General features: G+C 71.7%; 46 protein-coding genes and 1 pseudogene (2 of these 47 running past the window's edge). 16 read left to right on the forward strand and 31 right to left on the reverse strand.

Features of this window, described 5'->3' with window-relative positions; all coding sequences use genetic code 11:
- Nucleotides 1-849 carry the 3' portion of a DUF5925 domain-containing protein gene (locus KK483_RS05955; RefSeq protein ID WP_262004160.1) on the forward strand. Its footprint begins 255 nt before the window's first position, so 849 of the gene's 1104 nt are visible here — the last part of the coding sequence; its start codon lies off the left edge, out of view; it ends in the stop codon at nt 847-849.
- Nucleotides 850-866: 17 nt separating this feature from the next.
- On the opposite strand, the gene KK483_RS05960 is transcribed toward KK483_RS05955, so the two are convergent.
- The gene (locus tag KK483_RS05960) at nt 867-1874 is read right to left on the reverse strand and encodes a hypothetical protein (protein WP_262004161.1); all 1008 of its coding nucleotides are present in this window, start codon (nt 1872-1874) and stop codon (nt 867-869) included.
- Nucleotides 1875-2169: 295 nt separating this feature from the next.
- Here KK483_RS05960 and KK483_RS05965 point away from each other — a divergent pair, with 295 nt between their 5' ends.
- Nucleotides 2170-3762: an alkaline phosphatase gene (locus KK483_RS05965; RefSeq protein ID WP_262004162.1), complete on the forward strand. Its 1593-nt coding sequence runs from the start codon at nt 2170-2172 to the stop codon at nt 3760-3762.
- 137 nt (nt 3763-3899) lie between these two features.
- Here the strand turns inward: KK483_RS05965 and KK483_RS05970 are convergent, their stop codons facing one another.
- Both KK483_RS05970 and KK483_RS05975 read right to left on the reverse strand, forming a co-directional pair.
- Nucleotides 3900-4805, reverse strand: coding sequence for an oxidoreductase (locus KK483_RS05970; protein WP_262004163.1), 906 nt, complete (start codon nt 4803-4805; stop codon nt 3900-3902).
- Nucleotides 4806-4885: 80 nt separating this feature from the next.
- Complete coding sequence (locus tag KK483_RS05975; RefSeq protein WP_262004164.1) at nt 4886-5572, reverse strand: response regulator; 687 nt, start codon at nt 5570-5572, stop codon at nt 4886-4888.
- Nucleotides 5573-5734: 162 nt separating this feature from the next.
- Here KK483_RS05975 and KK483_RS05980 point away from each other — a divergent pair, with 162 nt between their 5' ends.
- From KK483_RS05980 to KK483_RS05990, 3 genes are read left to right on the forward strand one after another with little or no spacing between them, the layout of a single operon-like run.
- Nucleotides 5735-6718, forward strand: coding sequence for a tripartite tricarboxylate transporter substrate binding protein (locus KK483_RS05980; RefSeq protein ID WP_262004165.1), 984 nt, complete (start codon nt 5735-5737; stop codon nt 6716-6718).
- The gene (locus tag KK483_RS05985) at nt 6715-7260 is read left to right on the forward strand and encodes a tripartite tricarboxylate transporter TctB family protein (RefSeq protein WP_262004166.1); all 546 of its coding nucleotides are present in this window, start codon (nt 6715-6717) and stop codon (nt 7258-7260) included. The genes KK483_RS05980 and KK483_RS05985 overlap by 4 nt, the downstream gene beginning before the upstream one ends.
- A 3-nt stretch (nt 7261-7263) precedes the next feature.
- A complete protein-coding gene (locus tag KK483_RS05990) occupies nt 7264-8751 on the forward strand; it encodes a tripartite tricarboxylate transporter permease (protein WP_262004167.1) in 1488 nt (495 codons plus the stop codon).
- Here the strand turns inward: KK483_RS05990 and KK483_RS05995 are convergent.
- Both KK483_RS05995 and KK483_RS06000 read right to left on the reverse strand, forming a co-directional pair.
- Nucleotides 8732-9265, reverse strand: a complete 534-nt coding sequence (locus KK483_RS05995; RefSeq protein WP_262004168.1) for a DUF402 domain-containing protein — start codon at nt 9263-9265, stop codon at nt 8732-8734. The genes KK483_RS05990 and KK483_RS05995 overlap by 20 nt on opposite strands.
- Nucleotides 9246-10174 (reverse strand): annotated as a pseudogene (locus tag KK483_RS06000) (GNAT family N-acetyltransferase). Before KK483_RS06000 ends, KK483_RS05995 begins: the two are co-directional and overlap by 20 nt.
- Before the next feature lie 83 nt (nt 10175-10257).
- On the opposite strand from KK483_RS06000, the gene KK483_RS06005 reads away from it, so the two are divergent.
- Nucleotides 10258-10632, forward strand: a complete 375-nt coding sequence (locus tag KK483_RS06005) for a GntR family transcriptional regulator (protein ID WP_262004169.1) — start codon at nt 10258-10260, stop codon at nt 10630-10632.
- Between the two features lie 22 nt (nt 10633-10654).
- Here the strand turns inward: KK483_RS06005 and KK483_RS06010 are convergent, their stop codons facing one another.
- The 3 genes from KK483_RS06010 to KK483_RS06020 form a co-directional block, all read right to left on the reverse strand.
- The gene (locus tag KK483_RS06010) at nt 10655-11491 is read right to left on the reverse strand and encodes a glutaminyl-peptide cyclotransferase (RefSeq protein WP_262004170.1); all 837 of its coding nucleotides are present in this window, start codon (nt 11489-11491) and stop codon (nt 10655-10657) included.
- Nucleotides 11492-11493: 2 nt separating this feature from the next.
- Complete coding sequence (locus KK483_RS06015; protein WP_262004171.1) at nt 11494-12975, reverse strand: polysaccharide biosynthesis tyrosine autokinase; 1482 nt, start codon at nt 12973-12975, stop codon at nt 11494-11496.
- A gap of 120 nt (nt 12976-13095) precedes the next feature.
- Nucleotides 13096-14364, reverse strand: coding sequence for a nucleotide sugar dehydrogenase (locus KK483_RS06020; RefSeq protein ID WP_262004172.1), 1269 nt, complete (start codon nt 14362-14364; stop codon nt 13096-13098).
- 256 nt (nt 14365-14620) lie between these two features.
- Between KK483_RS06020 and KK483_RS06025 the strand changes: the two genes are divergently transcribed.
- The gene (locus KK483_RS06025) at nt 14621-15628 is read left to right on the forward strand and encodes an NAD(P)-dependent oxidoreductase (protein WP_262004173.1); all 1008 of its coding nucleotides are present in this window, start codon (nt 14621-14623) and stop codon (nt 15626-15628) included.
- On the forward strand, nt 15616-16692 hold the full coding sequence (locus KK483_RS06030; RefSeq protein WP_262004174.1) for an MraY family glycosyltransferase: 1077 nt from the start codon (nt 15616-15618) through the stop codon (nt 16690-16692). Before KK483_RS06025 ends, KK483_RS06030 begins: the two co-directional genes overlap by 13 nt.
- Here KK483_RS06030 and KK483_RS06035 read toward each other — a convergent pair.
- Complete coding sequence (locus KK483_RS06035; protein ID WP_262004175.1) at nt 16656-17624, reverse strand: NAD-dependent epimerase/dehydratase family protein; 969 nt, start codon at nt 17622-17624, stop codon at nt 16656-16658. The two genes, KK483_RS06030 and KK483_RS06035, sit on opposite strands and share 37 nt — an antisense overlap.
- A 6-nt stretch (nt 17625-17630) precedes the next feature.
- On the reverse strand, nt 17631-18830 hold the full coding sequence (locus KK483_RS06040; protein ID WP_262004176.1) for a glycosyltransferase: 1200 nt from the start codon (nt 18828-18830) through the stop codon (nt 17631-17633).
- Nucleotides 18831-18939: 109 nt separating this feature from the next.
- Here KK483_RS06040 and KK483_RS06045 point away from each other — a divergent pair, with 109 nt between their 5' ends.
- On the forward strand, nt 18940-19791 hold the full coding sequence (locus KK483_RS06045) for a class I SAM-dependent methyltransferase (protein ID WP_262004177.1): 852 nt from the start codon (nt 18940-18942) through the stop codon (nt 19789-19791).
- Between the two features lie 33 nt (nt 19792-19824).
- Here KK483_RS06045 and KK483_RS35280 read toward each other — a convergent pair whose 3' ends face one another.
- The gene (locus KK483_RS35280) at nt 19825-20346 is read right to left on the reverse strand and encodes an acyltransferase (protein WP_313878311.1); all 522 of its coding nucleotides are present in this window, start codon (nt 20344-20346) and stop codon (nt 19825-19827) included.
- Nucleotides 20347-20375: 29 nt separating this feature from the next.
- The gene (locus KK483_RS06055) at nt 20376-20897 is read right to left on the reverse strand and encodes a DapH/DapD/GlmU-related protein (RefSeq protein ID WP_262004178.1); all 522 of its coding nucleotides are present in this window, start codon (nt 20895-20897) and stop codon (nt 20376-20378) included.
- 305 nt (nt 20898-21202) lie between these two features.
- On the opposite strand from KK483_RS06055, the gene KK483_RS06060 reads away from it, so the two are divergent.
- Both KK483_RS06060 and KK483_RS06065 read left to right on the forward strand, forming a co-directional pair.
- The gene (locus KK483_RS06060; RefSeq protein ID WP_262004179.1) at nt 21203-22303 is read left to right on the forward strand and encodes a glycosyltransferase; all 1101 of its coding nucleotides are present in this window, start codon (nt 21203-21205) and stop codon (nt 22301-22303) included.
- A gap of 48 nt (nt 22304-22351) precedes the next feature.
- On the forward strand, nt 22352-23656 hold the full coding sequence (locus KK483_RS06065; protein WP_262004180.1) for a lipopolysaccharide biosynthesis protein: 1305 nt from the start codon (nt 22352-22354) through the stop codon (nt 23654-23656).
- 16 nt (nt 23657-23672) lie between these two features.
- Here the strand turns inward: KK483_RS06065 and KK483_RS06070 are convergent, their stop codons facing one another.
- The 3 genes from KK483_RS06070 to asnB are packed head-to-tail and all read right to left on the reverse strand — an operon-like array spanning nt 23673 to nt 27709.
- Nucleotides 23673-24515, reverse strand: a complete 843-nt coding sequence (locus KK483_RS06070; RefSeq protein ID WP_262004181.1) for a bifunctional 2-polyprenyl-6-hydroxyphenol methylase/3-demethylubiquinol 3-O-methyltransferase UbiG — start codon at nt 24513-24515, stop codon at nt 23673-23675.
- Complete coding sequence (locus KK483_RS06075; protein ID WP_262004182.1) at nt 24516-25802, reverse strand: O-antigen ligase; 1287 nt, start codon at nt 25800-25802, stop codon at nt 24516-24518.
- Nucleotides 25799-27709 (reverse strand): asparagine synthase (glutamine-hydrolyzing), encoded by a 1911-nt coding sequence (asnB, locus tag KK483_RS06080; RefSeq protein ID WP_262004183.1) that lies wholly within the window; start codon nt 27707-27709, stop codon nt 25799-25801. Before asnB ends, KK483_RS06075 begins: the two co-directional genes overlap by 4 nt.
- Nucleotides 27710-27862: 153 nt before the next feature.
- Between asnB and KK483_RS06085 the strand changes: the two genes are divergently transcribed.
- A complete protein-coding gene (locus KK483_RS06085; protein ID WP_262004184.1) occupies nt 27863-28465 on the forward strand; it encodes a low molecular weight phosphatase family protein in 603 nt (200 codons plus the stop codon).
- A 93-nt stretch (nt 28466-28558) separates the two neighbouring features.
- Here the strand turns inward: KK483_RS06085 and KK483_RS06090 are convergent, their stop codons facing one another.
- Together KK483_RS06090 and KK483_RS06095 are read right to left on the reverse strand one after the other, a co-directional pair.
- Nucleotides 28559-30493: a DUF4012 domain-containing protein gene (locus tag KK483_RS06090; protein WP_262004185.1), complete on the reverse strand. Its 1935-nt coding sequence runs from the start codon at nt 30491-30493 to the stop codon at nt 28559-28561.
- A gap of 163 nt (nt 30494-30656) precedes the next feature.
- Entirely contained in the window at nt 30657-31562 is a 906-nt protein-coding gene (locus KK483_RS06095) for an LPXTG cell wall anchor domain-containing protein (protein WP_262004186.1), read from the reverse strand.
- A gap of 1159 nt (nt 31563-32721) precedes the next feature.
- Here KK483_RS06095 and KK483_RS06100 point away from each other — a divergent pair.
- Nucleotides 32722-33765 (forward strand): lytic polysaccharide monooxygenase, encoded by a 1044-nt coding sequence (locus KK483_RS06100; RefSeq protein ID WP_313878320.1) that lies wholly within the window; start codon nt 32722-32724, stop codon nt 33763-33765.
- 79 nt (nt 33766-33844) lie between these two features.
- Here the strand turns inward: KK483_RS06100 and KK483_RS06105 are convergent, their stop codons facing one another.
- The 3 genes from KK483_RS06105 to KK483_RS06115 form a co-directional block, all read right to left on the reverse strand.
- Nucleotides 33845-34732 (reverse strand): triacylglycerol lipase, encoded by an 888-nt coding sequence (locus KK483_RS06105; protein ID WP_262004187.1) that lies wholly within the window; start codon nt 34730-34732, stop codon nt 33845-33847.
- A gap of 222 nt (nt 34733-34954) precedes the next feature.
- Entirely contained in the window at nt 34955-35911 is a 957-nt protein-coding gene (locus KK483_RS06110) for a hypothetical protein (RefSeq protein ID WP_262009361.1), read from the reverse strand.
- 215 nt (nt 35912-36126) lie between these two features.
- Nucleotides 36127-39594 carry a DNA polymerase III subunit alpha gene (locus KK483_RS06115; RefSeq protein ID WP_262004188.1) on the reverse strand — a complete coding sequence of 1156 codons (3468 nt, stop codon included), beginning with the start codon at nt 39592-39594 and terminating at the stop codon, nt 36127-36129.
- Between the two features lie 207 nt (nt 39595-39801).
- Here KK483_RS06115 and KK483_RS06120 point away from each other — a divergent pair, with 207 nt between their 5' ends.
- Nucleotides 39802-41004: an AI-2E family transporter gene (locus tag KK483_RS06120; RefSeq protein ID WP_262004189.1), complete on the forward strand. Its 1203-nt coding sequence runs from the start codon at nt 39802-39804 to the stop codon at nt 41002-41004.
- A 386-nt stretch (nt 41005-41390) separates the two neighbouring features.
- Here KK483_RS06120 and KK483_RS06125 read toward each other — a convergent pair whose 3' ends face one another.
- Nucleotides 41391-42476 (reverse strand): S1 family peptidase, encoded by a 1086-nt coding sequence (locus KK483_RS06125; RefSeq protein ID WP_262009362.1) that lies wholly within the window; start codon nt 42474-42476, stop codon nt 41391-41393.
- 366 nt (nt 42477-42842) lie between these two features.
- On the opposite strand from KK483_RS06125, the gene KK483_RS06130 reads away from it, so the two are divergent.
- A complete protein-coding gene (locus KK483_RS06130) occupies nt 42843-43730 on the forward strand; it encodes an alpha/beta fold hydrolase (protein ID WP_262004190.1) in 888 nt (295 codons plus the stop codon).
- Nucleotides 43731-43879: 149 nt separating this feature from the next.
- Here the strand turns inward: KK483_RS06130 and fxsT are convergent, their stop codons facing one another.
- The 5 genes from fxsT to KK483_RS06155 form a co-directional block, all read right to left on the reverse strand.
- Complete coding sequence (gene fxsT / locus KK483_RS06135; protein ID WP_262004191.1) at nt 43880-47809, reverse strand: FxSxx-COOH system tetratricopeptide repeat protein; 3930 nt, start codon at nt 47807-47809, stop codon at nt 43880-43882.
- Nucleotides 47793-49181: an FxsC protein gene (gene fsxC, locus KK483_RS06140; RefSeq protein ID WP_399013461.1), complete on the reverse strand. Its 1389-nt coding sequence runs from the start codon at nt 49179-49181 to the stop codon at nt 47793-47795. The genes fxsT and fsxC overlap by 17 nt, the downstream gene beginning before the upstream one ends.
- A 74-nt stretch (nt 49182-49255) precedes the next feature.
- Nucleotides 49256-50029 carry an aminoglycoside N(3)-acetyltransferase gene (locus KK483_RS06145; RefSeq protein ID WP_262004193.1) on the reverse strand — a complete coding sequence of 258 codons (774 nt, stop codon included), beginning with the start codon at nt 50027-50029 and terminating at the stop codon, nt 49256-49258.
- Nucleotides 50019-52244 carry a radical SAM/SPASM protein FxsBH, inactivated beta-hydroxylase extension form gene (gene fxsBH, locus KK483_RS06150; protein ID WP_262004194.1) on the reverse strand — a complete coding sequence of 742 codons (2226 nt, stop codon included), beginning with the start codon at nt 52242-52244 and terminating at the stop codon, nt 50019-50021. The genes KK483_RS06145 and fxsBH overlap by 11 nt, the downstream gene beginning before the upstream one ends.
- 144 nt (nt 52245-52388) lie before the next feature.
- Nucleotides 52389-52553, reverse strand: coding sequence for an FXSXX-COOH protein (locus KK483_RS06155; protein ID WP_262004195.1), 165 nt, complete (start codon nt 52551-52553; stop codon nt 52389-52391).
- 231 nt (nt 52554-52784) lie between these two features.
- On the opposite strand from KK483_RS06155, the gene KK483_RS06160 reads away from it, so the two are divergent.
- Nucleotides 52785-53687, forward strand: a complete 903-nt coding sequence (locus tag KK483_RS06160; RefSeq protein ID WP_262004196.1) for a DUF4231 domain-containing protein — start codon at nt 52785-52787, stop codon at nt 53685-53687.
- A gap of 75 nt (nt 53688-53762) precedes the next feature.
- Here KK483_RS06160 and KK483_RS06165 read toward each other — a convergent pair whose 3' ends face one another.
- The 5 genes from KK483_RS06165 to KK483_RS06185 form a co-directional block, all read right to left on the reverse strand.
- A complete protein-coding gene (locus KK483_RS06165) occupies nt 53763-54242 on the reverse strand; it encodes a hypothetical protein (protein WP_262004197.1) in 480 nt (159 codons plus the stop codon).
- A gap of 133 nt (nt 54243-54375) precedes the next feature.
- The gene (locus KK483_RS06170) at nt 54376-55275 is read right to left on the reverse strand and encodes a S1 family peptidase (protein WP_262004198.1); all 900 of its coding nucleotides are present in this window, start codon (nt 55273-55275) and stop codon (nt 54376-54378) included.
- Nucleotides 55276-55559: 284 nt separating this feature from the next.
- Nucleotides 55560-56072, reverse strand: coding sequence for a DUF1684 domain-containing protein (locus tag KK483_RS06175; protein WP_262004199.1), 513 nt, complete (start codon nt 56070-56072; stop codon nt 55560-55562).
- 231 nt (nt 56073-56303) lie between these two features.
- Nucleotides 56304-57617, reverse strand: coding sequence for an NtaA/DmoA family FMN-dependent monooxygenase (locus KK483_RS06180; protein WP_262004200.1), 1314 nt, complete (start codon nt 57615-57617; stop codon nt 56304-56306).
- Nucleotides 57614-57671, reverse strand: the 3' end of a protein-coding gene (locus KK483_RS06185; protein ID WP_262004201.1) for an LLM class flavin-dependent oxidoreductase. It continues 1037 nt past the right edge of the window; 58 of the gene's 1095 nt are visible here — the last part of the coding sequence; its start codon lies off the right edge, out of view — the gene reads right to left on this strand; its stop codon occupies nt 57614-57616. Before KK483_RS06185 ends, KK483_RS06180 begins: the two co-directional genes overlap by 4 nt.

Raw genomic sequence — 57671 nt, forward strand, 5'->3', positions numbered from 1 at the left:
CTGCTGATCTCCCGGTGGAACCGGGGCGCCGACGTCACGGTCACGGCCGTGACCTCCGAACTCGCCGAGAGGATCCACAAGCAGGCGACGGAGGGCGTCCAGGACGAGCCGGAGCCCCAGCCCGAGAACGTGACGATGGGCTTCTGGTACGTGTCCCCCCGCCGCGGACCGCACCGCACCACCCGCCAGATCAGTGCGGGCACCTGGGAGGAGGTGCGGCCCAACTACACGGCCCGGGTTGCCGACGCGATGGACCGGCTGATGAAGGTGACCCCGGACGACATCGCCGGGCGGCTGCTCCTGCTGCACGGCCCGCCGGGCACGGGCAAGACGTCCGCGCTGCGGACCCTGGCCCGCTCCTGGCGCGACTGGTGCCAGGTGGACTGCGTCCTCGACCCCGAGCGGCTCTTCAACGACGTCGGCTATCTCATGGACATCGCGATCGGCGAGGACGAGGGCACGGCCAAGGGCCGCTGGCGGCTGCTGCTCCTGGAGGACTGCGACGAGCTGATCCGCGGCGAGGCCCGGCACACCGCCGGCCAGGCCCTGTCCCGGCTGCTGAACCTGACGGACGGTCTGCTGGGCCAGGGTCGCAACGTCCTCGTGGGGGTCACGACCAACGAGGACCTGGAGCGCCTCCACCCGGCGGTGGTCCGCCCCGGGCGCTGCCTCGCCCGGATCGAGGTCGGCCCGCTCACCCGCGCGGAGGCGGTCGGCTGGCTGGGCACGGACGAGGGGGTCGGCCGCGAGGGCGCGACGCTCGCGGAGCTCTACGCCCTGCGGCGCGGGACGACCCCCGCGTCGGTCCCGGCGCAGCACGACGGGGCCGACGCGGGGCTGTACCTGTAGTCCCCCGAGTACGTCCGCTACTCCTGGACGAACTCGCCCGGGCCGAGGACCTTGCCGACCTCGGTTCGCGGGTCGGTGATATTCCCGAAGGGGACGGAGAAGCGGAACACCTTCTCATTGTCCCGGCTGATGCCCCACAGCGCGGAGTGCGGTCCGGCGTCCTCCCAGGCGATGCCCTGTCCCTCGATGCCCGGCAGGGCGACGGTCGCCACGTGCTCCAGCACGGAGCCCGCGCGCGGCAGCTTCATCACATAAGTCTCGGGCAGGTCGTGACCGGTGAGGTACAGACGGCCGTCGGGGCCCCAGGAGCCGCCGGAGTTGCTCATGGGCTTGAACTTGTCGAGGATCGGCTTGGGGATGGTCCAGGACTCGACGACCTGGAAGTCGTCGTCCATCTTGACGACCTTGGTGTTGTACGTCTCGCCGTACGGAGTGCCCGGCTTGTCCTTGCGCTCCTTGTCGTAGTTGGCGAACGCCGCCCACCAGGCGCCGTCGTGACGGTCCAGCCAGGTCAGGGAGCCGCGGTCGATGCCGAAGCTGTGGCTGCCGATGTGGCGCATGGTGCGGGTGTCGAAGATCTCGATCGAGCTCTCCATGGGCCAGCCCGAGTAGTTCGAGTGGGCGGCGTAGAGCCTGTCGCCGATCACGGCTCCGCTGTCGAAGTGCACGAACGGGCCGTCCTCGCGCCCGGCGAACTGGAGCAGCGGCTTGCCGGTGGCGCGGTCGTGCTTGGTGATGGTGCTGTCGCTGACGGCGTAGAAGTACTTCCGGTCGACGGCGACGCCCTGGCGCGCGTCGAAGGCGTCGTACGACGCGGTGGCCGCGGCGTCGAAGCCGGGGACCTCCGCGACGGCGGGCTGGAGGGCCGCCTGCTGCGCGGGGGCCGCCGGGTCGGAGGCCGGGACCGATGCCTGGGCGGAGCCGAGGGCGGCGACGCTCAGCGCGAGCGCGGCGGCGGCCGCGGCCAGCACGGCGGGGGTCTTGGCGCGCCGGATGCGCGCCGCGGGCGTGAGGCGGTTGGTCATGGTCAGCCTTCTCGGGAGGTTCGGTTGCCGGCGCATCAGCCTGCGCCCCCTCCCGTCCGTCACGGCGAACGTTGCTCGTCGCATCTGTGAAACACCCGTGAACAGGACCCCGGAGCGGCCTCCCCGACTGAAACGATGCACCACTTGCCCCTCTGAGGTGCCGTCACGGCGCTTGTCCTGACTCGACGGAGGGGTCCCGCGACCGACCTGAATCGTTCAACCTGCGGTCACATCCGGTTGCCTCGGCATGGAGAGCGTGGCGGAGCCCCATCCGTCGATTGGTCTGGAGCTCTCCGTGACTGAATCCCTTTCCCGGCGCCGTCTGCTCGGCGCCGCCGCCGTTGCTGCCGCAAGCGTCGGTCTCGGCGCCCCCGCGGCCGCGGCCGCCACCACCGGCACCTCGCCCTCGTACACGTCCGCCCGGCCGTCCCTCCCCTCGGGCCTGTTCACGCTCGGCGTCGCCTCCGGCGACCCGCTGCCGACGTCCACCGTGCTGTGGACCCGGCTCGCGCCGGACCCGATCGCCGGGGGCGGCATGCCCGAGCAGGCCGTCGAGGTGCAGTGGGAGGTCGCGACCGACGAGCGGTTCCGCCGTGTGGTGCGCCGGGGCAGCGAGTACGCGCGCCCCGAGTCCGGCCATAGCATCCATGTCGACCCGCAGGGACTGCGTCCGGACACCGAGTACTTCTACCGCTTCCGGGCCGGCGGCACCGGTGGCGAGATATCGCCGGTCGGCCGCACCCGCACCGCGCCCGCCGCCGGCTCCCGCGCCGGCTCGCTGCGCTTCGCGTTCGCCTCCTGCCAGAACTTCTCGGCGGGCTACTTCCACCTCTACCGCGACCTCGTCCAGCAGGACGTCGCGTTCGTCGCCTTCCTCGGCGACTACATCTACGAGTCGGCACCCGTCGCCACCTCCCTCCGCGTCCACGAGGGCACCGGCGAGCCGTACTCGCTGGTCAACTACCGCAACCGGTACGCCCAGTACCGCACCGACCCCGACCTCCAGGCCGGGCACGCCGCCGCGCCGTGGATCGTCACGCTCGACGACCACGAGATCGACAACAACTGGGCCGACGACATTCCGCAGGACCCGGCCAACCAGACGCCGGAAGCCTTCCGCGCCCGCCGTATCGCCGCGTTCCAGGCCTGGTACGAGCACATGCCCGTGCGCCGCACCTCCCGGCCCAACGGCCCGGACATGCAGGTCTTCCGCCGCTTCGACTTCGGCGACCTCGCCCGCGTGCACGTCCTGGACACCCGCCAGTACCGCAGCGACCAGGTCGCCACGATCGCCGAGGCCGAGGACCCCTCGCGCACCCTGCTCGGCGAGCGGCAGGAGAAGTGGCTGGACGCCGGGCTGGTGAGCGGCGGGCAGAAGTGGAACCTGCTCGCCAACCAGACGCAGGTCGCCACCAACGACCGCACCGCGGGCGAGGTCGACTCCTTCGACCTCGACAACTGGGACGGCTACCGTGCCAGCCGCCGCAAGCTGATGGACACCTTCGCCTCGCCCCGCGTGGCCAACCCGGTCGTCCTGACCGGCGACCGCCACTCCACGTTCATCATGAACCTGGAGCGCAACCCCGAGCAGCAGGGCACCGCGGTCGTCGGCGCCGAGCTGTGCGGCACCTCGATCACCTCGGGCGGTGACATCCCGCCGTCCTCGCAGCAGCAGTTCCACACCACGTACGACCCGATCGCCGCCGAGTCGCCGCACTGGCGCTACTGGGACAACCGGCGCGGCTACATCCTCTGCGACGTCAGCCGCGACCGCATGGAGTCCACGCTGCGCTCCACGGAGGTCGTGACCAAGCAGGAGGGCGCGCCGGTCATCCCCGCCGCGCGCTTCGTGACCGAGTCCGGGCGCCGTGGCGTGACGGTCGCCTGACGCTCATGACCCCGGTCTGACCCCTCACGAAGGTGGTCGGAGGCGACGTGCCCGCGCACCGCGCCGGCGCGTCGCCTCCGCCGCCCGCGCCTCGGACACCGTCGCGACAGCGCCCCGTTCGACGGCGCGCGGCTCCGTCATGCCGCGTCCTGGAGCAGCGAGGCGAGCAGTTCCCTCTCCTGCGGCGAGAGCCGCAGGGCACCGGCCGCCACGTTCTGCGCCAGGTGGTCCGGGTTGCCAGTGCCGGGAATGGCCAGGACATGGGGGCCGCGCTGGAGGGTCCAGGCCAACCGGATCTGGGCCGGGGTCGCGTCGTGGGCCCGGGCGACGGCGAGGACCTCCTCACGGTCGCCCGCGGTCGCGCCCGCTTCGCGGCCTTCGCCCGCGATGGCGAAGAACGGCACGAAGGCGATGCCCTGCTCTCCGCACGCGCGCAGGAAGGCATCGTCCTCGCGGCCGGCGCCGACACCGTAGCGGTTCTGGACGCAGACCACCGGAGCGACGGTCCGGGCCTCGGCGAGCTGCTCGGGTGTGACGTTGGAGACGCCGAGGTGGCGGACGAGACCGGCGTCGCGGAGCTCGGCCAGCGCGCCGAAGTGCTCGGCGATCGATCCGGAGCCGTTCTTGGCGCGGAAGTTCACCAGGTCGAGGTGGTCGCGGCCGAGCTGGCGCAGGTTCTCCTCGACCTGGCCGCGCAGTTGGTCCGGCCGTGCCCACAGCCACGTACCGGAGGGGTCGCGGCCCGGACCGACCTTGGTGGCGATGACGAGGTCGTCGGGGTACGGCGCCAGGGCCCGGTTGATGAGTTCGTTGGCGGAGCGCAGCGACGAGAAGTAGAAGGCGGCCGTGTCGATGTGGTTGACGCCGAATTCGTCGACCGCGCGGCGCAGCACGCCGATCGAGCGGTCACGGTCGCTCGGGGCACCGAGGTCGAAGGCGGCGCTGCCCGTCAGACGCATCGCGCCGAAGCCCAGCCGGTTGACGGTCAGGTCGCCGAGTTCCCAGGTGCCCGCGGCCGCGCTGGTGATCTTCTCCGAGGTCATCGGCGGAGTCTTCCACAGGGCCGCGGGAGCGTGCGCCGCCGGTCTCGGCCGATCCGCAGGTCTCAGCCGATCCGCAGGTCTCAGCCGATCCGCCGGTACCGTCGCTCCGGCCGTCCCGTCCCCCCGTACCGGAGTGTGACCTCCGCGCGCCCCGTCTCCGCGAAGTACTCCAGGTAGCGGCGGGCGCTGACCCGGGAGAGGGAGCCGGCTTCGGCGCACTCGGTGGCGGACAGCCCCTCCGGGTGGGCGCCGAGGATGCGGTCGACGAGCTCTGCGGTGTGGGCGGCGAGGCCCTTCGGCAGCTCGCGGGAGCCGGGCGGGCGGGCGCCGAAGAGCTGGTCGACGTCCTCCTGGCGGGCCTCGTCGAGGCCGTCGAGGCGGGCCCGCATCGACGCCACGTGGCGCAGCTGTTCCTGGAGCGCGGCCTGGCTGAAGGGCTTGATCAGATAGTGCAGGGCGCCCGCGCGCAGCGCCGAGCGGATCGTGCCGGCGTCGCGGGCGGCCGTGATGAACAGGACGTCGGCGGGCTGCCGGTCCGTGTCGCACTGCTCCGCGGCACGAAGTTCGCGCAGCACACCAAGCCCGTCCATGTCGGGCAGATACACATCGAGCAGTACCAGATCGGGACGGAGGCGCTCCGCGGCGCGCAGCGCTTCGGCGCCGCTGTGGGCCACACCGACCACCGTGAACCCGGTCATGGCGGACACATAGCGGCCGTGCAGCTTGGCGACCATGAAGTCGTCGTCCACCACCAGAACCCTTGTCACGCGGCCACGCTATGCGCCGACCACAACGACCACAACGTCCGTTGATTCCGGAAGAGAGACAGCTTCTTAACACGCAGGCAACATGTGGGCCACCTCACTCGTCCCCCCATTCCCCGGCTCAGCCCGAAAGCTCGAAGCCCGAATGCTCGAAAGGCGGCTCACGTGCGACTGCGCACCCCCATCGCCCTGCTCGGGGCGGCGCTGCTGGTGCTCGTGGGGCCGCCGCTGCTCACCCCCGGCAGCGGCGCCGACACCGGCACGCAGATCCCCGGCCTGCGCTTCATGGTCCCCAACACTCCCGGCGGCGGATACGACATCACCGCCCGCACCGCGGCCAAGAACGCCGAGGACGCGGGGCTCACCCACAACATCGAGGTGTTCAACCTCCCCGGCGCGGGCGGCACCGTCGGCCTCGCCCGGCTCGTCGGCGAGCACGGCAACGGCCGTCTCGCGATGTCCATGGGCCTCGGGGTCGTCGGCGCCGTCCACACCAACAAGTCCCCCAAGACCCTCGCCGACACCACCCCCATCGCCCGGCTCACGGAGGAGCAGGACATCGTGGTGGTCGCGAAGGACTCGCCGTACCGGACCATCCAGGACCTGCTCGCGGCGTGGAAGGAGAACCCGGGCAAGCTGCCCGTCGGCGGCGGCTCGTCGCCCGGCGGGCCCGACCATCTCGCCCCCATGCTCATGGCGCAGGCGGCCGGTATCGCCCCGAAGTCGGTCAACTACGTCCCCTTCGACGGCGGCGGCGAACTGCTCGCCTCGATCCTCGGCAACAAGGTCGCCTTCGGCGTCTCGGGTGTCGGCGAGTACCTCGACCAGATCGAGTCCGGGGAGCTGCGGCTGCTCGCCGTGACCGGAGCGCAGCGGGTGCCGGGCCTCGACGCGCCCACCCTCCGCGAAGCCGGGCTCGACACGGACTTCACCAACTGGCGCGGCATTGTCGCCCCGCCCGGCCTCTCCGACGCCGAGCGCGACAAGCTCGTCGGCCTCGTCGAGAAGCTGCACGACTCGAAGCAGTGGCGGGACTCGATGAAGAAGAACGGCTGGAGCGACGCCTTTCTGACCGGCGAGGCGTTCGGCGACTTCCTCGACGGCCAGGACCGGCGCGTCGACTCCGTACTGAAGGAGCTGGGGCTGTGACCACTCCCACCACGGTGGACACCCCCACCACGCCCGAGGAGCCCCGCCGCGCCGGCTGGCTGCGCGAGCACTCCGAACTCGACGTCAGCGTCCTGCTGTTCCTCATCGGCGTACTCGTCCTCACCGACGCGCTGACCATGGACGTCGACATCGCCCAGCGCGGCCCCGTCGGCCCGACGACCGTCCCCCTCGTCGTCGGCGCCGGACTGCTGGTCGTGGCCGTGCTGCTGGCGGTCGACGTCCTGCGCGGCGGCCGCGGCGAGGCGGAGGGCGGCGAGGACATCGACCTGTCCGAGCCCGGCGACTGGCGTACGGTCCTCCTCCTCGCCGGGGTCTTCCTCGGCAACGCCGTCCTCATCGGCCCGCTCGGCTTCCCGGTCTCCGGGGCACTGCTCTTCTGGGGCTCGGCGTACGCGCTCGGCAGCCGGCACCACCACCGGGACCCGCTGATCGCCGCCGCGCTCTCCGTCATCACCTTCTTCGTCTTCAACAACCTGCTCGGGGTTCCGCTGCCCGGCGGCCCGCTGATGGGGGTGCTCTAGCCGATGGACTCGCTCAACTCCCTTCTCGACGGCTTCGGGACCGCGCTGACCCCGCTCAACCTGCTCTGGGCGGCGCTCGGTGTGCTGCTCGGCACGGCGATCGGCGTCCTGCCCGGCATCGGCCCGGCGATGGCGGTGGCGCTGCTGCTGCCCGTGACGTACGGGCTCGAACCGACCGGCGCCTTCATCATGTTCGCGGGCATCTACTACGGCGCGATGTTCGGCGGATCCACCACCTCCATCCTGCTCAACACGCCCGGTGAGAGCGCCGCGGTCGTCGCCGCGATGGAGGGCAACCCGATGGCGAAGGCGGGCCGCGGGGCCCAGGCGCTCGCCGCGGCCGCCGTCGGCCACTTCGCGGGCGGCATGATCGGCACGATCCTGCTGGTCGCGCTCGCCCCGACGGTCGCCGCGCTCGCCGTGGACATCGGCGCGCCCGACTACTTCGCCATCATGGTGCTGGCCTTCATCGCGGTGACGTCGGTGCTCGGCTCCTCCCGGATCCGCGGGCTCGCCTCGCTGCTCATCGGGCTGACGCTGGGCCTGGTGGGCCTCGACCAGATGACCGGGCAGCAGCGGCTCACCTTCGGCTCGCTTCAGCTCGCCGACGGCATCGACATCGTCATCGTCGCGGTCGGTCTCTTCGCGATCGGCGAGGCGCTGTGGGTCGCGGCCCATCTGCGGCGCTCGACCAGCCAGGCGATCCCGGTCGGCCGGCCCTGGCTGGGCAGGGCCGATGTGCGGCGCACCTGGAAGTCGTGGCTGCGCGGACCGGTCATCGGCTTCCCGTTCGGCGCGATCCCCGCGGGCGGCGCGGAGATCCCGACGTTCCTGTCGTACGTCACCGAGAAGCGGCTGTCCAAGCACAAGGACGAGTTCGGCAAGGGCGCCATCGAGGGTGTCGCCGGGCCCGAGTCGGCGGCCTCGGCCTCCGCGGCGGGCACGCTCGTCTCGATGCTGACGCTGGGTCTGCCGACCACCGCCGTGGCGGCCGTGATGCTGGCCGCGTTCCAGCAGTACGGCATCCAGCCGGGCCCGCTGCTCTTCGAGCGCGAACCCGAGCTGGTCTGGGGCCTCATCGCCTCGCTCTTCGTGGGCATGGTGCTGCTGCTCGCGCTGAATCTGCCGCTCGCGCCGCTGTGGGCGAAGCTGCTGCGCATCCCGCGGCCGTACCTCTACGCGGGGATCCTCTTCTTCGCCGCCGTCGGCGCCTACGCGGTGGGCGGGGAGGCGCTGGACCTCGTCACGCTGCTGATCATCGGGCTGATCGGGTTCGGGATGCGCCGGTACGGGCTTCCGGTGCTGCCCGCGGTCATCGGGGTCATCCTCGGCCCGGCCGCCGAGCAGCAGCTGCGGCGTGCGCTGCAGATCAGCGACGGCAGCGTGGCCGGCCTGGTCGACACCCCGTTCTCGGTGACCGTGTACGCGGTGATCGCGCTGCTGCTGGCGTGGCCGTGGCTGAAGCGGCTGGTCACGCGAGCAGCGCGCTGAACCGGCCGGCGCGGGCGAGGAGTTCGAGGGCGTCCAGGGCGCGCTCGGCCTCCTCGGCCGCGCGGGGGTCGGTCCGTGCGAGGCCGCTCGCGGCGAACTCGTCCTCGTCCAGGCGCAGGATCTCCGTACCGTCCCCCGACACCCACAGATCGAGGTCGAGGTCCTCGACGACCACCTCGGAGCCGTGGACGGACGCGGGCCGGGTGATGTCGCAGTACGAGCCCTTGAGGCTGCCGTCGCCCGCCCGCACCTCCTTCACCGCGTACCACCGGTCGCGCCAGTAGTGCTCCGTGAAGACGTCGCCAGGCTCGAAGCGCACGAAGCCGAAGTCCCGTACGCCCTCGCCCGCCCAGGGCGCGCGCACGGTGATGCGGGTGCCGTCGTCCCGGACGACATAGGCCGGGGTGGGGGTACCTCCCACGCCCGAAGGGCTGTGGGGGAGGATCTTCGTCCGGCCGGCCTTCACCAGGACGACGTCGACCCGCCGGCCCCGCTCAGCCGAGCTCGCGGACATACCGCACCTCGGTCGCGCAGATCTCGTAACCGAACCACTTGTTGATGGCCAGCATCGGGCCGTTGTCCGTGTCGTTGCCCGTGAACGCCTCGGTGAGGCCGGCGGCGCGGGCGCGGTGCAGCGAGTCGTTCTTGGCGAGCTTGGCCAGGCCCCGGCCCCGGTGGGCGCGGGCGGTGCCGGTCATCGCCGTGCCGTAGCGGTTGCTGCCGTCGGTACGGGCCGCGCTGAACGCCGCCGGACGACCGTCGACCAGCGCCACCGTGGTCAGTTCGCGGCTGAGCAGCGGATGGTTCCAGGTCTGGTCCAGCCAGTGCTCGTAGTCGGTCATCTCCGTGTCCACATCGCTCGGCTCGTCGGCCGTCGTCTCGGCGTCGAGCCCGAACAGCGGGCGCGGGTCGTCCTCGAACGCCGTACCGGGGACGAGCTCGACTCCGGCCGGCGGCTCCTGGAGCGGCGGCAGCGCGCCGGTTGCCAGGTCGAGGCGGAGGAAGTGCGCCGAGCGGCTGGACCGGTAGCCGTGCCACTCGGCGAAGGCACGGTTCGCGGGCGCGTCCGCACCCACGAGTACACGGTGGTGGCCCCCGCATCGGCCAGGTATTCCTCGGCGGTCCGCACGATCAGTGCACCGGCGCCGCGGCGCTGCCGGTCGGGGTGCACATACACATTGGCGTACCCGACACCGGGGTCGGGGCTGTCGTGGGCGATGCCCACCTGGGCCGTGCCGACGAGCTCGCCCTCCTCGAAGGCGGCGAACTGCCGGTAGTGGCTCTCCGGATGGGCATGGGCGGCGTCGAAGGCCACCGACTCGGCGCTGGCCAGCATGAAGGGCAGGGCCGCCCGTCGCACCCGGGCGAAGCCCTCGGCATCGTCGGGGTCCCCGGGCCGCAGCGCACGCACAGTCAACGTCATGGGCGGCGACGCTACGCGCGCACCCGGCGCGGTCGCCTCCCATTTTCCGGCTGCGGCGGGCGGCGGTGAGGGACAATCGGCCGGTGACCCTGAAGATCGTCATCGACACGGACTCCGCCACGGCTCCGTACGAGCAGCTGCGCGCCCAGATCTCCCGCCAGGCCCGCTCCGGCACACTGCCCGTCGGCTACAAGCTGCCGACGGTACGGGGCCTCGCGGAGCAGCTCGGCCTCGCCGCCAACACGGTCGCCAAGGCGTACCGCGCGCTGGAGGGCGACGGCGTGATCGAGACCCGCGGCCGCCACGGCACCTTCGTCGCCGCCGCGGGCGAGGCGGCGGACCGCCGGGCCGCGACGGCCGCCCAGTCCTACGCCGAACAGGTCCAGCGCCTCGGCCTGTCCCGCGAGGACGCGACGGCGGCGGTGGAGGACGCGCTGCGGGCGGCGTACGGGAAGTGACCGCGCGGCCCGGCGCCGCCGCTCACTCCGCGGGGACGAACGCGACCCGGAACATCTTCGGCCACCACTTGCCGGTCAGCAGGAACTGATCGGTTCCGGGAACGGCGGCGATGCCGTTCAGGACGTCCGCACGGCGGCGTTCGGCCGCGCTGAGGAGGGGCGGGACGGCGATGTCGCCGGTCACCCGGCCGGAGTCGGCGTCGATGCGGACGATCCGGTCGGCGGACCAGATGTTGGCGTAGACGGCGTCGCCGACGCATTCCAGTTCGTTGAGCCGCTCCACCGGGCGGCCGTGGGCGGTGACGGCGATCTCGCCCGTCCTCCTGAGCGTCCTCGGGTCGCGGAGCACGAGCTGGGAGGAGCCGTCGCTCGTCACCAGCCGGCCGCGGCGGGGCTGGTGGCACGCCCCCCAGCCCTCGCCCTGGTAGGGGACCCTGCGCAGCTCGGCCAACGTCCTGGCGTCCCGTTGGATCGCGACGCCGTTCTGCCAGGTGAGCTGCCAGAGCGTCGGCCCCGTCACGGTGAGTCCTTCGCCGAACAGCGGCGCGGGCAGCGCGGCCCGGCGCGCGGGCGGGGCGCCGGGCCGGCCCGCGGTGACCGCGGACCGGCCGGCGATGCCGCTGCTCTCGTAGAGCATGCCGTGGGCCATCTCCAGGCCCTGGGTGAACGCCTTCGGATCGTGCGGCAGGGTCTCCAGGACCTCGACCCGCAGCCGCTCGACCCGGGCGGTCGCCTGACCGGGTGTGCCGCGCCCGTGGTCCTTCGTGCCGCCGCCTGCGCCCCAGGTGCCGACGAGCATCGCCCCCGCGAGGGCGACGACGGCCGCCGAGGCCACGAACCCGAGCCGTACGGCCGCCACGGCTACGGTCGGGTCTTGGCCGACACCGGGGCCGTACGCCCGGCCGCGGACGCTCCCCGGCGGGGGACCACCGACGCCAGGCGCGTCGACACGAGCGCCGTGAGCCGGGGCGACCGCTCCGGCTTCGGCTGGTACCGGTAGGTGTAGCCGTGCGCCGTGCCCTCGCCGCGCACCGGGGCGTCGTTCAGGACGGCGCCGAGCACGGGGACGTTGACGCGTTCGAGGATGCGCAGGGTGTCGGTGACCTGGCTCCTGCCGGTCCGCCCCGCGCGGGCCACCAGCAGATAGCCGTCGATGGCTTGTGCCAGCGCCGGGGTGTCCGCGAAGGGGAGCACCGGCGCGGTGTCCAGCACCACGTGGTCGAACTGCTCGGCGAGCTCCGCCACCAGGGACCCGAACTGGCTGCTGCCGAGCAGCTGCGTGGGGTTGGGGGGGATCATGCCGCTGCTGAGCACGGAGAACGAACCCGCCGACTGGAGGACGTCCCGCACATCGGCCTTGCCCACGAGCGCCGTCGTCAGACCGGCGTCCCTGACCAGGCCGAGGGCGGCGGCGACGGAGGGGCGGCGCAGATCGCAGTCGACGAGGCAGACCGTGGCGCCTTCCTCGGCCAGGGTGGCGGCCAGGTTGACCGACACGCTGCTCTTGCCCTCGCGCGGCAGCGGGCTGGTGACGGCGATGACCCTCGGCCGCCGGTCCACCTCCGCGAACTGCAGGTTGACCCGGAGTTTGCGGAAGCCCTCCGCCCGTGGACTGTGGGTGTCGTCGTGCAGGGAGACCGGGCGCCGTGAGGCCCGCGCGTCGTGGACGATGCTGGACAGCACCGGTGGTCCGCCGGCGGCGGCCAGGCATTCGCCCAGGGCCTTGGAGTCGCGCATCGAGGTGTCCACCTTCTCCAGCGCGGCGCCCAGGCCCAGCCCGAGGGCGAGTCCGACGGCCAGCCCGAGCCCGACGTTGAGCGTGGTCCTCGGGGACGACGGGACGGTGGGCACAGCCGCCGGCTGGGTGACGGTGAGGCGCACGGGGGACTCGCTGAGGTCCCCGTCGGGGCTCTCCAGCTGCCTGATCACCTCGGCGAAGCGTTCGGCGACGGCGTTGCTGATCTGTGCCGCGCGCTTCGCCCGGGTGTCGGTGACGGTCAGGCGGATCAGCACGGTGTTGAGCGGGGCCTCGGCCGTGATCCGCTCGGCCAGTTCGTTCGGTTTGACCTTCAGCCGGAGGGCCTTCACGACCGGCTCGGTCACCTCGGGGCTGGCCACGATGTCGGCGTAGGACTGGACTCTCGCCTGGGTGAACGAGTTGCCCTGGTTGAGCTGTGAGGTGTCGTCACCGCCCTGGAGCGAGGTGAAGAGCGTGGTCGTCGCCCGGTACTCGCGCGTGGCGGCATGGCTGGTGAAGAAGCCGGTCGCCGTCCCCAGCAGGGCCACCAGGGCGATGATGCGCCATCGGCGGGAAAGGACTCGTAGGTAGTCGCGCAGATCCAACGTCTTCCCCGATCGAAGCGAATGAATGGAAGATCACCCTAGGGCCATACTTGGACTTTTCCGTACACGGCATGCGGGATCCGACGTTCCGTACCCTCGGCTGCGTGCAGGGCCGCCTCATCAGAGGCGCTCGGCCGCTCCCCCGCGGCAGCGGTTGCAGGCGTCGAAGACGTAGTCGGCGACGCGCTCCACCATCTCGTAGTCGAACGCGTCGTGATCGGTGACGACCACGACGGCGTCGGCCGCCGCGACCTGCTCCTCGGTGAGCTCGACGCACAGGATGTCCGGGGGCAGCTGCGAGGGGTCGACGTGCGGTTCCACGGCGAGGACGTGCGCACCGAGTTTCTGGAGCCCCTGGGCCACGGCGACGGACGGCGATTCCCGGATGTCGCCGGTGTTCCTCTTGTAGGCCAGTCCGAGCACCAGGACCTGGCTGCCGTTGACCGGCTTGCGGCGGGTGTTCAAGCCCCTGGCCACGCGCAGGACCACATGGTCGGGCATATGGCTGTTGATGTCGTTCGCCAGTGCCACGAAACGGAATTCGTGCTGCAAAGCCTGCTTGACCTGCCAGGAGAGATACGACGGATCAATGGGCAGGCAATGGCCGCCGACACCGGGCCCGGGCAGAAAGCGCATGTAGCCGAAAGGCTTCGTGGACGCGGCGTCGATGACTTCCCAGATGTCGATGCCGAGCGGCCGGCAGAACATCGCGAGTTCGTTGACGAGGGCGATGTTGACATGACGGAACGTGTTCTCCAGGAGCTTCGTCAGCTCGGCCGTACGCGGTGAACTCACCGGAACGGTACGGTCCACGATGCCGCCGTAGAATTCCTCGACATGCTTCAGTGACACCTCGTCGACTCCGGAGACCACCTTGGGCGTGTTCTCAAGACGCCATTTCCGGTTTCCCGGGTCGATCCGTTCCGGACTGTATCCGAGGAAGAAATCCTTGCCGGCCCGAAGACCGCTGTGCGCCTCCAGGATCGGCGACACCACATGTTCCGTAGTGCACGGGTACGTGGTGGATTCCAGGATCACCGTGGCGTTCGGCCTCAGATGCCGGGCGACCGCCTGCGCCGCGCTTTCCACGAAACTCAGGTCGGGCGCGCCGTCCTTGAGCGGCGTGGGCACCGTGATGACGCAGATGTCGAATTCCGCGGCGTCCGCGTAGTCCGTGCTCAGGTGGTAGCGGCCCGAGTTCAGGGCGGCGAGCAGCCGTGGCGACGGCACGTCCTCGGCGAACGACTCACCTGCGGCCAGGCGCTTCACGCGCAGCTCGTCCAGGTCGAGGCCCACGACCCGGTGCCCCGCCTCGACCACCCGTACGGCCAGGGGAAGTCCCACGTACCCCTGTCCGACGACGACCACTTTCCTTGCTGCAACCGACACGACCTGGCTCCTCTCGCCTGCCCAGCCGAAGGTTCCTGTGGAATACGCGTCATGCATGCCAGGCATCACACGTGGTGCACCTGCTGAGTGACATGACTTCAGGCGAACAGAGTCATGCCGCCCTCCCCGCAGCGGGGCAATCGGGCTAACCGCTCCATCGCTTCGCTCCATTCGCTGCGCCCGCGGTTATCGTGACCATGCGTCGCCGGTGCACTTGACCCTGGCAATGCCCCACCCACAGACACGGAGTGACGGCGTGACAGACCATCCGAAGTTCCTGGTTACCGGCGGAGCCGGCTTTATCGGCTCCCATCTCGTCGACGCGCTGCTGGCCCGTGGTGAGCCGGTCGTCGTACTCGACGACCTGAGCACCGGGCGCATGGAAAACCTTTCCCGCGCACGCCGCCACGGCCGTTTCCGGTTCGTCCACGGATCCGTCCTCGATGCCTCACTCGTCGATGAATTGGCAAGTGGCTGCGACCGGATCGTTCACCTGGCGGCCGCTGTCGGGGTGAAACTCATCGTGGAACAGCCGCTGAAGTCCTTCACCGTGAACACCAAGGGCACCGAGACGGTCATCGAGGCCGCTCACCGCCATTCCCGTCCGGTCCTGATCGCCAGCACGTCGGAGATCTACGGAAAGAACTCCTCCGGACCGCTGAACGAGACATCCGACCGCATTCTCGGAAGTCCGTCCGTCTCTCGCTGGTCCTACAGCACGGCGAAAGCGGTGGACGAGATCCTCGCCGAGCTGTACCGCCGCGAGTACGGACTCAACTCCACCATTGTGCGCTTCTTCAACACGGTCGGCCCGCGGCAGAGCCCCGCGTACGGCATGGTGATCCCGAGGTTCGCCCGTCAGGCAGTACGGGGAGAGCCGCTCACGGTCTACGGCACCGGGCAGCAGCAGCGCTGCTTCCTCCACGTCACCGACGTGGTCGACGCGCTCCTCTCCCTGATCGACCGTCCGGAGTCGCAGGGGGAGACCTTCAACATCGGCAGCGACGAGGAGATCAGCATCGTCGACCTCGCCGCGCGGGTCATCAGCAGCGCGAAGAGCACCTCCGCCGTCCAGTGCGTCCCCTACAGCGCCGCGTACGGACCGGGGTTCGAGGACATGGAGCGGCGCGTCCCCGACACCACGAAGCTGAGGGCCTTCACCGGCTGGCGGCCGCGGCGGAACCTCGACGACGTGCTGGCGGACGCCGTGGCGGACGCGCGCAGGGAGGAGCGGATGGTGGTGGCGGGCCCGTGTCCGGCCTGAGCCCCTGGCTTCCGGCGGCACTGGCGGGGCTGCTCGCCCTCTGTGCCGCCGCGCTGCTGACCGAGCCACTGCGCCGCCTCGCACTGTCGCGCGGCTACACGGACCAGCCCGGCGCCCGCAAGGTGCACGTGCGTCCCACCCCGTACCTCGGCGGCATGGCCGTCGCGCTCGCCACCCTGGGTGGCGCGGGCGTGGTGGCGTTCGCGATGGGCGGGGGCGACACCTCGCTCGGGGTCGTCCTCGGCTGCACCGCGGTGGTCGCCGTACTCGGCCTGGTCGACGACCTGCGCCAGCTCAGCATCCGCGTCCGGCTGTCCGTCGAGGCGGCGGCGGCCCTGACCGTCGTCCTGTGGTGCGGCCATCCCGTGCTCTTCGGCAACTGGTTCGACACGGTGATCGCGGTGCTGTGGATCCTCTTCACCACCAACGCGTTCAACCTGCTCGACAACATGGACGGCGTGGTCTCCACGGTGACCGCCGTCATCGCGGGCTTCCTCTGCTGCGCCGCCCTCCACGCGGGCCTCGCCGGCACCGCCGCGGTCACCGCCGCCCTGGCAGGGGCCTGCGCGGGGTTCCTGTTCCACAACTGGCATCCGGCGCGGATCTTCCTCGGCGACGCGGGCGCGCTGTTCGTGGGCTTCCTGGTGGCGTGCGCCAACATGACCGTGCACAAGGACAGCACCGCCCTCTCCGGCTACGGCAGTCTGCTGCTGATCACCCTGGTGGTCATCGCCGACACCGGCCTGGTGATGGTCGCGCGGCGCAGGGAGGGCCGGCCCGTCCTGGAGGGCGGCAAGGACCACATCGCCCACCGTCTGCGCCGCCTCGGACTGACGGTCCGCCAGGTGGCCGCCGCCATCGGGGCCTTCGCGGCCCTCACGAGCCTGACGGCCGTCCTGGTCATGTTCCGGGTCCTGCCGCAGTCCGTCGTGCTGATCACCGTCGTCGCCGTGACCGCCGCCGTCTGGCTCCGGCTCCTGCGGGTCCCCGTGTACGAGGCGGTCGCGGACGAGCAGCCCGAGGGGCGTCAGGGCGCGGTGACGGCGGCGAGCGGTCCCGCGTAGTCGGGCAGGGTGCGGAACCAGTCCACCGTCTGCGCGAGTCCTTCCGCCAGCGGGACCTGCGCGACATCGGGGAAGAGCTCGCGCAGCCGGCCGTCCGCCGCCTGGGAGTGGCGGACGTCCCCCGCCCTCGGGTCCTCGTGCCGCACGTCGGCCGGCACCCCGGTGATGTCCGAGAGCTGCCGTACGAGGTCGAGCAGGGACACCCGGGTGCCGAAGGCCAGGTTCACCGGACCGGCGTAGGAGACCTTGCGCAGGACCGCGTCGGCCAGCACCCGCACGACCGTTCCGACGTAGGTGAAGTCCCGTGTCTGCTGCCCGTCGCCGAAGATCCGCACGGGTTCGCCGCGCAGCATCGCGTCGATGAAGGCCGGGACCACGGCGGCGTAGGCGTGTCCGGCCGGCTGGAGCGGCCCGTAGACGTTGAAGAACCGGAACGCCAGGACCGGGAGACCGAACGAGGCGCCGTAGGCGAGGGCGTACGACTCGGTAGCGAGCTTGCTCGCGGCATAGGGGCTCAGCGGCCTGGTCGGCAGCTCCTCGTGCTTGGGCAGCGCCTCGGTGGCCCCGTAGACCGACGAGGAGGAGGCGACGACGACCGGTACGTTCCCGCGCCTGCACGCCTCCAGGACGTTGACCGTGCCGGTGGCGTTGGCGTGGTGGCTGGCGACCGGGTCCTTCAGCGACCGCGGGACGGACGGGCGGGCGGCGAGGTGCACCACGGCGTCCGCCTGGGACACCACGCGGTCGACGAGGGCGGGGTCGAGGATGCTGCCCTGGATCAGATCCACGTCATCCTCCCCCGCGAGATTGGCAGCGGATCCCGTGCTCAGGTCGTCCAGGGCCGCCACCCCGCCCACGTCGGGACGGGACGCGAGCTCACGGCACAGGTTGGCGCCGATGAACCCGGCACCTCCGGTCACAACGACGTTCATCACTGCTCACCTTTCGGACGGTGTTGCGGTCCACCAGCCGCGGCTGACGGCGATGGAGGTGTAGAGGGCCTGTGTGTCGGCCACCAGGCGCTCCTCGCCGAAGCGGCTGGTCGTGTACGCACGGGCCCGGGCCCCCATCTCGCGGCGCAGCGCCGGGTCGCGCAGCAGGGTCACCGTGTGGCGGGCGAGGTCCGCGGTCCGCGGGGCGGCCAGCAGCCCCGTCGCGCCGTCCTGTACGACCTCGGCGACGCTGCCGACCTCGGTGGCGACGGCGGGCAGTCCGGCGAGGCCGGCCTCGATGAGGCTGACCGGCATGCCCTCGTTGTCGGAGGTCAGCAACACCAGGTCGGAGGCGGCGTAGACCGTCTCCACGTCGGCGCGCCAGCCCAGCAGATGGAGCCGGTCGCCGAGTTCGGCGGCGATGTCCGGGTCCGGCCGCAGGTCGCCGGCCCCGCACACCACGAAGTGGGCTTCCGGTACGGCCCGGTGCACCTCGCGGGCGACGGCGAGGAGCCGGTCGGGACGCTTGATCGCGGTGACGCGGCCCACATACGCGACGACGGGGCGGCCTTCGGGGATGCCGAGGATGCTCCTGGCCTGAGCGGGGTGCGCCGCGGGGGCGAGTCGGGTGCCGGGCGGAACGACCGTGTACTGGCCGGGCTTTCCGATGCCTGCGGCGACGAGGTCGTCGCGGACCCGGCCGCCGACGGCGACGAGCCGGTCCGTGAGGCTGGCGAGCCCGCGTTCGGCCCGGATCACGGCCCTGGTCTTCGCCGGGGAGAAGTATCCGTGCAGGAGATGGCCGTGAAAGGTGTGCACCCTTGAGGGCACTCGGGCCAGCACTGCGGCGGTGCGGCCGAGTGCGCCGGCTTTCGCCGTGTGGGTATGGACGATGTGGGGCCGGAACCGGCGCATGACGGCGACGAGTTCGGCGAGGCAGCGGGCGTCGTCCCCTGGCCGTACGGCCCGGCCCAGGCCGTTCACGCGGTGAACGGGCAGATCCGGCGCCCGCTCCTCCAGATGGTCCGCCTCGTCCGGACCCACGTATCCCGCGAAGAGCCGGTGGTCGAATTGCTCGGGACTCAGCCCCCGCAGAAGCGCCGACACCTGAACGGCCGGTCCGCCGATGTTCATTCGTGTGATCACTCGCATCACACGAAGGCGACGAATACCCGAGACGGTGGCCCGGTACGTGGCGGTCGACATGGACCAGATACTAGGTGGCGTACGTTGAAGTATTCGTCAAGGGCGCGACGCAATAAGCCTGGGCGTTTCACGCCCTGCTCACACTTTGCCGCATGTACAGTACGGCAGCATGAGCATCTCACTGGCGCCGAAAAGCCTCACACATCAGCACCTTTTGGCGGCGGTGAACACCGAGCTGTCCCGTCGGACAGGGTGCGGAACTGTTCGAATTCTCGACGTGGGATGCGGCAAGGGGGACCTCATCGCGTTTCTCCAGGCCGGGTTGACCGACCTGAACCCCGGAGCGGACATCGAGGTCCACGGATTCGACGTCACCGACACCTTGGCGGAATACCCGGAATTCCCCGGCTCGACCGTGGACCGGCTGGAGGGGCTGGTGCCCGGTGTCCCGTGGGCCGAGCGCATTATGTCCGTGTCCCAGCACGAGGCCTGGCCGTATCCGGACGGGGCGTTCGACATCGTGGTGTCGAACCAGGTGCTGGAGCACGTTGTCAGCCTCCCCCCGTTCTTCGCTCAGCTCAGCCGCGTGCTCGGCCCTGGCGGTTCCTCGATGCATGTGTTCCCGTTGCGGAACGCACTGTGCGACGGTCACGTCCTCATGCCGCTCATTCACCGCGTGCGCGGCCATGAGCAACGTGCGGCAATGGCACGCATGTGGAGACAGATGAGGGTGGGAAACAACAGGTCCGGGGACGTCCGGGAAACAGCCGAGCGCATCTCGACCTATCTGCACCTGGGTACGACCTACCGGCACTTCGAGGAATTCTCGAAGGAGTCGAAGCATGCAGGACTGAAGCTTTCGTACCGGTACACGCAAGAGCTCTACCAGCAGAAGATCTCGGCCATGCTCGGTCGCGGCGCCCTGGCGGGCTACCGTCGCTCCAGGCGTGCCGTGATCGACTGGCTGGCTTTCTGCGCGCTGCGCCATGTCTCGTCCATCACCCTGGTTCTCGAGAAATAGCGCAGCCGTCGGCCCGGGATTCGCCCGGGTTCATCACGCCCGCTCACGAGCCCGGATCATCCTGGCCGGATTCCCTGCGACGACCACTTCGGGCGGGACGTCCTTCGTCACCACGCTGCCCGCACCCACGGCGGCCCCCCGCCCGATGGTCACGCCCGGCAGAATCGTCACCCGGGCACCCAGGAAGACGTCCTCCTCCACGACGATGTCGGCGGACACCGGGGCGTGGTCACAGAACTTCTCCCCCACTTTGGGCACGGGATGGTCCCCCGTGATGAACAGGCACTCCGGCCCCATCGACAGATGCGCGCCCAAGGAAACGGCGCCCGGGCCGAGGAATCTGGCGCCCTCCCCGATTCCCGCATACCGCCCCATTCGCAAGGTCGGCGGCAGGGATACGCCCGCGAGGATCATCACCGGCAGTTCCACATCCGCGCAGATCTTGTACGCGCACCAGGCACGCAGCCGTGACGCGCCGGGGATGCGCCAATGCAGCCGCCGGCCGACCAGCCTGTAGAAGCAACGCACACCCCAGACCGCGAGCCGGTTCTTCATTTCGGCGTTCCTTCCGTCGACACTCCGGTTCACGCCTGCTCGCGAGCGCGGACGATTCTCGCCGGGTTTCCGGCGACGACCACTTCGGGCGGGACGTCCTTCGTCACCACGCTGCCCGCTCCGACGGCGGCGCCCCGGCCGATGGTCACGCCCGGCAGAATCGTCACCCGGGCGCCGAGGAAGACGTCCTCCTCCACGACGATGTCGGCGTGCACCGGGGCGTGGTCACGGAAGCTTCCGCCTGCTCTGGGCACGGGATGGTCTCCCGTGATGAACAGGCACTCCGGCCCCATCGTCAGATGCGCGCCCAGGGAGACCGAGCCGAGGCCGAGGAACATGGTGCCCTGCCCGATTCCTGCGTGCCGGCCCATCCGCAGGGTCGGCGGCAACGACACCATGGCGTTGATGTTGACGGGCAACTGCACGTCTGCGCAGATGTTGTGGGCGCACCAGGCACGCAGCCGTGAGGCGCCGGGGGTGCGCCAGTGCAACCGCTGGCACACCAGCTTGTAGAAGCAACGGACACCCCAGACCATGAGCCGGTTCTTCATTTCGGCTTCCTTCCGTCCCTCGCGGGTGTGCCGACGGCCATTGCGCCGTGGAGCCGGAGAGCGGCGGGGGTCCGGGGCGGCGACGCGGTGACGAGATCGGCTCGTCTCAGGTCTGACACGCGAATACGGCGGCCGTCAAAGCCGCGGTCGCGATCAGCACGGGCATAGACTAAACCACGACATACCCGATTAACACTGAATAGCGGGTTATGCCCTATATGCGCATGATGGATCACACACAAGCACCACTCGCCCCCTCCGCCGAGGACGCATACGCGCCCCAATCCCTCAGCCGGGTATGCCTGTTGATCGGTCAGCTCGGGCTCGGGGGCGCGGAGAAGCAGCTCGTCCTGCTTGCCCGCGGTCTGAGCGAGCGCGGGATCCGTACCCATCTGCTGGTCCTGTTCCACAGGGGCCCGAGGGAGGCGGAGCTGGAGGGCTCGGGAGTGGTCCTGGAGGATCTCGGATTCCAGCGCGTGACGTTGAGTCGGAAGTCGCTCATGTGCAACGCCCGCGCCTTCGCCCGCCTCCTGGTCCTCTTGAGGAAGGAAAGGCCTCAGGTCGTGCAGGCTTTCCTGCTGCACTCCTACGTGCTAGCCGCCCCCGCCGCCCGGCTGGCGCGCGTACCCGTCGTGGTGGCGGGCCGGCGGAGCCTCGGCTTCTTCAAGCGCGGGCACCGGGTGGCGCTCGCTCTGGAGCGGCTGGCGACGCGGTGGACGGATCTGCTCGTCGCCAACGCGCAGGCGGTCGCCGACGACGTCCGGCGAGACGAGGGCGTGCCCGACTGCAAGCTCACGGTCGTCCCCAATGGGATGCCCGACAAGGAGTTCGAGCTCGCCCCGCCCGCCGAGGTCGACACTGCGCTGCCCGTCGTGCTGTGCGTGGCCAATCTCGCGGACCACAAAGGGCACCGGTACCTCCTGGAAGCGTGCGCGGAGTTGCGGCACGGAGGTCAGCCGTGCACCCTCGTCCTGATCGGGGACGGTGCCGAACGCCACGCACTGGAAGGGCTCGCCGCCCGCCTGGGGATCGACGTGCGTTTCCTCGGCTTCCGTACCGATGTCGCCGGGTTCCTGGCCCGAGCGGACGTGGTCGTCCTGCCGTCCCTGTACGAAGGGTCCAGCAACGCCGTGATGGAAGCCATGGCGGCGGGGCGGCCCGTGGTGGCCACCGCGGTGGGCGGCACGCCGGAACTCCTTCAGGACGGACGGGGGGTGCTGGTCGCCCCCGCCGACCCGACCGCCCTGGCCGACGGTCTCCGGTCGGTGCTCGGTGACCGGGAAGCCGCTGCCGGCCTGGGACGGCGGGCACGCGAGTGGGCCCTCGCCAACCTCACCGCCGACGTCATGGTCGACCGGTACGTGACGCTCTACCACAAGCTGCTGGAGCGCCGATTCACTGCGTAACGGGAGGCGCGTCCCGGCGGCGAACGGCCCGTAAGGAGATCCGGCGCCATGGCTGACAGCAGACTGCAGTTCGTCCGGATGATCGCGGCCCGCGCCGGCGCCCTCGTCATGGGTGTCGTGGCCAGTGTCATCATCGCCAGGGCACTGCCGCCCGAGGGGCGTGGTACGTACTACATGGCGGTCACCGTCGGCACCGCCGCGATGGCCCTCGGCCATCTCTCCGTCGAGCAGGCGCAGACGGCCATGTGGTCGGACAAGGCCAGTCGGGCCTCCCTGGAGGGCAACAGCGTTCCGCTCGGCCTGATCGTCGGCGCCGGGGCCGCCCTCGCGGCGATGGTGGCGGCGGCGGTGTTCCAGGGGTACGCCAACATGCCGGATCTGTGGCTCCTGGCCACGGCCTGTGCGGGGGTGCCACTGGGCGTGGGGGTGCTGTACGCGAGCAATATCGCCGTACTGCGCGACCGCCCCCATGTAGCGGCGCTGGCCCCGCTGGCGGGCGCGGTCGTCCAGTGCTCGTGCCTGGCGGCGGTCGGTCTCACCGGCCACCTCACCGTGTACACGGTCGTCGTCGTCTGGTCCGTTTCACTCGCGGTGTCCCTGGCCGTACTCATCGGTGCGGGCGGAGTCACCGTCGGCCGGCCGCGCATGGGCCTCGCGAGGACGACCTGCGGCAAGGGGCTGCGGCTGCACGCCGGTTCGGCCGCCTCGTATCTGCTGCTCCGGTCGGACGTGTTCCTGCTCAACGCGCTGGCGGGTCCGCGCGCGGTCGGCATCTACACGCTCGCGGTCACCCTCGCGGAGCTGAGCCGCCTCGCCGTCGACGTGGTCGCCCAGATCACGCTGCCCCGTCAGTTCGGCCGGGACGTGGACGAGTCGGCGGCCGTCGCGGCGCGGACGGTACGGCTCATGGTGCTGCTGGGCGCGGTGTCCGCGCTCACGATGGTGGTCGCGGTGTCCGTACTGATCACACCGGTGTACGGAGCCGCATACGCGGAGGCGGCCGCCTTCGTCGCCTGGCTGGTCCCCGGCATCCTGCTGCTGTCGGCCGGCCGGCCCGTGGCCACCTTCCTGCTGCGCTTCCGCTCCCCGTGGTTCGTGGTGCTGCCGTCGCTCACCGCCCTGGCGGTGAACATCGGGCTCAACACGGTGCTGATCCCCGCGTGGGGCGGCGTCGGCTGCGCGATCGCCTCGACGGCCGCCTACACGGCGCTGGTCGCGGTGCAGGTGACGTCCTTCGTCCGGATGACCGGAATCCCGTGGCGGCAGCTGCTCCCGACCGCCTCCGACACCGCGCAGATCACGGGTCGACTGAGGCGCCGCCCCAAGGAACTGGGCATGGGCCGGGCCCAGTGAGGGCCCGGACCCCGCATCACCCCTCGGCGCGACCGTCCAGGGCGAACACGAACTCGTTGCAGCCGAGCCCGCCCTTGCAGGTCTTGAGATGCCTGAGTTCGAAGCCTCGCTCACGGCAGAAGGAGAACACCTGCTCGGGCGTGGCGACCTCGAAGGGGTAGCCGCCCACCCAGTCCACGAGATCGTGCTTGCGTGACATCCCCCGGGGGCGGGGAACGGTTCCGCCGCCCGCCGTCCCGCCGCGGGCGAGCTTCGCCAGGACGTGCAGCGGATAGTTCCTGCCCAGGTAGAGCAGGCTGCCGGTCACCAGGACGCGGCGCCCGAGGGGACCCGACGCGTTGTACCGCCGCTTCACCCCGGTCCAGAGCCGGCTCTCCAGTCCCTGGTCGTTGTAGATGGAGATGAACAGCGTTCCGCCCGGGGCCACCAGTCCGCAGGCCGTGTCCATGGCCTTCCAGAGGGCGCCGGTGTGGTGCAGCACCCCCCAGGAGTAGACGATGTCGGCCGGCTCCTGCCGCTGGACGAAGTCCGGGTCCAGGACGGAGGCGCAGCAGACGCTCCAGTCGCTGTCCGGCGCGAACTCGGCGCGGAGCTTCTTGGTCGTCCTGACCGAGTCGGGGTCGTAGTCGAACGACCGGACCCGCGCCCCCATGCGCACGGCCGCCAGGGAGAAGAGGCCGCTCCCGCAGCCGATGTCGAGGAAGGTGCGGCCGCTGAGATCGGTGGTGCCCAGCGCCGCTTCGAGCGACTTCGTGGCGGAGGCGATGCGTGTCTCGTCGATCAGCTGCCCGAACTGGCGCCAGTTCCGCCCGAAGGCGAAACGGTGGCCCTGGCTGATCTCGGTCTCGCAGTCGGTCATTCAGGTCTTCCTTACGCTGAGGAGAGGGGTGGGCGAAGGGGTGGTGGTCGGCTGCGTGTGCCGGGGTTGAGCGAGCAGACAGCCCAGGCAGACCCAGAAGGGAGCGGTCACGATCACGTGGGTCAGGGTGTTCGCGAACAGCAGGCCCACCACGTAGGCCACTCCCATCGACTGGAGGATCGCCTGGTGCGGAGCGTGCCGCCGGGCGAGACCGAGCCACAGGAGCACCGCGAACAGCGCGAGCGCCCCGATCCCGGCCTCGACCGCCAGCCTCAGGAGGTCGTTGTGGGTGTTGATGTAGATGCCCAGCTCGGAGGAGGTACGGGCGTAGTCGGGGAAAGCGCCGTATCCGATGCCGCGCAGCGGGTGTTCGAGCGCCACTCGGGCGGCCAGCCACGCGGCCTGTTTGCGTACCTCGGTGTTGCTGGTGAGCTCCGTGGACGTCCGGCTCCCCGTCAGGTTCTCCCCCACCACGTCCAGCGTGCCCGGCAGGGCGAGGGCGACGCCGGCGAGGGACAGGGCGATGAGCACCTTGTGGCGCAGCGGACGGCCGACGAGGACGACACAGGCCAGGCCGGCGGCGACCATCAGGAACGTGCCCCGCGAGCGGGTCTGGAGGATCGCAGCGCCGCAGACCAGGGCCGGGAGCAGCCACAGCCAGGAGCGGTGGAGCCGGGCCAGTCCGGCCGCGGCGACGAGCGGGAGCGCCAGCATGGCCCCGGCGTAGTTGGGGTTCAGGCCGAGGCCCGTCAGCCGGTCGGCGGCGTACTCCCCGCGCAGCAGCAGGTATCCGGCGGCGCAGGCCCCCGCGATCGCGACGACCTGGGCGATCCGCAGGGGGTCCGCGGGCGCCGCCGCGGAGACCACGAGCAGCCCCAGAGCCACGAGCAGCAGGACGTACCCCTTCCACTGCCGTTCCACGGTCAGCGCCACCTGCGGCAGCAGATAACTGGCGGTCACCACGAAGGCCATGAGCACGATGACGACCAGGTCGGCGCGGACCCGCAGACCGCTCAGCACCACGGTACGGAGCAGCAGGAGCGCGACGACGCCGGTCACCAGCGCCACGGCTGCCGCACCGGTCGGATCGGCGACTGCGGCCACGGGGACAAGCGCGAGCAGCACCAGCAGCGCCAGGTCCGGGCGCGGCCACACCAGCAGGGTGAAGCAGGCCGCGACCGCCGCGGCGGCGGTCAGGGTGCCGTGGAACAGCACCAGGTACACGACGGCCGGGGCCGCGGCCAGCAGGCCCGTCCAGCCGAGGACGACGGCGAAGCGCGATCTCATTTCCCGCCCACCGGATCGGCCACGGGCGGTCCGGACAGGGGCTGGTCGACAAACCTGCGGTGCCAGAGCTCGAACTGCATCAGCGCCCACAGCTGCCTGGTGCGGTTCTCCCCGGCGTCGTGCTCGTCGAGCAGCGCCTGCACGGACTCCGGCCGGAAGAACCCCCGGGATCTGGCGGTCCGGTCGGTCAGGACGTCCCGGGCCACGTCCCTCAGCCCGGTGCGGAGCCACTGGCCGAGCGGCACCCCGAACCCCTGCTTCGGCCGGTGCAGCAGCTCGGGTGGCAGCCAGTCCTCCATGGCCTTCTTGAGGAGGTACTTGGTCGTTCCGCCGCGCACCTTCAGGTGGGCGGGCAGCCGTGCCGCCCACTCCATCAGCCGGTGGTCCAGGAACGGGGAGCGTGCCTCCAGCGAGTTGGCCATGGTCGTGATGTCCACCTTCGCCAGGAGGTCTCCGGGCAGGTACGTGTTCACGTCCACGTCCATCAGCCGGTTGACGAGGCTGTCCGCGCGCGAGGCGCGGAACGCCCGGTCCATCAGGGCGTAGCTGTCGGTTCCCGACAGTTCCCTGAGCAACTCGGCGCTGTAGACGGCGTGTTTCTCGTCCGTGGTGAAGTACGACATCAGCCAGGCGTAGCGGCGTTCGGGGCTCTTGCCGAGCATGCTGAGGGCGAGCCCGGCCCTGCGCCGGTACGCACCGGGCCGCTCGGTGTCGAGGAGCAGCCGCCCCAGGTGTCCGAAGGCCGGCTGTACGGCGCCGGGGACCCGGAAGCGTGCGGTGCGGGCCATGAGGGCGTAGCGGGTGTACCCGCCGAACGACTCGTCGCCCCCGTCCCCGTTCAGGGCGACGGTGACGTGCTGGCGGCTGAGCTTGGCCACGTAGAACGAGGGGATGGCGGAGGCGTCTGCGAAGGGTTCGTCGAAGTACCAGGCGAGCGTGGGCAGGATGTCGAGGGCCGAGGCGCCGACGACGAACTCGTGGTGGTCGGTGCCGTACCGCTGTGCCACCACCCGGGCGTGGACCCGCTCGTCGAAGCGGGCGTCGTCGAAGCCGACGGCGAAGGTCTTCACGGGCCCTTCGGCGACGCGCGCCATCGCGGCGACGACGGCGGAGGAGTCGATGCCGCCGGACAGGAACGCGCCGAGCGGCCGCTCGGACACCATCCGGACGCGGGTGGCGTCGAGAAGGAGTTCACGGGTCCGTTCGGCGGCCTCCCGCTCGTCGACGGGGCCGGCCGGGGCGAAGTCCGGGGTCCAGTAGCGTCGTACGCGCATCCGGCCGTCCTGCCAGGTGAGTACGTGTCCGGGCGGCAGTTTGCGGATGCCGCGGAAGATCGACCACGGCGCCGGGACGTACTGGTAGGTCAGGTAGTGGTGGAGCGCCACCAGGTCCACCTCGCGGCTCTCCGGAGCCACCGCGGTCAGCGCCTTGAGCTCGGAGGCGAACATCAGGGCCTCGCCGGTGGCCCGGTAGTACAGCGGCTTCTTTCCGACGCGGTCGCGCGCGAGCAGCAGACGCCGCTCCTTCGCGTCCCAGAGCGCGAAGGCGAACATGCCGCGCAGGTGGTGGACGAGCTCGTCACCGTGCTCCTCGTACAGGTGGACGAGGCATTCACTGTCGCTGCCGGTGCGGAAGGTGTGTCCGCGGCCGAGCAGTTCACGGCGGAGTTCGGCGAAGTTGTAGATCTCCCCGTTGAACACCGCGACCACGCTGCGGTCCTCGCTGTACACGGGCTGGTCGCCGCCGGCGACATCGATGATCGCGAGCCGGCGCATGCCGAGCGCGATGTGGTCGCCGGTGTGGAACCCGTCGCCGTCCGGCCCCCGGTGGGCGAGGATGCCGCACATCGTGGTGACCATCGCCGGGTCGGGAACGTCCGTCGTCGCGATTCCGGCTACGCCGCACATGTGCTGCCCTCCTGCGCTTCCCCGCACTCCATGGATGTGATGTCGGGCGGCGGTGTGCCCCGTGCCCTGTGTGCGCCTGACAGGCGGCACAATACCGGGACGATACCCGTGTAATCCGTACATAAGGTGCGACCCGCAGGTGATACTGGCATCGTGCGCGATTCAGACCGTCCTACCGACGCGGTGAGCCCATCCCGGTTCCGGGTGCTCACGGTGTGCACCGGCAACCTCTACCGGTCGCCCCTGGCGGAGCGTCTGCTGAGAGAGGGACTTGCCGCCCAGCGGGCGACGATCCATGTCAGCAGCGCGGGCACCGCGGCCGTCCCGGGCGCTCCGGCGCCGGAGACGGCGACCGCCGTCCCCGGCTGGGCCCACGACCCGTCCGGGGCGGTCACGGTCGCCCGGCGGCTGACGACCGCGCTGGTCGACGGCGCGGACCTGCTCCTCGGGGCGGCGACGGAGCACCGCGAGGCGGCCGTACGGCTGTCCCCCGTGCGGGCGTTGTCCCGCGCCTTCTGCCTGCGGGAGTTCGCCCGGCTGGTGCGGGCCGAGGACGCCGCGGGGGTGGTGGATCCGGCGGGACGCCTCAGGGCCCTGGTCCGGGGCGCGGCAGCGCGGCGCGGTGCGCCGGGGCCGGACGGCGCCGACGACGACGTACCCGATCCGCTCGGTGCGAGCCCGGCGGAGGTGCATGTCTCCGTGGAGCGCATCGAGGAGTCCGTGGAACGGATCGTCGCCGCGATGGCCTCCGGCTGAGACAGGTGGGGTCCGGAGCTCGGGCGGTGAGGTCGCCGAGGGGGCGGGGTCCGGCCGAGGGAGCGGGGTCCGGCCGAGGGGGCGGAAACCGCGTCAGTCACCGCACGGCGGATAGGGCTCCACCCGGGTCCGGATCGGGGTCACCAACGCCTGGCGCAGCAGCACCGGAGGGCGGTCGCCGGCCGGCTCCCGCAGCCGGAGGGTGAGTGTGCGGCTGCTCTGCGCGGGCAGTTCCACGTCCAGGGTGTAGACCGGGTGACCGCGCTCGTAACCGCCGTTCACCATGGCGGGCCGGCCGTCGATGGTCACCTCGTCCAGCAGAGCGTCCCGGCTCGCGAAGTACGAGACGAGCAGCCGGTTGTCCCCCGGCCGGGTGGGGTGGCGCGGCTTGTCGCCGCGCTGGGTGACGTACGCGGGGAGCCCCGAGGCCGGGGCGCGGTTGGTGAGGGTGATCCGTGCGGTGACCGGCCGGACGCCGTCCGAGGTGCACCGGCCCGGGATCCAGTGCAGCTCCCGGTCCAGGTAGTAGTCGAGCTTTCCGCCCGCGGCGTTGTTCACCACCACCCCCGCGAAGGGGCCGGGCGAAGCGGGCAGGGTGCCGCTCATCCGGTGGGTCTCCAGCCGGGTCTGCTCGTCGCTCCGGGCGCTCCACAGCTTCAGGCGGTCCTCGTTGACGATGTCGTACGTGGCCAGCATCAGCCCCGGCAGGTACCGCGGCTCGGCGAGGGCGCTCACCAGCCTGTCGGCGGCGGCGCGTGCCACGTCCAGGAGGAACGCCTTGCGCTGCACGCTGTCCGGGTAGCGCGCGTAGCCGGTGCGCTCGGCGAGGTCCAGGGCGTTGTCGGCGGTGACCTGGGTGCCGTCGGGCATCCGACCCGGGCCGGTCGCCCGCAGCAGCCGGGCCAGCGCGCTGGGGTCGAGGGCGATCGCGCCGTCCACCCGCTCCCCGCTGTACGCGTGCCAGGTCGCGGCCCAGATCCGGGCCGCGTTCGGGAAGTGCGGGCTGACGTTGGAGTTCGCCCAGGTGTTGACCGGGTCCATACCGCCGTACCGGGCGGTGAACTCGGCGCCCGGATCGACTGAGGGTTCGACCTCCGCCAGCATCGTGTCGGTGCCGAAGGTCTCGAAGCCCAACTCCCCCTGCTCGACGGTGAGGACGGCGAACGCACCGGGCAGGCCACCGGTGCCGCGGGCCTCGGCGGTGTTCTGGAAGACCACGAAATACCGTCGCGGCTCGTCGGCGCCCAGCATGGACGGGAGCACCCGGGCGGCCACGGCGGCGTCGGCCATGGCCGGGGCGATCCGGTCGAGCTGCCGGGCCACTTCGCTGCGCGCCCGGTCGGCGACGGGCAGCCAGCTCGTACGCGGCAGTCGGTGCATGCCGGCCCGCATGTCCGCGGCGGCTGCCGCGGCCCGCTCCAGCTCGGGAGCCGTGGCCCCCAGCCGGGACAGCACCTCCGGCAGGCTCTCACCGGCGGTGCCCTCCGCGCGCCGGCCGGCGACCCGGACCGGCGCCGGCAGCACCTCGTGCGTCAACCGGGAGGCGGTGTCGGCCAGTTGGCGTACGGTGCCGACCGGCCGGCCGAGCACGGGCAGCTGCGCGGCGAGATACCAGGCGGGCCCGGTGGTCAGGCGATGCGCCTTGGCCGCGTGCTCGGCCGCGGAGTCCAGCGCGGCGGCCGGAGCCTGCTGCTTCGGGGCACCCGGTGAGCCGGGCCGGCCGGGAGCTCCCGGCGCCCCAGGAGCCCCAGGAGCCCCGGGCGCTCCGGGCGCCCCGGGCGCCCCGGCGATCGACTGGCGCAGTGTCTCCAGCGACCGCTGTGCGGCCATGAGTTCGGCGCGGGCGAAGACACTGGTCACCACGATCCAGCCGGCGCCGGCCAGGCACAGCAGGGCGACACCGCACAGGACGTGCACGGCCCTGCGCCGGAGGTCCGGCCCGCCCGGGACACGCGGGGTGCCCTTACCGCCCGTGCCGCCCGTGCCGCCCGTGCCGCCCAAGGCGGCCAAGGCGGCCAAGGCGGCCAAGGCCGGACGCCACCAGGTCTTAGGCTCCTTCTCCGCCGATGAGCACAGGGCCCGTGTCCTCACCTGCACGCTCCTCCCATGGGGCACCCCGGGAAGCAGGCAGTCCCCCGGACAGCGCGGTGCTGTCCGGGAGACTGCCGGTGCTTCACGGTGCGGTCGGTTCTCAGCCGCGCTGCGCGGCGGACTTGCGCCGGCGCTTCACGAGCACCAGCGATCCACCGCCGAGGAGCAGCAGACCGCCGGCTGCGGTGAGCAGCGCCACGGAGGTGTCGGACGAACCGGTGTCGGCGAGCTTGGCGCTGTCGTCGTCATCGTCCGACTTGCTGCCGTTGTCATCGCCGTCGTCGTCGTGGTCGTCGCCCTTGTCGCCGTTGTCGTCGTGGTCGTCGCCCTTGTCACCATGGTCGCCGCCGCGGTCGGACCAGTCGTGGTCGTCGCCGTTCCCCGGGCGGCCGTGGTCACCGTCGTCGTCACCGTTCCCGGGACGGCCGTGGTCCTCGTCGCCGTGGTCCTCGTCGCCGTTGTCGTCGTGGTCGTGGTCGTCGTCGGCACGGGCGATGCTGACCCGTACGGACTGCGAGAGCCCCGACTCCTGGCCGACGAGCTGGAAGTCGTAGAGACCCGGCTTGATGTCCTTGGTGATGGTGACCTCGCCGACGACGGTGCCTTCCTCGTCCGCGGGGAAGTAGTCGAAGTTCACGATCTCGCGGCCGCCTCCACCGTCGGACGTCGCGGTGGGTGAAGGCGAGGGCGACGGCTTGGACGACGGGCGGGCCTCGAGGGCCCCCGGGTACGCGGCCGACCCTCTGGCCGTGGCGGCGTTCGGCGCGCCCCCGGCCCCGTTGCCCCCTACGGGGACGAGACGCGCGAGAGTCTGCTCGTTCGGAGCGTAGCCTTCTCCCCTGAAGCCGACGGTTTGGCCCTGGAGCAGGGTGGGGTCATCGACCTCGAGGCTCGGGGGCGGCGGGTACTGGGCGAAGGCCGGCTCGATGGCGGCGAGGGAGGTGGCACCGAACAGGGTGGCGGTGGCGGCGGCCAGAGCAATTGACCGTCGGGGACGTCTGGGCATGGTATTCGGGCTCCTTCGGAAGACGCTTGGGGTGGGAATGTGTTTTCTTGTCGATTTGGCGGGTCGAAGCGCTTGTGCGGACAGGGTGTTCGCCGCGTCCGTTTCAGGCCGTTGGCGTATTCCGTTGGCTCGATCGGCGGCGCCGCACGACTTCCGCCGCGCCGGAATTCCGGCCCAGTCGAAGAGGAATCGAGCACCGGCATCCATAGACGAGGCCGCCCGTGTCCAAACAGGCTCACCACGCCGCTCGGCAGGACGGTGTACGACGTGCACTCGCGTGGCCCACACCGCCCGCGATCAGGTATGACGTTCGGGTTACGGCATGAGCATGCTCAGCCCGACCGCGGCGGTTCCGGGCCCTGCGACACCGCTGCCCCCGCCGAGGACACGGGCGCGTGACCCCCACTCCCTGCCCGGCCGGAACGGGCGGGCGCACCCGACCGGTCATCCGTTCGGCCCATTGCGGAAGAGCATCGGGCGGCGAACCGAGGGCCGGACGTGCGTACTCCGCGCCGTTCCTGAGACCGCTCTCGCCCACCCTTGAGACATTGCAAAAGGGCATTCCGACCAGAGTGCTCACCGGATCCAAACGGGGAGCCACCGCGCACTGACGGCTCGCCGGTGCCCACGAGGAGAGCCCTGCCGACGTGCGGTCCGGATCAAAGCCAGGACCACCCGCCGTCGACGCGGACTGTGCGTCCACCAGGCGCCGGCATCAGGCACGCAGGGAGCCACGTAGGTCAACCGCGGGGGCGCGCGGCAGTCCGTGGGACCCGCAGGGCTTGCGGACTGCTCGCTCCAAGGCGCCACCAACGCAACTGGCAGGTGGCCCGCCCGGGAGGCGAACGGGGAGCCGAACGCGGCGGCACGAGGCGGCTCGTCACGGACTTCCACGGACGACCGTGCGCGCCGAACCGCGTGGTCGGACGGGTGCTCTCCGCGCCGTTCCTGAGGCCCCTCTTACCGCTGCCTTAAAGCGACCATAAGGATCGCCTCCACCCGCTCCCAACAGCGGAATTCGGCCTTCCGAGGGGCTAGCTTGCTGGTCGTACCGAGGCGGGGTCCACGCATCGGTGCAGTCGATCGGGGGGCCGCACCGCGGCGTGGACCCCGCCCCGGGTCTCCCCTTATGCCACCGCTGTTGAAGGAGTTGCTCACCATGACCGCTCGCCGCAAGGTCACCGCCGTCGCCGTGCTCGGGGTCGCGCCGGTCGTCCTGGCCGGGCTGGCCGCCGCGCCGGCCGTCGCGCACGGGTCGATGTCGGATCCGGTGAGCCGGGTGTCGGCCTGTTACGCCGAGGGGCCGGAGAGCCCGCAGTCCGCGGCGTGCAAGGCGGCGGTCGCCGCCAGTGGGGCGCAGGCGTTCTACGACTGGAACGAGGTCAACATAGGCAACGCCGCGGGCAACCACCGCGGGCTCATCCCGGACGGCAAGCTGTGCAGCGCGGGCCGGGACAAGTACAAGGGCCTGGATCTGCCGCGTGCCGACTGGCCGGCGTCGAAGCTCACGGGCGGGAACCACACCTTCCGTTACAAGGGGACCGCGCCGCACAAGGGCTCGTTCGAGCTGTACATCACCAAGGACGGCTACGACCCGTCGCAGCCGCTGAAGTGGTCGGACCTGGAGGCGCAGCCGTTCGCTAAGGTGGCCGACCCGCAACTGGTCAACGGGGAGTACGTGTTCGACGGGGCCGTGCCCGCGAAGTCCGGCCGGCACCTGATCTACTCGATCTGGCAGCGGTCCGACTCCCCCGAGGCGTTCTACACCTGCTCGGACGTCGTCTTCGGTGCGGACAACGGCGGTTCCGCGCCGGGTGGTTCGGAGGAGAGCGGTTCGCAGGAGAGCGGTTCGCAGGACGGCGGTTCGGCTCCCGCGCCGGTCGCGTCCGCGCCGACCGACGAGCAGATCGAGGCGGGGGCGGACGAGTCCACCGTGGACCACGGCGGGCACGGTGGCGACAGCCCCGAGGAGCACGCCCAGCACACGGAGGCACAGCCGGAGACGCAGCCGGAGACGCAGAGCGAGGGCCAGAGCCCGGCGGCCGACGCCAACGCGCCCGCGCCCAACGGCGCCGGCGAGAACCTCGCCGAGACCGGTGGCAGCGACTCCACCTCGTACGTCGCCATGGGTGGCGCCGCGGCGCTCGCGATCGGCGCGGCCGTCCTGTTCGGCACGGTCCGCCGCCGGGCGACCAACCGCTGAACCACGGCCGGGGTGCCGCCTGCGGAAGGCGGCGGCACCCCGGCCGTTTCCATGTCTGCGAGAAGGTCTGCGTGAAGGTCTACGAGAAGACCGACGCGCAGGTCGTCGGCGTGGCGTGCGCCGGATCCAGCGCGTTGGCCACCTCGTGGTACGCGATCCGGTCCCACAGCCCGATCGCCACGTGCTCCGACAGGTCGAGGACGCACAGGTCCTGGAGCGTCACGTTGCGGACGTTCGGCCCGTCGAGGAAGCCGGAGCGGTACGGCGTGACGACCTCGTCGTACTTCGTGGCGATGACGGTGTAGCGGACGCCGGGGACCGTGTCGCCGCCCGCGTTGAGCTTGGTGAGGAGGGCGGAGCCGGCGATCTGGTCGGCGAGGCCGGGGGTGGCCGTGCTGAGCAGGTCCTCGGCGCCGGGGAAGTACGGCAGGAGATTGGCCAGGCCGCCCAGCGTCGTGCCGTGGTTGTCGGGGGCGATGCCGACGAGGGCGTTCACCTTGTCCGCGCCGCCCAGGAACTTCAGGTAGTACCGGGGCATCATGCCGCCCTGGGAGTGTCCGACCAGGTCGGCTTCGGCCGCCCCGGTCGCGGCGAGCACCTCGTCGACGTACGCGTCGAGCTGTTCGGCCGACTTGTCGACGGGACCGAGGCCGTGGAAGAACGGGACGCCGGGCAGCTGGCCGTAGTCGAGCGAGAAGACGCAGTAGCCCCGGTGGACGAGGTACGGCGCGAGGGCGAGCCAGTTGTCGACGGAGTTTCCGAAGGTCCCGTGGACGAGGATCACGGGGCGGGGGTGGGCGGCGGACGGCTTGCAGGAGTAGTCGTTCCATCCGCTGGTGGGGGCGGCCGGCGCGGCCGTTGCGGCGGCTGCGGGGGTGAGGCTGATCGCGGCGGCCAGCAGCAGGGCGGCGAGTGGTCTGAGCGCACGCTTCCAGGGACGTTTCCCGGAGTGTTTCCAGGGCAGCATCGAGCGATCTCCTTGCGGCTCAAGGGAAATGGCGATGACTGGGGATGTGGGGATTCCCTGCGGCCCGGACCACAAGTGAGAGCTGTGCTCAAGCCAACGTACGCACGAGTAACCAGAAGTGGGAAGTTACGCGTCGGTAAAAACTGAGGGATGGTCAAAAGCCAGGTGAGGGAAGGGCGCTCTTATGCCGCGGGATTGACGGGATCAACGGGGCGCCGGGAGTCACGCGGCGAGCGAGCCCGGAATGACCGCCCGCGGGCCGAACCTGGCGCGGGCGCGGTCCGCGGCCGCCTCGATCCGGCGGGCCTTCTCGTCGGCCGGATCGAGCGTGAGCTGGTGCGCGGCGCGCTCGGCCGGGATCAGCCCCTCGGCGCGCAGCGCGAGGGCGCGGACCCGGGCGCGCTGCAGGCCGAGGCCGTCCAGGAGCCGGTACGCGGCGCCGGTGAGCGCGGCGGAGTGGGCGGTCGGCTCGGACAGGGCACGGGACTTGGTGGTCGTGGTGCGGTCGGCGTAGCGCACGGTGAGCGTGAGGGAGCGGCATACCTGGCCCTCGGCGCGCATCCGGGCACCGAGCTCCTCACCGAGCGAGAGGAGGGCGCGGCGGTGCCGGGTGCGGTCCAACTCGTCGCGGGGGAAGGCGCGTTCGGCCGCGACGGAGCGGGCGGCGGCGTTGGGGACGACCCGGGTGCGGTCGGTGCCGTGCGCCTTCTCGTACACCTCGCGCCCGGCGCGTGCGCCGAGGATCCGCTGGAGTACGGCCAGGGGCGCGGCGGCGACCCGGTCGACGGTGTCGAGCCCGTACCCGCAGAGGGCTCGGGCGGTCGCGGGCCCGACCCCGTGCAGCGCGGCGACCGGGCGCCCGGCGAGGAACTCCGCCGGGTCGCCCACGACCAGGGTCGTACCGGGGCCGGCCTCGCGCGCCGCCATCCTGGCGAGCAGCGGGTTCGGTCCGGCCCCGATGACGCAGTCGACGCCGTACAGGGCGAGCGCCCGTACCCGTATCAGCGAGGCGAGCCCGGCGGCGTCCCGCCCGAAGTACCGCAGCGCTCCCCGCACATCGACGAGCGCCCCGTCCGGCGGCACCGCCTCCACGACGGGCGTGAACGCCCCGGCGATCGCGAGCAGCCCCGCGTACGCGGCCCCGTCCGGTACGCCCCCGCCGGGCCTGCGGAACCGCAGGTACAGCACGGCGGCCTCCGACGCGGCGGGCACGAGTGCCGCGGTGTGCGGCGCGGCAGACGGCGCGGTGTGCAGTTCGGTGGGCGGCGCGGTGCGCGGCTCGGTGGGCGGCTCGGCGGACGCGGGGCCGGTCGCACCCGCGGCGTTGCGAACAACCCGGCTCGAGGGCCGCTTCGAGGGCCGCTTCGAGGGCCGCTTCGAGGGCCGCTTCGGTGTCATCCCGCGCTCCCCGGGCTCTGGTGCCACAGCTTTCTCATGGACGCGGTCCCTTCGCCCGCCGGCTGGAGGTCCGCCCAGGGGTTCATCTCGTAGCCGGTGGACATGCGGATACGGCGGTCGATGGGAGCGGCGGCGGCTTCACCGTTCTCCGGTGCCGCCAGGTGTTCGGCCACCGCGTCCAGACCGCCCGTGCGGCGGATCTCGATCAGGTCGGCGAGGTTCCACGCCGCCGAGCCGACCACGCTGAGGCTGCGCGGTCCGCGGCGCTGGACGACGCCGCGGACCAGGAGCAGCCAGGAGTGGAAGACGGTGTGCGCGCACGCCTCGTGGCTGTCGTCGAAGAAGGCCAGGTCGACCAGGCCCGTACCGTCGTCCAGGGTGGTGAAGATGACCCGGCGGCCGGAGCGGATCGGCGGGGTCTGGGTGGCCGCCTTGGCGCCCGCGACCAGGACGGTCGCGCCGTGTTCGACGTCGCGCAGCCGCCGTGCGGGGATCGCGCCGAGCTCGTCGAGGAAGGCGTGGTGGTCCGCCATCAGATGGCGGGACGCGTCCATGCCGAGGACACCCAGCTCGGCGCTGAGCCGTTCGGCCTCGTTGAGGTCGGGCAGGCCGACGGACGCGGTCCTGTGGCCGCCTCCCAGCGGGAGCTGTCCGCCGTGGGACGCAAGCCCCCGCTGCGTACGGTGCAGTTCGGCGAGGTGCAGCAGCAGGTCGCGGCGGTTGGCGCCGAACTCGTCCAGCGCGCCCACCTGTGCGAGCCGCTCCGCAACCGGCCGCCCCGGACGCGCCCGTTCCCAGAAGTCCAGCAGGGACGCGTACGGCTGTCCGCCCTCGATCCGCGCCGATTCCGCTTCGCTGATGCCGTGCACATCGGCGAGAGCAAGCCTTATGCCCCACTCATCACCCTTTTCACCAGACACCAGTTCGATCCGATAGGCGACCGCCGAGCGGTTCACATCCAGCGGCAGCACCGGCACCCCCCGCCGCCGCGCGTCCGCCAGCAGCAGCCGCTTCGGGTACATCCCGGGGTCGTGCGTGAGCAGTCCCGCGTAGAAGGCCGCGGGGTGGTGCGCCTTGAGCCATGCCGACTGGTAGGTCGGCACGGCGAAGGCGACCGCGTGCGCCTTGCAGAAGCCGTACGAGCCGAACGCCTCGATGATCTCCCAGGCCCTGCCGATCACCTCCGCCGCATAACCGCGCTGCCCGGCCTGCCGGGCGAACCACGTCTTGATCCGCCCCTGCGACTCGGGGTCGGAGAGCCCGCGCCGCACCCGGTCGGCCTCGCCCCTCCCGCACCCGGTCATGATGTCCACCATCTCGATGATCTGCTCGTGGAAGACGACGACCCCGTACGTCTCCCCCAGCGGCCCGGCCAGATCCGGGTGCGGGAGGCGGACCGGCGCCCGCCCGTGGCGGGCCTCGATGAACGGCCGGACCATGTCCGCCGCGACGGGCCCCGGCCGGAAGAGCGAGATGTCGACGACCAGATCGTGGAAGTCCGCGGGCTGGAGCCTGCCGACGAGATCGCGCTGGCCCGGCGACTCGATCTGGAAGCAGCCGAGCGTCTCGGCGGAGCGGATCAGCCGGTACGTCGCCGGGTCGCCCGGCGCCACCTGCTCCGGGTCGTCCAGGTCGATCCGCCTGCCGGTCGCCCGCCCGACCTCGGCGACGGCGTGCGCCATCGCGGACTGCATCCGCACGCCCAGTACGTCCAGTTTGAGCAGCCCGAGGTCCTCGACGTCGTCCTTGTCGAACTGCGACATCGGGAACCCCTCGCCGCTGGTGGGCATCACCGGCGTACGCCGCAGCAGCGAGGAGTCCGAGATGAGCACCCCGCACGGGTGCATGGCGACACCGCGCGGCAGCGCGTCCAGTCCCTCGACCAGTTCCCACAGCCTGCGGTGTCCGCCCTTCTCCTCGGCCACCTCGCGCAGTTCGGGCAGTTCCTCCATCGCCGCGCGGGCGTCGCGCGCACGGATGTGCGGGAACGCCTTGGCGAGCCGGTCGGTCTCGGCCGGGTCCATGCTGAGCGCGGCGCCCACGTCCCGGATGGCGTGCCGGACCCGGTAGGTCTCGGGCATGGCGACGGTCGCGACCCGCTCCTCGCCGAAGCGGTCGATGATCGCGCGGTAGACCTCCAGCCGGCGGGCGGACTCGACGTCGATGTCGATGTCGGGCAGCACGAAGCGCCGCCTGGAGAGGAAACGTTCCATCAGCAGATGCTGCTCGACCGGGTCGGCATGGGCGATGCCGAGCAGATGGTTCACCAGCGACCCGGCGCCGGAGCCGCGCGCGGCGACCCGGATGCCCATCCGCTTGATGTCGTCGACGACCTGGGCGACCGTCAGGAAGTAGGTGGCGTTGCCGTGGAAGCCGATGATGTCCAGCTCGGAGTGCATCCGCTCCCAGTAGGCGCGGGCGCCGGGCCCCCGGTCGTAGCCGCGCAGCACCATCCCGGCGGCGGCGCGGGCGGCGAGGACGCGCTGCGCGGTGCGGCGGCCGGCGCCGACGAGATGCGGCTCGGGGTAGTAGGCGTACCTCATGCCCAGGTCGTCCTCGGGGTCGACGAGGCACTCGGCGGCGGTCTCCTCGGTGACGGCGAGCAGCCGGTGGGCAGCGTCGCGCCGCCATCCGGCCGCCTCGGCGATCCGCTCGGCGGCGCGGTACATCCCGTCCGGGCCCTTGAGCCAGCGCTCTCCGCTGTCGAGCCCTTTGGACGGGTCGATCGGCACGAGCCGGCGCGCCGCGTCCAGGACGTCCGCGACCGGGCCCTGGCCGGGGTCGGCGTACCGCACGGCGTTGCTCAGCACCGCCCGTACGCCCTGCTCGGCGGCGAACCCGGCGGTGCGGGCGGCCAGCCGCAACGAGCCGGGGCCGGTGCCCGCGAGAGCGTGGTCCACGGCTTCGAGGCGCAGAGCGTCGCCGTACCGCTCCCGCCAGGGGGCGAGCAGCCGGGCGGCCCGGTCGGGGCGGCCTGCGGCCAGCGCCCGGCCCACCTCGGAGGCCGGGCCGAGCAGCACGGTGAGCCCGTCGGCGGTGCCCAGGGCGCCGTGGCCGACGGCAGGCCGGGCGGCATCGGCGGTGTGGGCGGCGGTGACCAGCCGGCAGAGCTCCGCCCAGCCGGCCGCGCCGTCGCGGGCGAGGAAGGTGACCCGGGGCGCCGACTCGTCGATGAAGGCGCCGCCCCGCGCGGGTGTGCGGCGCCGCGCCGCGGCGGGCGCGGGCACATGCGCGGGCGCGGGCGTGTGCTCCCGTACGGCCAGCTCCGCCCCGAACAGCGGACGGACCCCGGCCGCCACGCACGCCTTGGCGAAGCGGACAGCGCCTGCGACGGTGTCTCGGTCGGTCAGGGCCAGCGCGCCCATCCCCCGCTCGGCGGCGCGCTCGGCCAGCCGCTCCGGGTGCGAGGCTCCGTACCGCAGGGAGAACCCGGACACGGTGTGCAGATGCGTGAAGCCGGGCACCCGCACCTCCTGGATCCGTCCGTACTCACCGCCCCCTCGGTCTCCACCATAGACCAGTTTCGAACATTCGTACGACACATATGCGCCACTCGCCGCCGGGCGCCGCCCACCGGGGGAATGTCGGACCGGGTGCGTTGGGCGCGGGGCTGCCGGTGGTACGAGTCGGGGCACATGTGCGCACGGCCCGGCGGAGGGGTGTGGCGGGCGATGCCGAACCAGTCCGAACAGCGACGGAGCCGGATCCGCGCGGCCCTGCGCGCGACGCGCGGCGCCGCCCCGAAAGCCCCCGGTCCGGGGTCCGGCCCCGGGTCCGGACCGGGTTCCGGACCGGGTTCCGGCCGCACGGAAGGCGAGCCGCCGGTCTCCCCGGCCCTGCGCGTCGCCGCCGCCTACTCCTGGCGGCTCCTGGTGGTCGGCACCGTCGTGTACGGCGTCTTCTCGGTGCTCGGACAGTTCCACGAGATCGCGGTGGCGGTCTTCCTCGGCCTCGTCGTCACCGCGCTGCTCCGCCCCGCGGCCGGTCTGCTCGCCCGCCGGCTGCCGCGCCCGCTCGCCGTCGCCGTCGCGCTGATCGGCAGCATCGCCGTCGTCCTCGGCATCCTGGCCCTGGTCGGCGAGACGGTGGCCGGGGAGCGGGCCGTGCTCCAGCAGGAGTTCGGCGACGGGATCGAGAGAATCGAACGCTGGCTGGAGCAGCCGCCGTTCCGGGTGAACCCGGAGGCGCTCACGGATCTCCAGTCACGGATCGGACGGTTCCTTTCCAGTCATCAGTCGACGCTGATCAGTACGGCCCTCAGCGGCGCCGGCCGGCTGGTGGAGGTGGTCACGACGATGGCGCTGGCGCTGTTCTGCTCGGTCTTCTTCCTGCACTCGGGCGACCGGCAGTGGGGCTGGTTCTGCGCACAGCTTCCGCACTCCGCACAGGACCGGGTGGCGCTGGCGGGCCGGGCGGCCTGGCGGACGTTCACCGGATACACCCGCGGCATCGTGCTCGTGGCGGCGACCAACGCCGTACTGGTGGGCCTGGCGCTCTTCGCCCTCGGCGTGCCGCTGGCCGTGCCGCTCGCGCTGCTGGAGTTCTTCGCCGCCTTCGTCCCGCTGATCGGCTCGCCCATCGCGCTCGCGATCGCCGCGGTGGTGGCGCTCGCGTCCAAGGGCCCGGTCGTCGCGGCCGTCGTCATCGCGCTGATCGTGGTCATCGGCCAGATCGAGGGCCATCTGCTCCACCCGATCGTGATGAGCTGGGCGGTCCGGCTCCACCCGCTGGTGGTCGCGCTGTCGGTCGTCGGCGGGGCGATCGCGGCGGGGGTGATCGGCGCGGTGGTGGCCGTCCCGCTGGTCTCCGTCCTCTGGTCGGCCCACCAGGCCCTGCACCCGGGCCGTGCCGACGCCGGGCCCGCGGGGCCCTGACCTTGCCGCGGAGCCCGGTGGGTGGGCCGCTGCGCGGAGCCCTTCCCTACCCCGCCCCTTCCCGAACTGGGGGCAAGCCCCCAGACCCCGTACTACCTTCGGCCGTGTCCTCAAACGCCGGACGGGCTGGAAAGCGGGGCGCAGCCCCGAAATCCAGCCTCGCCGGCGTATGAGGCGCGGGGTCCGGGGCGGAGCCCCGGTTACGGGAAGGGGCGGGGTGGGGTGGGGTGGGGAAAGAAGATCACCACCGCCCACCGGCCCCGCCCCCGCCCCTCCCCAGACAGGACGCAGGCTCACACGCCCAGGACGGCGCCCCGGCACGGGCAAGCCCTGTCATCCGAGGTCGACCGGGACACCACCGGCGGGGTGCGGGGGCGAAGGCCCCGTCAGCCGATCTGCGCGCCCAGCGTGGTCAGCGCCTCCGTCACCGGCTGGAAGAACGTCTCGCCGCCCGAGGTGCAGTCGCCGCTGCCGCCCGAGGTCAGCCCGATCGCGGAGCTGCCCGAGAAGAGCGAGCCGCCGCTGTCGCCGGGCTCGGCGCAGACGTCGGTCTGGACGAGGCCGTTGACGATCTGGCCGTTGCCGTAGTTCACGGTGGCGTCGAGGCCGGTGACCTGGCCGTCGTGCACCTGGGTGGTGGAGCCGCTGCGGGTCACCTGCATGCCCACCGTCGCCTCGGCGGCCCCGGTGATCTCCTGCGAGCTGCCGTCGTAAAGGTTCACGGCGCTCGGGTGGTCGGTGTCACCGGCGTACTTGACGAGCGCGAAGTCGTTCTCCGGGAACTGCGAGTCGACCATCGCGCCGATCGCGGGGCCGCCCGCGGACTCGGACCACTCGCTACCGGTCTCGCCGCAGTGGCCGGCCGTGATGAAGTGCGGCTCGCCGTCCTTGACGACGTTGAAGCCGAGCGAACAGCGCCCGCCGCCGCTGTGGATGGCGTCACCGCCGGCGATGAAGGGCTTGAACTCCCCTGCGGTCTTCTTCAGTTCCGCCTTTTCGCCGAGCCCCTTCACGACCTCCTGGAGCTTCGTCCAGTCCGCGCCCTTGACCGTACGGTCGGCCGTGACGACGACCTTGTTGGTCACCGGGTCGGTGGCCCAGGACGTGCCGGGGATCGTCGCGCGGTCGGTCAGGGCCTCCCGTGCGGACACCAGTTCGGCCAGGGTGTTCTGGACGATTCTGGCCTTGCCGCCCGCCTCGCGCACGGCCTCCGCCGCTTCCTCGTCCACCACGTTCATCACGAGCGCCTTGGTCTGGGCGTCGTAGTACGCGCCTGCCGCGTCGCCGCCGAGGTCCTGGCCGAGCGTGGAGGCGAGGTTTCCGGCCGCCGTTGCCGTCAGCGTCCTGACGGTGAACTCGGGGGTTTCCTCACTGGCGTTCGCAGTCTGGAAGGTGACTCCAGCCGCAACGAGCGCGACGACGGCTCCGCCTGCCATCGTCGCGCGCTTCTTCGATATGCGTCGGTGCTTCAACATCAACCTCCTGTGGGGGCCGCGTACGGCCAAGTGGGGTGGCCGCACGCGGAGGATGGGGCCGCCCACTATTCCGAGACCCGCCGGTAGCACACAAGGCCGACTTCAGGACGCGCACACGACCGTACGCATGCGCCCCCTCTTCGTTCACAACCCCCCGGTAACCACCCACGGTTCCGTTTGCGAACACCCGTTGCGACCGAGGGGTGGGCGAGGCGTGAGGACTAGCCCTGTCCGGATTTCGCTACTCAGGAGCGCTCCGTACTCTCCCGTTGATGGGTAATCATCTGAAGGGCGGGGAATGCCAGGACAGTATTGCTGCATACGGCACATACAAAGCGGCACACATGGTGAAGGAGGCGTGGGTTGCGACGTCGGGTGCGCGCGTCGGACGGGCGGCATCTGACGGTGGAGCGCCTCGGGGATCCGCGGGGCAGGCCCGTGTTCCTGCTGCACGGCACCCCGGGCAGCAGGCTCGGCCCGGCCCCGCGCGGCATGGTGCTGTACCAGCGCGGGATGCAGCTGATCGCGTACGACCGCCCCGGCTACGGCGGTTCGGACCGGCTGGCCGGCCGCAGTGTCGCCGATGTCGCCGATGACGTACGGGCGATCGCCGATGCCCTGGGGCTCGACCGCTTCGCCGTGGTGGGCCGCTCGGGCGGCGCGCCGCACGCCCTGGCCTGTGCCGCGCTGCTGCCCGACCGGGTGACCAGGGCCGCCGCGCTCGTGACCCTGGCGCCGCGGGATGCGGACGGCCTCGACTGGTTCGAGGGGATGGCCGCGTCCAACGTCCTGGAGTACACGAGGGCCACCGCCGACCCGGACGGGCTCACCGCGCGGTTCATCAGCCGCTCCGACGAGATCCGACGCGATCCGGTCAGGCTCCTCGACGATCTGCGCCGCGAGCTGACCGACTCCGACCGGATGGTCGTCTCGGACGCCGGCGTACGGGCGATGCTGCTGCGCAACTACCAGGAGGCGCTGCGGACATCGGCGTACGGCTGGATCGACGACGCGCTCGCCTTCTGCAGTCCGTGGGGGTTCGATCCGGCCGGAATCAAGGCGCCGGTGCTGCTGTGGCACGGTGAGAAGGACGTCTTCTCACCGGTCGGGCACTCGCGGTGGCTGGCGGAGCGGATCCCGGGGGCGACGGCCGTACTGGAACCGGCCGCCGCCCACTTCGACGCGCTGCACGCGCTGCCGCGCATCCTGACGTGGCTCCTTGACGACCACCCCGGTCGGCCTGGCGAGTGAGCCGAAGGGGCGCGTGGCCCGCGGCCGGTGGCCGCTTGTCGAGCACAGTGAAAGGGAGAACGCGCGGAGGTCCCGAGGAACGAGGGACCGAGCACGATCGACCGTCGACGCACGCTGAAGCGCCCCGGAGGTGAACCGAGCCACAATAATTAGACAGCCAGCGGCTCCAGGTCGCGCTGGATACGCCGCTCGTCCCGGGCGATCCGGGTCATGTTGTGGTCGTCGCCGAGCAGCCGGCCCAGTTCCTCCACCGTTTCCGCGCGCAGTACCGCCGCCTCGTCCTTGCGGCCCAGCGCGCCGAGGGTGACGGACATGTTGGAGGCGATGGCGAGGGTCTCCGGGTGGTGGGCGCCGAGCACCTCGCGGAGGCGCCCGACCGCGCGCCGCTCGGTCTCCAGCGCCTCCTCCAGCTCGCCCATGTCCGCACGGGCGTTGGCGAGGTTGACCGTGCAGAACAGGGTGTGCGGGTGGGAGCTTCCGAGGACGTCGGTCATCCTCCTGATCGTCGGCAGGAGCAGTTCCTCCGCGAGGTCGGGGGCGCCGCAGCCCCAGTGGTAGATGCCGAGGTTGTTGATGGCGGCGAGGGTGTACGGGTGCTTCTCGCCCGGCACCTCCATGTACTGGTCGACGACCTCCTGCGCCAGGTCCCTGGCCGCGACCGGCTCCCCGGCCGCGAAGAGGTCGGCGGCCAGGTTGAGGTCGCAGGCCAGTGAGTCCGGGTGCGCGTAGGTGTACTTGGCGCGGTAGCGGTTGCGGGTGGCCGTGGTGAGCCGCCGCGCGTCCTCCAGCCTGCCCGCCCTGCGCAGCGACACGGCGAGGCTCTTGGCCGCCGCGAGCGTGCCGGGGAAGGCGCGGCCGAGGGTCTCCTTGTAGCTGTCGTACGTGCGTGACAGCAGGGAGACCGAGTCCTCGTAGCGGCCGACCTCGCGCAGGTCGCGGGCGAGCGAGGTGGCGGAGGAGAGGGTGTACGGGTGCTCGGGTCCGAGCACCTCGGTGCGCCGGTCGAAGACCTCCTGGTCGATCTCGCGGGCGCGCGCGTACTGGCCGACCATGCGCAGGTTCAGCGCGAGGTTGTTGGCGGCGGCCAGGGTGCGCGGGTGGGACTCGTGGAAGATCTGGCTGAAGCCCTCGTGCGCCTCGGTGGCCAGTTCCATCGCCTTGCCGTACTGGCCGAGCGTGCCGAGGTCCATCGCGAGGCCGCTGGTGGTCATGTACGTGTGCGGGTGGGACGGGCCGAGCACGGCCTGCTGCCGCTCCAGCGTGACCTCGTCGAGTTCCCTGGCCTCCACGTAACGGCCCTGGGAACGCAGGATGTTGGAGAGGTGGAAGCGCAGGTACAGGTACTGGAGATCGTCGTTGCCGAGCTTCTCGCGCCAGACGTCGCGCAGTTCCTCGGCGAGCGCCCCGGCGGTCTGCCAGTCGCCGCGCTTCCACAGGTAGCGCACGCGGTCGATGAGCAGGCGCCGGGTCTCCGGTTCCTTGCAGTGGCGGGCCTCGGAGGGGCCGAGGTGCGGCCAGATGGTGTTGAACCGGGGCCAGGTCTCGGGGTTGTCGATCGGCTCGTCGTCGTCGGGCCGCGCCCCGGCGAGGATGCGGTGGACGGCGTGCCGGGCGTCCATCTGCTCCTCTTCGCTGAGCTGGGCCCGGATGACGGCCTGCACCAGCCGGTGGACCTGGATGGAGTTGGACACCTGGTCGACCTTGGCGAGGGCGAACCGGCCGATCTCCCGGATGACGCGGCCGAGTACGAGCTTCTCCTGGAGGGAGGAGTCGTACGGCTTGAGCGCCTCGATCATCTCCTTGCTGTAGAGGAGGTTGGCGGAGATCGGCTCGGGGGCGAAGAAGGCGCAGAGCTGGAGCAGCCGTACGGCCGCGGGTGAGCGTTCCTTGAGCCGCTCGATGGAGACGTTCCAGGTCGCGGCGACCGGTTCGGGGTAACCCGCGGGCTGGTTGAGGGAGAGGACGCTCGGGGCCTGCTGCGCCAGCTGCTCCAGATAGGCGGAGACGGGGGTCGCGGTCTCCGCGATCCACGCCGCGGCCTGTTCCACGGCGAGCGGCAGGTCACCGACGGCGGAGGCGACCTGGTCGGCGTCGGCCAGGGTGAGTCCGCGCGCCCGGCGCTGGAGGTGCTCGACGGACTCCTCGCGCAGGAAGACGTCGACGGGCAGGGCGTCGCCGTACTGGGACCAGCTCTGGTTCCTGGAGGTGACCAGGATGTGCCCGCCGGTCGGGAAGAACCTCTTGAGCTGCTCGGGGTCGTCGGCGTTGTCGAAGACCAGCAGCCAGCGGGAGGTCGGCACGCCGCGCCGCAGCAGGTCGACGGCCTCCTGGGAGGCGGCGGCCATGTCCTCGCCGCCCTGGGCGCCGAGGCGGACGGCGAGTTCGGCGAGCCCGGCGATGACGTCGTCGGTCTGCTCGGAGGAGATCCACCACACCAGGTCGTAGTCGGCCATGAAGCGGTGCACGTACTCCAGCGCCACCTGGGTCTTGCCGACGCCGCCGAGTCCGTAGAGGGTCTGCGGCTGCGGCAGCACGACGGCCATGCCGCCGCCGAGCTGGTCGCGCATCCGCTCCAGGACGACGGAGCGGCCGGTGAACCCGGGGTTGCGGGGCGGCGCGTTCCAGATCTTGGGAACGGTGCCGGGGAACCGCGGCCCCGGCGAGACCCCGTCGGAGATCTGCACGGGGCGGTCGAGGGCGCGCAGCAGCGCGGTGGTGGCGTGCACCTCGTCGAGGCGGAAGAGGTCGACGGGGTTGCGGTCGATGTAGGGGGTGGTGAGGCGTACGTCGCCGACGCGCAGCGGCAGCAGATGGCGGCGGCCGCCGCCGGGGTCCTCGGACGCGGCCCGTTCCCACACCTCCATGGCCCGTGCGGACTTGAAGTAGGCGCTGGAGAGCAGGACGACGGTGCGGGCGGCGTTCTCGGCGGCGTGTGCGGTGGAGCGGTCCTGGGGCGGTTCGGCGGAGACGTCGCGCGGGACGACGCGGAAGCCCGCCCGGGTGAGGACGGACTCGATCCAGTCGGCCCACATCCGGTTCTCGGCGACGTAGCTGAGGAAGAGGTCGGCGGGCAGGGCGGGGCGGCGGCGGGTGAAGGCGTCGCGGATGCGCAGTCTGACCTCCTCGCCGACGGAGGGCATGGCGGTGACGTCTCCGGCGGTGATGACGGAGGTGAGCCGTTCGAAGGCGGAGAGCAGGGAGTTGCTGAGTCCGGCCTCGTCGCCGAAGGTGGCCAGGGTCTCCTCGTAGGCGTAGTAGGGGCGGTACGGGATCTCCACCGCGCCCCAGTAGGAGGTGAGTTCGTCGCCCGCGAGCCCGCTCGGGAAGCGGTCGAACTTCAGCCGCGCCAGGGCCCGTCCGGCGTCGGCCTTCTCCTTCTCGCCCTCGTCGATGCGCATGGGGACGGGGAGGATCCTGATGCCGCGGCCGCTGTAGCGCTCGTCGATCTGGCGGGCGACGGCGGCGGCACCGTCGATGGACTGGTCGCTGAGGGTGAAGCAGTCGACGAGGACGTCCGGGAGGTGGACGGTGCAGATGTCGGCGATGTCGCTGAGACCGGTGCGGCTGTCGATCAGGACGTAGTCGTAGTTGGCCTTCATGTCGTCGCGCAGGGCGTCGAAGAAGTGGCCGCCGCCGAGGCGGTCGTAGAAGTTGTCCCAGTCGAAGGTGGAGACGGTCGCCGAGTACTCGCGGTTCTGCTTGCCCGCCGAGACGAAGTCGAGGGTGCCGCCCTCGGGGAACTCCCAGCCCAGGTTCTCGGGGGTGAGGGAGACGGCGTGCGGCTGGATGCGCGCGTAGTCGCGGTGCCAGTCGTCGGGGCGCTGCACGGGGCTGGTGGCGGCCCAGGCGTATTCGGTGATCAGGTCGATGACGCCGGTGGTGGCACCGAGCGTGGAGGGGTCGAGGAAGGGGTGGAAGAACTTGTGCAGGCCGGGGGCTTCCAGGTCCCAGTCGACGGCGAGGACCCGCTTTCCGTTCGCGGCGAGTATCCAGGCCGTGTTGGCCATCGCCATCGTCCGCCCCGTTCCTCCCTTGTAGGAGTAGAAGGTGACGATGCGTCCGTCACGACTGGCTGTCATCCGTGTCCTCCGCATCGGGCGCCTGGTCGAGCATGTCGTGGGTGAAGTGCGTGGTGGCGTACTCGGCCGCCATCGGGCCGCGCAGCCGGGGGCGTTCGGTGTGGCTGCCGCCGGCGGGTGGATAGACCTGGGCGTGCCTGAGGTACTGCTGGGCGGCTGCTTCGACGACCTGGGGGAGTATCTGGCCGAACGCCTCCATGCTGGGGACGCCGCGTGCGGCCGCCCGGCAGGCGGCCCTGCCCTGGCTGAGCTGGGTGGGCAGGGTCGCCTCCAGTTTGGCGGTGAGCTCGCTGTCGGCGGCTCGGCTCTGGTGGTCGTCGCGGTTCCAGGGGACGACCACGCTCACCCAGGGGCGGTGTTCGGCGTCGAAGGCGGCGAGCCGCTGTCTGCGGTCCTCGTCCTCCAGGGCCCAGCGGTCGACGAGCAGCAGCTCGGGCCTGGACGGGGGCTGCTTGGGGTCGAGCGGGGTGGCGTCGTGGTCGAAGGAGGCGACGGTGGCCTGGTAGTTGAGGGAGCGGACGAGGTCCTGGGCGATGGAGCCGATGGGCCGGGCGGCCTCGGGGTGGTACGGGTTCCAGTCCTGCGGCATGTCGCCGTAGTAGACGGGGTCGCGGCCCTCGGGGACGTCGTGGCGGGTGGGGGCGGCGACGGTGACCTGGATGGGGCGGGGGCCGGTGGCGCGCGGCTGGGCCGGGTCGGGTTTGCCGAAGGCGCTGGGGGCCTGCCGGTAGTCGAGGGGCCTGCTGGGGCCGACGCCTGCGGTGTCGGCCACGTTGACGATGCGTTTGGCGAGTTCGTAGACCGCGCGCTCGTACTCCTCGGCGAATATGCGGAGTTTGATGAGCCCGTAGAGGCCGTCGGTGACGTAGCGGTCGCCGAAGGCGCGGTGGTTGAACTGCAACCGCTCGGCGGGGCCAGGGAGTTGCTCGGGTGGCACCGGCACCCACAGCGCGGGCACGATGGCCTCGGCCGGCCGGTTGCTCTTGGCCTGGTGGTAGATGGCCCGCTGGGCGAAGGCGTACCACTCCTTGCCGCACATCTCACTGGCGAAGTACCGGGGAGAGAACAGCGGGACGAAGACCCGGCAGGTGGCGAGCACGTCGCCGAGCCGCTCCGACCAGCCCTCGCCCGAGCGTATCTCCCGGTCCATGAAGCCGGCCGGGGCGCCGGCCGGCAGATCGGTCATGGCCATCACATGGCCGCACAGATCACGGAACAGCCGCTCGACCCACATGTCGGGGTCGGGGCCCCCGGCGCCGTACCTCGGCGTGTGCGCATAGCTCAAGAAGAAGTACGGCCGATGGTCAGCCGCCCGTTGTTGCGATGACGCTTGCACACGACCCCCGTCCTGGTCCTGTGTGAACACCCGCACTCACGGCCGGTGAGCTGCGAGCGAATTAATCATTCCGGAGCAGACCGTGCTTCTTCCCCCCATCGTTCAGTCAATCAGGGCCGCTTTTCGGTCATCCACACCACGGCATGGTCCACCGCGTCCCTGATCGGAAACAACCGTGCGGTTGTTCCTCCCAGTTGTCCCTTGTGCACCCGATTCCCGTCAACGGCGGCGAACGCGTCACCGATGATCCGGAAATCGCCGTCGTCCAGCGTGATGTCGACGTACTCCGTCCACTGCGGACCGTCCGCCCCGCGCACCACACAGCGGTAGCGCCGCTCGGGCGCACCGGTGCGGTACTCCGCGAGATGGAAGGCGGTGCAGACGGAGAAGGCCACATTGACCATCAGGACGCGCGCCCCGGCGCGGTAGAGGGCCCCCATCGGGGAGTCCTCGCCGAAATGAGAGGTCAGGGGGTGCCCGGCGAGCAGTTCCGCCGCCTGCCGTCCGAGCGCGGCGAAGGACGCCTGCGGGTGCGTGCTGCGGACGGCGCCCGGCGCGGTCCGTACGGACTCGGCCAACCGGCCCATAGCGGTGGAGGGCGTCGAGGCCGGGTCGAAGGCCGGCATCGTGGCCCGGAAGGCCGCCGCCTGAGTGGGTGTCATCCCTTCGACCCGCCGCAGATGGGCGGTGGAGGTGTCCGAGTTCTCCGTCGTGAAGGCGGGCACGACCAGCGTGCCCTGCTCGCCCACGGCCGTCAGCAGGGCATCGCGCAGCATCGGGGCGTCGAGGCCGGTGCCGCTGAGCGAGGCGTGGACGAGCACCACGTCCCCCGCCGCGAGGCCCAGCTCGGAGAGCTGGGCCGCCAACGCCCGCTCATCGGCCACGTTCCGCCTCTTCCCCCAACCGGACCAGCAGGCTCTTGCCGCTGACGGTCAGCTCCGCCGCGCGCTCCAGGGTGTCGACGGCCCGCAGGGCCTGCTCGGCGCTGCCCGGCTCGAATGCGGCGAGCCCTGCCCGTTCGTACGCCCCCGCCAGCAGCTCGGACACCGGAACGGGCGCGTCCGTCCAGGGGGCGTGATGGCTCCACAGGCCGTCCTCGGCGTACAGGTCGGTGACTTCCAGCAGCCTGTGCAGCCGCGCCCGGCGGTGGCCGCGGAGCAGCGCGAGCGCCAGTCGGCGCGCGTCCGCGCGCAGGGGCAGGCCGAGGGCGCCGAAGCCGTGCCGGCCCACCGCGGGGCCGGAGTCCGCCGGTCCGGCCAGCGGGGTCAGTGTGGAGAGCGATCCGGCGGCGGCCTCGGCCTGCTCCGGCGCCCGCTCGCGCAGCAGGCTCCAGGCGCCGGCCAGCCGGCCGGTCCAGTGGGCGGCCTCGTCGAGTCCGAGCCGCGGCACCACCGGGACGCCGAAGCAGTTCCGGTACGGGTCGAGGTCGTCGATGGCGAGATCCGGCGCCCCGTCGCGGCCGAGCCGGCGCACCGGCCGCCAGTCGGCGGTGGGTTCGGCCGGCCGGGCGATCCGCCGCTCGACACGGCCGGCCCGCACCAGGAAGCCCTTCTCGACGGGCCGGACCTCCGCGGTTCCGCGCTCTGGCCGGCCGGTGAGCCGCAGTTCGCCCAGGGTCGGCAGGAACAGCGCGCCGTTCTCGTACGGCACCCGGACGGCGAGGTCGGGTCCGCCGTCCCGTACGACGGCCGCGGCGGCCGACGCGGCCAGCCGGGCACCGGGCTCGGCCGAGCCGGGCCGGTCCCCGTCGAGGGCGTCCAGGGCGTCGAGCAGCCAGCTGCGCGTGTAGGGATGTGCCAGCACATCGTCGTACCCGTCGGCGCCCGAGCGCTCCACGGCCGCCGTGAGCGTCCAGGCTCGGGCCCATGCGTCGCCGCCCCGCCCGGCGAGCTCGTCGTGGAGCCTGGCGAGCAGCAGCGCGGTCAGCTCGTGCTGCGCGGTGCCGAGCACGGCGTCGTCGCCGACGGCCGGGGAGACGGTCAGGGGCGCGGTGCGCAGCTCGATGCCGCGGACGAGGGCCTCCAGGTCGGTGCAGTACACGGAGGTGTTGTCGAAGTCCGTGCCGCTGCGGTACCGGTGGGTGTAGAGGCCGCCACCGCACGAGCGTACGACCGGGCACCGGCGGCAGGTGTCGCTGACACCGGCCAGGCCGAGTTGGCGGGCGCGGACTCCGGGGTGTGCGGCGACCTCGTCGAAGGAGTGCGTGAAGACGTCGAATCCGGTGGCCGCGGCGCCTTCGTAGGCGCTCTTGAGCGAGTCGACCTGCTCCAGTGTGCCGTCGGTCTCGACGACGACGAGGTCGGTGGGGGCGAGGCCGAGCGACTCGGTGAGGCTGGGGCCGCCGGAGAGCGTGGACAGGACCGATTCGAAGAGCCGCACCGGCACCCGGCGGCCCTGCCGGTCCCAGCGGTCGAAGACGGTGAGGATCCAGTCGGCGTACGCGGTGGGCGAGCCGTCCGGGCGCGGCGGCGGGGTGTCCCAGGTGCCGTGCGGCAGCAGGAAGTCGATGCGCGGCGGGTCGAGTTCCATCAGCGCGTCGTGGACGGCCACGGGGTCGTTCTCGACGTCGATCGTGCAGAGCAGGCCGAGGTTGAGATGGCGGTAGCGCTCCTCGTCGAGGAGCCGCACGGCCCGGACGACCAGGGGGTGGCTGCTGCGGCCGTCCGCGAAGCGGCGGTGGCGGTCGTTGGCCGCCTTGTCGCCGTCGAGGGAGATGCCGACCCTGACGCCGAACTCGTCGAAGAGGTCGAGATAGCGGGGGCTGAGCTGGAGCCCGTTGGTGTGGATCCGCAGGTCGAGTGCGGTGACGCCGTCGAGGGCTGTGGTCAGCTCCTCGCAGATACGACGCAGCCGGGCGGGGCCGGCGAGCAGGGGCTCCCCTCCGTGCAGGATCACTGACACGGAGGGCAGTGCATGGTTCCTCGCGTGCTCGGCCAGTCGCCGGGCGGTCTGGAGGATCGCTTCGTCAGAGATTGCCTTGGGGCGGGTGCGCCAGCTCTGATCCGCGTGTTCGTAGACGTAGCAGTGGTCACATGCGAGATCGCACCTGCTGTGCACTTTGATGACGATCTCGCGGAATGGGACCAGGGGTCCTGTCATTCCGCCAGTCTAGTGCCGCGACCGGCAATGCTTGCCCGACAAGGAGCGTCGTGCCGGGCGGCGCGACAGGGCAAAGTTTGCCGGGAGGGGTACTGGGGTCGGGCAGGACGGCCTGGTGCCGGACCGGAGCGGTGTGGAGCCGGACTAGAGAGCGGAGTTGAAGCTCGAGACCCGCGCGGTACGGTCGACGGCAGCGGGACGCACGCGACCCAGCTTCCTGGCGGCATCGGCGCCGCGCACGTCGATCTCGGTGACGGGCACACGATTCTTCTTCGCGGCGGCGAAGGTGGCTGAGGTCTGGAAGGTCACGACGGCCGTCCTAGGTCATCTTGTGCTGACGAGGGGTGCCGCACCATTGCAGTGTCGGCGGCACGACTTTACTCTCATGGCCACCCACAGCAACTCGGCACGTAGGCCTGAGACGAAAGCGTTGCCCGAGTATTCCCCGCCCCGAACGGAACAAGCCATTCCATCGAACGAGTGAAGCCAAATCCGCTGAGGGTGGTGCGCATGACCGGGGTATCCGGACATCTGCAAAGCATGGTCTTCCGAAACGCTGATCTGCCGGTTCTCTTTCACCGCACGGACGAGACAGCCATCACGCGGCAGCGGGAGGCGGTCAACGGCGTCCGGCTGCAACTGCTCCTGCTCGTGCTGGGCGCCGCACTGGCCGCGCTGCCGTGGCGGGGCTCGATCGGCGACTCCTTCCAACTCATGGGCGCGCTCAGCGCGTTGGCGTACGCCGGCGTTCTCGTCGTCGGCTTCCGCGGCTCCCGCCATCGAGCAAAGTCGCATTGGCAACTCAACCGCTCCGCAGCGGAGTTCATCCGTTCCATGTGCTGGCGGTACGCGGTCCACGGAGCCCCCTTCGAATCGAACACCCCCGACCCGGACCGGCTGTTCACCTCCCGGCTGGAGGAGGGGCTCCAGGAGCTGCGGAAGGTCGGCTGGGTGGACCCGCGGGCCAGCGGGGAGTCCGCCGCCGGTGCCGAGCTCATCACCACGCCGATGCGGCTGCTGCGGGAGAAGGCGTTCAGCGTACGCAAGGAGACGTACGTACGGGACCGCCTGATCGAGCAGCGCAACTGGTACCACCGGCGCATGGAGGTGTCCCGGCGCGCGACCGTGCTGTGGCAGCTCACGATCGCGCTGCTCACCCTGCTGGCGCTGTTCTTCGGGACGCTGCGCACCTTCTCGGTGACGGAGTCGGCCGAGCCGCTCGGGGTGCTGTCGGCGGCCGCCGCGGCGTGCCTCGCCTGGAGCGGGATCCGGCGGCACCAGCCGCTGATCGCCGCGCACTCGCTCGTGGAGGAGGACCTGGCGGCGATCCATATCGCCATGGAGACGTCGGTCACCGAGGAGCAGTGGCCGTCGGCGGTGTACGAGACGGAGCGGATCGTGTCGCCGCAGCACACCGACTGGCTGGTGCAGCACCGCAGTTGATGTGATCCGGGGACGGCGTCAGGCGCCCTCGACGCAGTCAGGCGCGCTCAACGCCGTCAGGCGCCCTCGACGGCGTCAGACGCGCTCGACGCCGTCCCGCCAGATCACCGTGACGGGCTTGCCCCGCTCCCGGGCGTACCGGACGATGTCGCCGGTGCCTCCGAACCCGCGGGCGGGGAGCCCGTCCCAGACCGCGAGCAGCCGGTCGCAGTTGTCGGCGATGTAGACGCCCGCCGCGTAGTAGGCCTCGTCGGTGGAGTGCGGGAACGCCATGCGGATCTCCTGGCTGGCGCGGTCCCTGAGGCGCAGATAGCCGGCGAGTGCCTCAGGGTCCTCGAAGCCGTCCTCGTAGTCCCCGCTGGGGATCACCACGGTCAGCTCGGCCCCGCAGTCCAGGGCGATGTCGGCGAAGAGCTGGTCGGCGCCCTCGGCGAGGCTGGAGAGGGCCTCCATGGTCTCCTCGTGGCCGCAGAGCAGCGCTTTCATGGCCGCCAGGACATGGGGCAGGGCGGCGGGCGGGATGCTTCTGTGGCCGGTTACTCCGATGCGCTTCATCCGCCCCCCGTTCCGTCCGCGGCCGACCGCTCCGCCGCCCTCTCGAAAGTGTGCAATACGTCGAGCCCCCGCCCAAAGACCGGGCGGGGGCTCCCTGGTGCACCACGGAGGGTCCGGAGGAGCGCCGGTGATGTCAGTAGACGCTCACGCCGTACGCGCTGAGTGCCTCGGTGACCGGCTGGAAGAAGGTCGTCCCGCCGGAGGAGCAGTTGCCGCTGCCGCCGGAGGTGAGACCGAGCGCCACGCTGCCGGCGTACAGCGGGCCACCGGAGTCGCCCGGCTCGGCGCAGATGTTGGTGCGGATCATGCCGTAGACGATGTCGCCGCCGCCGTAGTTCACGGTGGCGTTGAGACCGGTGACGGAGCCGCAGTGGGTGCCGGTGGTGGAGCCCCGGCGGCAGGCCGCCTGGCCGACGGACGGGTTCGCGGCCGAGGCGATGTCCTGGCTGCCGACGTTGCCGGGCCTGCTGACCGACGTGGTGTAGCGGACGATGCCGTAGTCGTTCGTCGGGAAGCTGGAGCCGGCGGTGGTGCCGAGGACGGTCGTGCGGCCGGAGTTGGACCACCAGGTGCCCGCGCCGTCGGTGCAGTGGCCGGCGGTCAGGAAGTAGTCGGTGCTGCCGCTGCGGACGTTGAAGCCGAGGGAACAGCGCCAGCTGCTGGCGTAGATGGCGTCGCCGCCGGAGATCAGCTTGGAGAACGTGCCCGGCGTACGCTCGATGCGCAGGGCGGCGGCGTTGGCGCCCGCCTCCTGCTTGATGGCGGCTATCTCCGCCTTGGAGACGGTGGAGTCGGCCGTGACGACCAGGGTGTTGGTCGCTTTGTCGACGTGCCAGGCGGTACCGGCCACATCGGCGTCGAGCACGGCCTCGCTCGCGGCGGAGAGCTGGGTCGCGCTGAAGCTGCGGGGGGCCTCGTCGGCGCTGGCGGTGGGGACGGCCAGAGCCGCGGCCGCGATGAGGCCGGTGGTGACGGCGAGGAGACGGGTGCGTCTCGCGACGCCGCTACGGGGGGTGGTGCGCTTGATCCTCACTTCTCGTTCCTCCCGAGGGGAATCGGGGGCCCGCTGTGGGGTGACGGGCCCGTGAGGCGCAGTCAGCCGATACGGGCGGCGTCCGGGTTCCGGACATCCGCCGTGCCCCTGACAAGCGCTTGTCGGGAGTATTCGGGGCGTCAACAAGCCGCGCAAGGGCGCCTTTCGGCCGCCTGCGCAGCGGCATGGCGGAGCGCCCCGGCCGGTGGTGTCCCGGCCGGGGCGCGTGAGCCCGGCGGCGGTCTCCGCCATGTGGGACGCCTCAGCGGGCGATCAGGTTCCGTTCACCGCGCCGCGAACTCCACGGGAGCGCCTTGCCGGGGGCGGGAAGGGACGGACGAAGTGATCGGCGAAGGCGCGGGGCGGCAGCGGCGAACGGTCGAAGTCGACGGTGACCGGGCCGTCTTCGGCGGCGCTGCGGGGCGCGGGAAGCGGAAGCGCTGGCTGCTGTTCCCGCTGGTGGCGTCGGCGAGGATCGCCCGGGGCGGACCGTCGGACTCGACGGTGGCGCGCAGGCCGCGCCGGGCGCCGTGGGGCTCGATGACGAGCTCTCCGGACAGGCCCGGACCGCGCTCGCGCCCAGCGCCGTTCCCGACCCGCACGGTGCGCTGCTCGTCGTACGCACGGAAGGTGCCCAGGATCCTCCGGCGCGGTTCGTACGGCGTGGCCTCGACCCCCGCGAACGCCTGGCGGGCCTGCGGTTCGAGGCCGAAGTCCCGTACCACGAGCAGCCCTTCGCGGCGCGCCACGGCGAGCCGCCGTCCGACGTGCGCGACGCGGGAGTCCCGCACCGGCATACGGCCGACGCCGGGCCGGATCGCGCCGGTCAGCGCCCGTCCAGGGCCCGTCCGTCGACCGGGAGCCCGTCCTCGGGCGCGGCGGTGAGCACCACCTCGTCACCGTCCGCGCGCCAGAACCCCGGCACGGCCGGAATTCGACCTTCCGGGCAGTGCGCCGGCGTGCGGGGGGGTGGGGGGAGGAAGCGTGCCACTGCTTCCCGTCGTACCGCGGGCCGGTGGCCCTGGCGGTCACCCCTCCCACACCGGTTCGGCGAGCCCCAGGTGGGACCGCAGGGTCGTCCCGGCGTAGCTCGTACGGAAGGCGCCGCGCTCCTGGAGGAGCGGCACGACCCGGTCGACGAAGTCGTCGAGGCCGCCCGGGGTGAGGTGCGGGACGAGGACGAAGCCGTCGGCCGCCTCGGTCCGTACGTACGTGTCGAGCGCGGCGGCGACACCGGCCGGGGTGCCGATGAAGGACTGGCGGCCGGAGGTCTCGACGACCGTCTGGCGGATCGACAGCCCCTTGGCCTCCGACAACGCCCGCCACTCGGCCGCCACGGCCAGCGGGTCCGCGACCCGGACGCGGCCCCGGACGGGCCCGGAGTCCGGGTCCGGGCAGGGGGCCGGATCGACCGCGGGCAGCGGTCCGTCGGGATCGTAGGAGGAGAGGTCGCGGCCCCAGACCAGCTCCAGGGCGAGGATCGCGTTCTGCGGGGAGACCTGCTGGAGGCGGATCTCGGCCGCCTTCTCCTGGGCCTCGGCGTCGGTGTCGCCGATGACGACGGAGGCACCCGGCATGATCCTGAGCTCGTCGCGGGCGCGGCCGTGGCGGGCGAGGCGCGCCTTGACGTCGGCGTAGAAGGCCCGGGCCGCCTCCGGAGCGGTGTGTCTGCTGAAGACCACATCGGCGGTGGACGCGGCGAACTCCCGGCCCTCGTCGGAGTCGCCGGCCTGGATGACGACGGGGTGGCCCTGCGGGGAGCGGGGCACGGTGAACTCGCCCTCGACGGTGAAGTGCCGCCCGTGCCGGGCGAAGCGGCGCGGTGTGCCGTCCGGGGGCCAGGAGTCCCACAGTCCGCGGGCGGTCCGTACGAACTCGGCGGCCCGGGTGTAGCGGTCGGCGCGGTCGAGATGGCCGCCGCGCCGGAAGTTCTCGCCGGTGAAGGCGTCGGACGAGGTGACGACGTTCCACGCCGCACGACCGCCGCTGAGGTGGTCCAGGGAGGCGAGGCGGCGGGCGAGTTCGTACGGCTCGTTGAAGGTGGTGTTGACCGTGGCAGCGAGCCCGAGGCGGTCGGTGACGGCGGCGAGGGCGTTCAGCACGGTGATCGACTCGGGGCGGCCGACGACGTCGAGATCGTGGATCAGGCCCCGGTGTTCGCGCAGCCGCAGTCCCTCGGCGAGGAAGAAGAAGTCGAAGAGGCCGCGCTCGGCGGTGCGGGCGAGGTGCTCGAAGGAGGAGAAGTCGATCTGGCTGCGGGAGCGGGGGTCGGCCCAGACGGTGGTGCTGTTGACGCCGGGGAAGTGGGCGGCGAGGTGCAGCTGCCTGCGGGCGGCGGTCATACGGCGCCCCCGGCCTGGGTGGATGCGGGTGTCCGGGTGGTGGGTGCGTAGCGG

The organism is Streptomyces sp. FIT100 (genome assembly GCF_024584805.1).
Lineage (GTDB): Bacteria > Actinomycetota > Actinomycetes > Streptomycetales > Streptomycetaceae > Streptomyces.

Excerpts from the sequence above, each read along its gene's own strand:
- KK483_RS05960 (WP_262004161.1), bottom strand. The coding sequence starts at position 1,874 with ATGACCAACCGCCTCACGCCCGCGGCGCGCATCCGGCGCGCCAAGACC.
- KK483_RS05970 (WP_262004163.1), bottom strand. The coding sequence starts at position 4,805 with ATGACCTCGGAGAAGATCACCAGCGCGGCCGCGGGCACCTGGGAACTC.
- KK483_RS05990 (WP_262004167.1), top strand. The coding sequence starts at position 7,264 with ATGGACTCGCTCAACTCCCTTCTCGACGGCTTCGGGACCGCGCTGACC.
- KK483_RS05995 (WP_262004168.1), bottom strand. The coding sequence starts at position 9,265 with ATGTCCGCGAGCTCGGCTGAGCGGGGCCGGCGGGTCGACGTCGTCCTG.
- KK483_RS06035 (WP_262004175.1), bottom strand. The coding sequence starts at position 17,624 with ATGAACGTCGTTGTGACCGGAGGTGCCGGGTTCATCGGCGCCAACCTG.
- KK483_RS06040 (WP_262004176.1), bottom strand. The coding sequence starts at position 18,830 with ATGTCGACCGCCACGTACCGGGCCACCGTCTCGGGTATTCGTCGCCTT.
- KK483_RS06045 (WP_262004177.1), top strand. The coding sequence starts at position 18,940 with ATGAGCATCTCACTGGCGCCGAAAAGCCTCACACATCAGCACCTTTTG.
- KK483_RS35280 (WP_313878311.1), bottom strand. The coding sequence starts at position 20,346 with ATGAAGAACCGGCTCGCGGTCTGGGGTGTGCGTTGCTTCTACAGGCTG.
- KK483_RS06055 (WP_262004178.1), bottom strand. The coding sequence starts at position 20,897 with ATGAAGAACCGGCTCATGGTCTGGGGTGTCCGTTGCTTCTACAAGCTG.
- KK483_RS06065 (WP_262004180.1), top strand. The coding sequence starts at position 22,352 with ATGGCTGACAGCAGACTGCAGTTCGTCCGGATGATCGCGGCCCGCGCC.
- KK483_RS06070 (WP_262004181.1), bottom strand. The coding sequence starts at position 24,515 with ATGACCGACTGCGAGACCGAGATCAGCCAGGGCCACCGTTTCGCCTTC.
- KK483_RS06075 (WP_262004182.1), bottom strand. The coding sequence starts at position 25,802 with ATGAGATCGCGCTTCGCCGTCGTCCTCGGCTGGACGGGCCTGCTGGCC.
- asnB (WP_262004183.1), bottom strand. The coding sequence starts at position 27,709 with ATGTGCGGCGTAGCCGGAATCGCGACGACGGACGTTCCCGACCCGGCG.
- KK483_RS06095 (WP_262004186.1), bottom strand. The coding sequence starts at position 31,562 with ATGCCCAGACGTCCCCGACGGTCAATTGCTCTGGCCGCCGCCACCGCC.
- KK483_RS06100 (WP_313878320.1), top strand. The coding sequence starts at position 32,722 with ATGACCGCTCGCCGCAAGGTCACCGCCGTCGCCGTGCTCGGGGTCGCG.
- KK483_RS06105 (WP_262004187.1), bottom strand. The coding sequence starts at position 34,732 with ATGCTGCCCTGGAAACACTCCGGGAAACGTCCCTGGAAGCGTGCGCTC.
- KK483_RS06120 (WP_262004189.1), top strand. The coding sequence starts at position 39,802 with ATGCCGAACCAGTCCGAACAGCGACGGAGCCGGATCCGCGCGGCCCTG.
- fxsT (WP_262004191.1), bottom strand. The coding sequence starts at position 47,809 with ATGACAGCCAGTCGTGACGGACGCATCGTCACCTTCTACTCCTACAAG.
- fxsBH (WP_262004194.1), bottom strand. The coding sequence starts at position 52,244 with ATGACAGGACCCCTGGTCCCATTCCGCGAGATCGTCATCAAAGTGCAC.
- KK483_RS06160 (WP_262004196.1), top strand. The coding sequence starts at position 52,785 with ATGGTCTTCCGAAACGCTGATCTGCCGGTTCTCTTTCACCGCACGGAC.
- KK483_RS06165 (WP_262004197.1), bottom strand. The coding sequence starts at position 54,242 with ATGAAGCGCATCGGAGTAACCGGCCACAGAAGCATCCCGCCCGCCGCC.
- KK483_RS06175 (WP_262004199.1), bottom strand. The coding sequence starts at position 56,072 with ATGCCGGTGCGGGACTCCCGCGTCGCGCACGTCGGACGGCGGCTCGCC.
- KK483_RS06180 (WP_262004200.1), bottom strand. The coding sequence starts at position 57,617 with ATGACCGCCGCCCGCAGGCAGCTGCACCTCGCCGCCCACTTCCCCGGC.